Genomic DNA, 57671 nt, shown 5'->3' with positions numbered 1-57671 from the left:
TGGATGGGGTACCGCGTTAAAACCAGCCCATGAGCCGATCGTCATGGCTCGCAAACCTTTCAAAAAAACGGTGTCGGCGAACATGGCTGAGCACGGTACCGGGGCTATAAATATCAATGTCTGCCGCATCCCTACCGACGAGGCACTAAATGGCGGTGCTGGCGGCCTGCTTTCGCATCAGAGAGACGGTACCGAACCAGTTGCTGATTATGAGCAAGCACCAGAGGGGCGCTGGCCAGCAAACATCATTCATGACGGTAGCGAAGTAGTCGTGTCGGCATTTCCGGATGCGAAAGGACAGCAAGGGGATTTAAAGGAAACCGGACGAGCACGACCATCACAGGGTCGATATGGGGATATGGCAGCGCCAAAGGCACATGCTGCCAGAGTGGAAAGTGAAAAAAGCGCCGCCCGCTTCTTCTACTGCGCCAAAGTAAAACCAAAAGAGCGCGACGAAGGACTCGAGAGATTCATTGCGACGTCAGCCAGCGACATGACCGGCGGCCGCAAAGAAGGAAGTGTCGGCATTAACGATCCGCGCGCCGGAGCCGGGCGCACCAATGGCGCTAAGAACAATCACCCTACCGTTAAGCCGATCGCCCTGATGAGCTATCTATGCAGGCTGATTACTCCGCCTGGCGGTACCGTGCTTGATCCGTGGATGGGGAGTGGTAGCACTGGACGGGCATCTATCGAGGAAGGCTTTAACTTCATAGGCATCGACCTGAACCCGGATTACGTAACCATTGCTTCTGCGCGAATTGCTCACTCTTTCAAAAAGACAACGGAGGCAGCATGACAATGTTCAATGAGGCGGAGTTAATCCGCCAACTGGAAGAGCAGCGCGCTGTGATTGTGCAGAAAAGTGCTCAAGTTAACTGGTTGCAAACGGAAAACAGTGTCTTGCATAAGAAATGCAAAGAGCTGCAAATGACAGTTGATCTACAGCGAGAATTTATACAATCCAGAAATTAATCACCTTCACTCATCCATCGCTCAAACTTCGACGGGGAGAACGGCACCAGATCGTTGTGCTCCCCGCTAATCCAGTCATCAACCATATCCGCCCACTGCTGCAACATGTAGGCACGCTGCCTGGCGTACTCCGCTTTGTTGTATACCGCACGCACTCCCTTTTGCTCATGCGCCAGCGCCTTTTCTATCCAGTCAGACGGATAACCAGCCTCATGCAACAGCGTACTGGCTGTGCGGCGCAGGTCGTGCACAGAGAATTCATCAAGATGCCCGCCAGCCTCGTTCACCGCTTCGACGGTGGTATTGATCAGCCTGTTCAGTGCGCCATTGGATAACGGCTTGCTAACCGAATAGCGCCCGGGCAAAAGGTATTCACTTCCACCAGCGCACATCTGCAGGCCAACAATGAGATCCTGCGCCTGCTTTGGCAGATAGATAACGTGTGACCGGCTTCCCTTCATTCGTTCCGCCGGTATCGTCCATGTCCATTTTTTGAAATCGATTTCTGACCATGTGGCGTGGGTGAACTCACTTTTGCGAACCAGGGTAAGCAGCACCAGTTTTAATGCCAGTTTCATTGTGGCCATAGCCCCGACATTATCCAGCGCCCGGAAGAATACTCCTATCTCTTCAGGTTGCAGCGTGCGGTCGCGCGGCTTGAACATGGCTATTGATGAAGGCTTGATGTCAGCAGCCGGATTAAACAGACCATGCCCGCGATCATTAGCGTGACGATATACACTGCTGATTATCTCTCTGGCTTGCACTGCCGTAGCCCGTCCGCCACGTTCAACAATGCGATCGCACAGGTCACGCACCATGCCGGTGGTTATCTCAGCCATCATTTTGTTACCCAGCACCGGCATGATGTCGCGATCGATAACGGCCTGTTTCATCGCCCGGGTACTGTCAGCCAGAATGACGTGCTTCATATAGCTGTCGGTATGTACCGCGAATGTCTCAGCCCCGCGGATCTTTTTGATACCGTCACGTTTCGCCGCAGTTGGCGACTGGCCTGACTTTAACAGTTTTTTGGCAGCAATGAGTTCTTCACGCGCTTCTGCCAAGCTGATACCGTCACGCCCGTACTGACCGATGACCAGCGTTTCCCGGCGTCCGTTAATGCGGTAGTCGTACCGGAAAGAGACAGATCCGGAGGTAAGAACCGCAACATACAGCCCGTCACGATCCGAAACCTTATACAGTTTGTCCTGCGGCTTGAGGTTTTTCAGTTTGGTATCAGTAAGCACAATTCACCCGTAAAGCATCCATGGTTTGACGGTATGAAGAGTATACCTTTAAGGTAATACCGTCACCTGTACCGATGAAAAATGTGAGATAGAGTGAATAGATATGATGTGATATAAAGAAAAACCCCCTGTAAAAACAGAGGGTTGATTGCATAACTGAATAGAAATGATTAGCTGTGAGTTAGCTGTACATCATTCCCACTCAATGGTAGCCGGTGGCTTACCGCTGATATCATAAACGACGCGGGAAATGCCGTTCACTTCGTTAATGATGCGGTTAGAGACACGGCCTAAGAAATCATACGGCAGGTGCGCCCAGTGCGCGGTCATAAAGTCGATGGTTTCTACTGCACGCAGGGAAACAACCCAGTCGTACTTACGGCCATCGCCCATGACGCCAACGGAACGTACCGGCAGGAACACGGTGAACGCCTGGCTGACTTTGTTGTACAGGTCAGCTTTGTGCAGTTCTTCAATGAAGATAGCATCCGCGCGACGCAGCAGGTCGCAGTACTCTTTCTTCACTTCGCCAAGCACACGTACACCCAGCCCCGGTCCCGGGAACGGGTGACGGTACAGCATGTCGTACGGCAGGCCCAGCTCCAGACCAATCTTACGCACTTCGTCTTTGAACAGCTCACGCAGCGGCTCAACCAGACCCATCTTCATCTCTTTCGGCAAACCGCCCACGTTGTGGTGAGATTTGATAACGTGCGCTTTACCGGTGGCGGAAGCGGCAGATTCGATCACGTCAGGGTAGATGGTGCCCTGTGCCAGCCACTTAACGTCTTCCAGCTTCAGCGCTTCTTCGTCGAACACTTCAACGAATACGCGGCCGATGATCTTACGTTTCGCTTCAGGATCGTTCTCGCCTTTCAGCGCGTCGAGGAAACGCTGTTCGCCTTCAACGTGAACGATGTTCAGGCCGAAATGGTCACCAAACATATCCATTACCTGCTGGGCTTCGTTCAGGCGCAGCAGACCGTTGTCGACGAACACGCAGGTCAGGTTTTTTCCGATTGCACGGTGCAGCAGCATCGCAGTCACAGAGGAGTCAACGCCACCGGACAGACCGAGGATAACTTTGTCATTGCCAACCTGCTCACGAATGCGGGCAACGGCGTCATCGATAATTTTTGCCGGCGTCCACAGCGCTTCACACTGGCAGATATCGCGCACAAAACGCTCCAGCATGCGCATGCCCTGACGGGTGTGGGTAACTTCCGGGTGGAACTGCACGCCGTAGAAGCGTTTTTCTTCGTGCGCCATGATAGCAAACGGGCAGCTGTCGGTGCTGGCAACAGTCACGAAACCTTCCGGAATGGCAGTCACTTTGTCGCCGTGGCTCATCCACACATCCAGCAACGGTTTGCCGTCTGCGGTCAGGGAGTCTTCAATACCGCGGACAAGCGCGCTGTCGGTCTGCACTTCAACCTGCGCATAGCCGAATTCACGTTCGTTAGAACCTTCAACATGACCACCGAGCTGCATTGCCATGGTCTGCATGCCGTAGCACACGCCGAACACCGGCACGCCCGCATTGAAAACGTATTCCGGCGCACGCGGGCTGTTTTCTTCGGTGGTACTTTCCGGGCCACCGGAAAGGATAATGCCGCTTGGGTTGAATTCGCGAATTTGTGCTTCCGTAACATCCCATGCCCACAGTTCACAGTAGACGCCCAGTTCACGTACGCGACGTGCAACCAACTGAGTGTACTGCGAGCCGAAATCGAGGATGAGAATGCGATGTTTATGAATATTGTCTGTCATTGACGCTAATTCCGAGGCAAGTGAAACAAATTCGCCCGGCATATAGCCGGGCGCGGAAACTTATCAGGAGCCCATGCGGTAGTTAGGGGACTCTTTGGTGATGGTCACATCGTGAACGTGACTTTCCTGAATACCCGCACCGCTGATGCGTACAAACTCTGCTTTCGTTCGCAGCGCGTCGATAGTACCACAGCCGGTCAGCCCCATACAGGAGCGCAGGCCGCCCATCTGCTGGTGAATGATCTCTTTCAGGCGGCCTTTATAGGCTACGCGGCCTTCAATACCTTCCGGGACCAGTTTGTCAGCGGCGTTATCGCTCTGGAAGTAACGGTCAGAAGACCCTTTGGACATCGCGCCCAGAGAACCCATACCGCGGTAAGATTTGTAAGAACGGCCCTGGTACAGTTCGATTTCGCCCGGGGATTCTTCAGTACCCGCCAGCATGGAACCAACCATCACTGCGGCAGCACCAGCGGCAATCGCTTTAGCGATGTCGCCGGAGAAACGAATACCGCCATCGGCGATAACCGGAATACCGGTGCCTTCCAGCGCTTCAACGGCATCAGAAACGGCGGTGATCTGCGGAACACCGACGCCGGTCACGATACGGGTAGTACAGATGGAGCCAGGGCCGATACCCACTTTAACAGCGCTGCAGCCAGCTTCAGCCAAAGCGCGAGCACCTGCGCCCGTAGCAACGTTACCGCCGATAATCTGCAGATCAGGATATTTAGCGCGAGTTTCACGAATACGCTGCAGTACGCCTTCAGAGTGGCCGTGAGAGGAGTCAATCAGCAGTACGTCAACGCCCGCGGCAACCAGCGCGTCAACACGCTCTTCGTTACCAGCACCTGCGCCTACAGCTGCACCAACGCGCAGACGACCATGCTCGTCTTTACAGGCGTTAGGTTTACGTTCAGCTTTCTGGAAATCTTTTACGGTGATCATACCGAGCAGATGGAAGCTGTCATCAACAACCAGCGCTTTCTCAACGCGTTTTTCGTGCATTTTGGCAAAAACGACATCGCGCGCTTCGCCTTCACGAACGGTCACCAGACGCTCTTTTGGCGTCATATATACGCTAACCGGCTGGTTCAGGTCAGTCACAAAACGCACGTCACGGCCGGTGATGATACCGACCAGTTCGTTATCTTCAGTCACCACCGGGTAGCCTGCAAAGCCGTTACGCTCGGTCAGTTCTTTCACTTCGCGCAGCGTGGTGGTTGGCAGAACGGTCTGTGGATCAGTCACCACGCCAGATTCGTGTTTTTTCACGCGGCGAACTTCTTCAGCCTGGCGCTCGATGGACATGTTTTTGTGGATAAAACCGATGCCGCCTTCCTGGGCCAGAGCAATTGCCAGGCGCGCTTCCGTCACGGTGTCCATTGCTGCGGAGAGCATAGGAATGTTCAGGCGAATGGTTTTCGTCAACTGGGTGCTGAGGTCAGCAGTATTCGGCAGAACGGTAGAATGAGCGGGAACGAGGAGGACGTCGTCAAACGTCAGGGCTTCTTTTGCGATACGTAGCATGGGCAATATCTCACCTGGGAGGTTATTAAATATTGCCGCGGCATTATACAGAGCGTAACCGATTGCATCCACACTTTTTTGCAAAAAAACCTTGCGCTCCTCTGTGAGCATGTTACTTTCGACTGAATAACCTGCTGATTTAGAATTTGATCCCGCTCACATGTTATCCTCTCAGACCACCTCAATTTTTACCGTAAGCCGCCTGAATCAGACGGTTCGTTTGCTGCTTGAGCAGGAAATGGGGCAAGTGTGGATCAGCGGTGAAATCTCCAATTTCACTCAGCCGTCCTCGGGTCATTGGTACTTCACGCTCAAAGATGACACCGCTCAGGTTCGCTGCGCGATGTTTCGCAACAGCAACCGCCGGGTAACGTTCCGCCCGCAGCACGGGCAACAGGTGCTGGTGCGCGCCAACATTACATTGTATGAGCCGCGTGGGGACTACCAGATAATTGTTGAGAGTATGCAGCCTGCGGGTGAAGGTCTGTTGCAACAGAAGTATGAGCAACTGAAGGCCAAACTGCAGGCTGAAGGGCTGTTCGACCAGCAGCACAAAAAACCGCTGCCCTCACCGGCCCACTGCGTCGGGGTGATCACCTCGAAAACCGGGGCAGCGCTACACGATATTCTCCATGTATTGAAACGCCGCGACCCTTCCCTGCCCGTTATTATCTATCCAACCGCTGTCCAGGGCGACGATGCACCGGGGCAGATCGTTCGCGCAATTGAGCTGGCAAACGCCCGTGGCGAGTGTGACGTATTAATCGTCGGGCGCGGCGGCGGCTCGCTGGAAGATTTGTGGAGCTTTAACGACGAGCGCGTAGCACGGGCGATATTTGCGAGCAGAATTCCGGTGGTGAGTGCCGTCGGCCATGAAACCGATGTGACCATTGCCGATTTTGTCGGCGACCTGCGCGCGCCAACGCCGTCGGCGGCCGCAGAAATTGTCAGCCGCAATCAGCTTGAACTGCTGCGTCAAATTCAGCATGGTCAGCAACGTCTGGAAATGGCGATGGATTACTATCTCGCCAACCGAACTCGCCGATTTACCCAGCTTAATCACCGCTTGCAACAGCAGCATCCGCAGCTGCGTCTGGCCCGCCAGCAGACCGTGCTGGAACGACTGCGTCAGAGAATGAACTTCGCACTTGAGAATAAAATTAAACAGGCCAATCAGCGTCAGCAGCGCATGCTGCAGCGGCTGAACCAGCAGAACCCACAGCCGCGCATTCATCGCGCGCAGTCACGGGTGCAGCAACTGGAATATCGACTGGCGGAAAATATCCGCGCGCGGCTAAGCGAGCAGCGCGAGCGTTTCGGCAACGCGGTCACCCATCTGGAAGCCGTCAGCCCGCTGGCAACATTAGCGCGCGGCTATAGCGTCTCCACCGCACAGAATGGAGAGGTGCTGAAGAAAGTAAAACAGGTGAAAAAGGGTCAACAAATAACGACCCGACTCGAAGACGGCTGGGTGGAGAGTGAAGTGATGGCAGTCACTCCCCAGAAAATAACGCGCGCACTGAAAACCCGCTAGTACGCGCGTTCTTTTACTCTCTCTTATTGCCGCTTATGCTTATCACGTAAAGTTGAGACACTCTGAGCGTGTGGATTCATCAGGCAAACCAGTGCCTGATTATCGTTTGCCGTTTTCGTTGCATTCACATAGCCGCTGGTAAGATCGATGGTCTGGTAGTTCTGGCCCACTCTGTCGAATACCCACCAGGCAATATTTGAGCGATCGATCGGCCAGCCAAAACGTTCACCTAATTGACCGCCCGGGTAATCACTGTAAAGTCTTTGCATTTCTTTCAGCGTCGGCTGATGATCATCGGAACAGCCAGATTTACTTGCCAACCCTGCGCCACCATGGTTAAACAATGACCAAGTTTCATTGCCAATGCTGTAAGAACCAAAGGTGTTATCATGCGACGGCGCTTCATTCATCAATAGTGGTCGCTTAAAGACTACGCCATCGCTGCTGGTCACCGTTTCCGGCATATGCCCCCAGTATTGAGCCTTGTCACTATCGGGGCTGGAAATTACGGTAAAGATCACGTTAAGCGAAGAGGTCAAATTAGGATAATCGTCCATCTTCGCCGAAATCGCCGTTTTCAGCCCCATCGCAGTGTCCTGACGCAGGCTAAACGTCGCCTTACCGCCCGCCCCCGTCACGCCGTGATAGACATCAATATGATCATCCAGTAGCACCGTTGTCGCCACTGGCGTCAGTTCCTGCAGAAAAAGATCGTCCGTCACGCCGCCGTTCCCGGTAGTTTTCGCTTCCCCCCGGCGAGACAGACCTTGACTACGCGAAATCGTAAATGCCGCATTCGCAGACGGATTGCCGCTGCTGTCTTTCATGGTGACGGTGAGCGGGATCTCTTCTCCTTTTTTGACTTTCACCGCATCGCTTACCGTATCGAGGGCAATACTGGAAGTCAGTTCAATCGTCGCCGGTACCGGTGAATGCGGGTCGACCAGGCAAACCTGCGCCCCTGTTACACTCCCTGAACTACTTGATGACGATACGTTCCCCACATCCAGCCGCATAGACTGATAGTTCCCGGTATTCGCCGCGCGATCTACCGCAAACCAGAACCATTTTTCATTCACCGGCCAACCATAACGTTCAAACAATGCGCCGCTGGGATTATCTGCATACAATGTTTGTAGATCGCTTAATAAAGGCTGATACGCCTCATCACAGTCGGACTTCCCGGCCGTCAGCGTGGTGGATTGCAACCTCAACGGCCAGCGTTCATTGCCGCTGTTGACGCTGGAAGCGTAACCCGACGTCTCCGCAGCAAGATAAGGGCGATGGAATGTAACGCCAGCGCTGTTAGTCACCGTTTCCGGCATATGGCCCCACATGGCGGCCTTATCGCTGTCCGGGCTGGTGAGAACGGAAAAGATTACGTTTTTACTCACCGTGGCTAAACTGTCTCCCTCCACCGTGGCGGTTACAGTCGTTTTCAGGCCGCTCGAATTGTCCTGCGCTAACGCCAATTGCGCTTTACCATCAGCATCCGTCATTCCATACCATTTCGACGAACCGGAATTGAAACTCGTCGCACTCCCCTCAGGCGTAACGGGCGTCAAGGTCATGTAAGCCTGGTTGTTTGATATCACCGTACTGGCTCGCGTGGTCGATGAAGAACGCCCCAGCACCACCACGGTATTGGCCTGTGGGATGCCGGCAGCATTTTTTACGCTAACCGTTAGCGGTAACGTTTCGCCTTTCTTACCCATGAAGCTTGCGTACGTCTCATTCCATGGCATGGAAGAGTCAAGCGTAATAGCATACTCACGTTGTGCCGTCAGACACAGCTGCGTTACGTTGGTCGGGGACGAAGATGCCGTTGTGTTCATGACACCATTACGAAAATTAATGTATTGATATAATGACGTTTGCCCGCTTAGCGTCTTATCACCTGCCCACCATCCATACGAGGCGATCATCGGAAGACCGTAATCAGCGGTTAATGCACTATCCGGGTGATCGTTATACAGCGACGTTAAATCGGCCGCCGTCGGCATTTGGCTCATAGTGCAGGCCCCGCGCCCGCTATTTACATTTTTCACCGTATACCACATTTCATTGTTTTGTATGACCCCCTCCGTATCCGTGGTTGAATTCAGCTCATACCTCAGCCTTGGGCGCATAAATTCCGCGCCGTTGCTGGCGGTGAAGGTCTCCGGCATATGCCCCCACATCTGGGCTTTACTGCTGTCTGGACTGGTAAGTACGGTAAACACTGTCGACAGCGACGAGGTTGCCGCTGGGGTTTTATACAAGCTGGCGTTCAACACCGTTTTCAACCCCGGCCCAGTATCTTCACCTACATCAAGAGACAGCGTGCCGTCCGGGCCGGTGACCCCATAATAGGTGCCGTTATAAAGCCAGGTCTGCGGCGCCTGTCCGGTCAGCACCAGCTCCATGGTTGGTATGGTCCAGGAAGTAAGCGCACTGTTGCCGCGTATCGAACCTCGGTCACGCGTCAGGGTAAACGCAGCGTTCCCTACCGGGTTACCGACAGCATCCGTGGTGGTGATCGTTAACGGCACTCTTTCACCCGTCTTCACTTTCACCGCTTGCGCGGTTTCGTCTATTGCCACCGTCGAGGTCAGCGCGATCGTCGTGGCCTGTGTAGCCCCCGTACTCGTACAAATCTGGTACTGCATGGCGCTGGTATCCGTCGCCGACACCGAATGATGACTGCCATCATCCAGATCAACGACATAAAAATCGATGGGCGCTTCAGAAGAAAACTTACTCACATAGCTACCACTCCAGTAGGAGTAGTCTATCGGCCAGCCCTGTGCCGTCTTGATGCTTCTGTCCGGGTATTGGCGATAAAGCGCGTCCAGAGCGTCGATGGTAGGGTAATACCCGGCCGCGCACATCTCCGCATTGTTCTTGCGGCCATCAGGGCCGTAAAAACGGGACCACGCCTCGTTATCTTCCGTATAGCTCATCACATTGAGAGTATTACTCAGCTCCGCGTACAGCAGCGGCCGGTGGTAGCTCGTACCGTCTGCCGCCGTCAGCGTGTCCGTCATATGCCCCCACAGCGTCGCCTTGTCCGAGTCGGGGCTGGTGACCACCGTAAAGATGGTGTCGAGACTGGCACTCACGCTGGCATTGCCGTACAGCGCCGCCGTTATCGCCACTTTAGTGCCGTGCGTATCCGGGCGGGTCACATTGACGATTTTGCTGCCGTCCACGCCCGTCAGGCCGCCGATTTTCGTCGCCGTGTCGTTAACAGATTCGCCGTCAATGACCACCGGCGATACAATACCATCACCGCTGCCAGCGGCATGTTTAACATTCTGTCGGGTAAAACCATCACCACGGCTCATGACAAAAGGCGCTTGCGGCACAGGGTTTCCATTGGCGTCTTTCACCGTGACCTTCAGTTGTAGCGTCTCACCTTTCTTCACTCTTACCGCATGTACGCTATTAACGTTGTTGTCATACCACTGCGACGCATCCACCGGTTCAATGGTGATGGACGCCGCCGCCGGGTTATCGCTGGTCAGGCAACTGACGTAATCCGAAACATCTCCCCCCGCCGTCACTTCACCACCCGACAACGATATCTGCTGCCAGCTGGACTGGCTGGCGTACGTGACGGACCAGTAGTCAAGCCCCACAGGCCATCCGGCAACCGTATGTATCTCGCCGTCATTGTTGGCATTGTACAAAGTGGTAAGCTGGTCGATACGCGGCAGACGATTAAGCGCACATCCCCCGGCGGCGGTATTTCCCAGCGCATCGGCATGCATCACGCGGGCCCAGGTTTCATTCACTTCATCCTGGGTTCGGGTCGCCCCCACCTCTACCGCCAGTTTCGGGCGTTCAAACGTGAGATTATCCACGGTTATGACGTCCACCATATGCCCCCACATATGGGCTTTTGGCGTATCCGGGCTTGTCGGAACGGTAAACTTCACGCTACGCGAGATAGGCGAGTTCAGCAGTGAATCAATCGGTACTACGCTTAGCGGTGTGATTACCCCCACGCCGCGTGGCTGCTCAAGAATAATTTGCGCGTCACCGTTAGCATCCGTAGTCCCCTCATACGTCATTGAAGATGTACCCGCGCCATAGGCAACGCTGTCAAATAGCAGTTCCCCCTGACTTGGGTCAGTAAAGCCGGTGGTCATCCCGTTGCGATTTTTGCCGAGCCCCATGGTGACTGAAAACTTCACATTCGCTATCGTTGCTCCATTCAGCGCATTTTGTGAATGGACGTTCATTTTGATTTGCTCGCCAACTTTGGCGACGGGCAGGCGTAACGAGGCATCGTCATTGAAATAGACGCTCAGTTGAGCCACCATTTCATTGGCTGAACAGGTCAGATAATGGGCCACTCCGCCGATACCTTTACTGCCATCGCCCAGATTGAAATACGCCATCTGCGCGGCATCATCGGCAATATAGGTCCCCGATGCCGTCGGCCAGCCGTATTCGGTCAGGAGCTTATTATCAGGATGCTCGCCGTAGAGCGTTGCAAGCGACCCCGTATCAGGTACCTGCCCTGCGCCGCACTGATTCGTGGCAGAGATCAGAGAATCGAAGGTGGCCCATTCTTCGCTATTTTCACTTTGCTGACCGGTTTTATGACTTGTTTCGGACGCCAATAGCGGACGCTTGTAGAGATTACCCTTCTCCACAATACCCCGTTGCATATGGCCATACATATTCGCCCCGTCAACGTCCGGGCTGGTTATCACGGTGAAAATCACGTTAAACGGCAGAGTGACTCGTTCGCCTTCATCATCGTTCATCACAATGCGGATCGGCGTGTCCACCCCCACCCCGCTGTCGTGGCTCAATGACAGATGCACCTGCCCGTTGGCGTCTGTCACCCCGGTATAATGCTCCGGGGACGACGCGCGCATATCATTGCTGCGGATAACCACCCGCTGATTATCCCACTCATCTTTGTGCTCCCCTTTGCGGTTAGACGCAGGGTCGACAAACAGTTCCAGGTAACGATAAGGCAACGGTTTGTTGTTATTCCGGTCAACCACGCTGGCTATCACATCAATCATCTCGCCGACCTGCGCCTTGTATGGCGCATCGGGAGAAAGGGTGATTTTTGGAAAGGCTAAAGGCAGCGCTTTATCCACGCAACTCACCAGTAAAGCCGTACTGTTGCTTTCTCGTATCACCGCCCCGCTCCCCATACTGGTGGCGTAGTGATAAATATCGAGCTGATCTTTCGTGGACGACCAGTAGGTATCAATTGGCCAACCGGGATAGGCCGCCGCGGTGCTGTGGGCGGCCCGCAGCGCCACCAGCTGTTCGGCATCCGGCAAAATGGCACAGTGGTTATCCGCGCTATCCCAGGTAAACTGCGCCCAGATTTCATTGTTGGCAGCAAAAGTAGCACTAGTGCCACTGGTTTCCGCCGCCAGTTTTGGACGAGTGAAGGTATAGGTGACGCCATCGACGTTTGCCGTAGCGCTTTCTTCCATATGCCCCCACATCGCCGCTTTGTCGCTGTCCGGGCTGGTCAGGGTGGTGAAAATGACATCGACGCTGTCTTTTAGCACCGTATTGTTTGCCGGCATCACCGTCAGGGTAGTTTTTACGCCGGGGCCGTTTGCCTGGGTGACGGTCACTGTCGCTTTGCCGTCAGCGCCCGTAACACCGTGATATTCCGTCGCCGTGGTGGTCAGTTCGGTATCACCAACGTGTACCGGTGCATTATTGTTGACGATGTTCTGGCGGTTAAGCGCATCGCTGCGGGTAATAATAAATGCGGTATTGCCCACCACGTTACTGGCGCAATCGCGGGTGGTAACGGTCAGCGTGATACTTTCCCCTGCTTTGACCTTGGCTGCTTTTAACGTGTCGTCCATCGGTACGGCGCTGAGTGACAGTGGCTCACCCACGGCGGTAGCTACGTCAATCGCCACTTTTTGTTCGGTTAAAGCAACCGTATTGCTGTTCGGTGTTCCCGTCGACGTAATTAGGTAAAGCGCGGGTAGCGCACTGCTATCTTCCAGCTGCGGCCAGACCACGTAATGCCCGCCGGCCATATTCTGCGCACAGAACGTTTTATTGGCGACCGGCTGCGGGTTAAGCGGTTCATCCGGTGTGGCGGCATCTGCCCAGACTAAACTGATAACGGGCGCCTGTTCGCTTTCCCAGCGCAGCGGCGGTATGGCAAACAGATCGCCCTCGGTATCGAGCGGATTAGCCAACTGCAGTGCGCTGGCTGAATCGTCAACGCTGAAGTCGCGGGGCATCGCGCTGAAGGCCACAGCGTGCGCTTCACCGGGAGAGAGCACAACGCTGCCCTGATAAACCGGAACGAACGCGCTGTCCGCCGTCGGCGGGGTGCCGTTTATCGCATCCGTAGCTGTGCGCAACTCCTGCCATGCCCCACTTTTTAGTGCAGAAAGTACCGGCACTGCACCCATTAACAGAGCTAACGCCAGTAAAGAGCGATAAACTTTATTCACCTGCCAGATCCCCCATCCTTGAGCAGTCACTACCCATTTATTTTGTGTTCGCGTTTCAACACACTTTGCTTAACCCCAAGCTAAACAAAGGGCGCGGAAAAACCGCTCCCCAAGGAAGCGGTCTTGCACGGTTTTATTTACGTTGATAGTCGATAGACAAGCCATAGCCCTGGACGCCATCGTTGCCGAGGGTAACGCCATCGGCATTATCGAAGGCAGCCTTCGCTTCGGCGTTGGTAAGCGGAATAACCAGATCGCTATTGTTGTAGGTAGCGTTGACAATCCCACCCACAGTGCCCAACTGCAGACTGTTACCGGTGAATTTCCAGCGGTAGTTGTAATCACTGGTAACTTCTTCACCTGCATCGTAAGAGCGACTGGCGTTTTTATCTTTCCACAGCAGCACTTTATAGGTGGTGTTGGTTTTAAGTTTGGTGCTCGTGCCCAACAGATTGGTTGTTGTACCCGCCTCGTAGATGACGACGTGGACATTTTCATCGACCACCGGACCTTCCGGAATGTCATCATCGTCAGAACCACCGCCAGCGTTGGTCGACAGATCGTTTAGCAGCAATTCTGTGGCAACATTCGGATCGCCGGTAGTTGTGGTAGGCGTAATTTTAATACCAATGTAGCGATCGGCATCCGCAGCCTGAATTTCATAGGTGTCGCTGCCTTTTGTACCTATCTCTTGTGCATCGCCGCCATTCTGATCGCTATAGCTCATCCACTGCACAGTCGCTTTGGTCGCCGTGTTATCCGCATCCAGGTCACCTTCCGTATCGCCGATAGCCCAGTTGACCTTCACTTTGTCGCCCGCGTGAAACTGCCGGTCACCTTCAGTTGCCACGGTTCGACTACCACGGTCAATCGTCACCGTGACATGTGCTTTATCCGTTTCCGCCGTTTTATCTGCAGCCCGTGTAATCCACGGGATAGTCCCTTGAATAGTACCGGTACTTTCTGTCGCGCTTTGCCACTGACCGGCTTTCAGATTCCCATTAGCCGCGACTGCAGGCACAGCACAATACCCTGCCACAGCCAACGCCAGTGCGACCTTCGTCAGCCGCCGTTTTAATACTAATTGCATCAAGACTCTCCTTTTTCTTCAACATTCAGCGACTGGCTGGTCAGCCACTACGCTGACACTATTTCTGGCTATACACCACGCGTATGCCATAGCCCTGAATACCATCCTGCTCATGAGCAGCGAATTTTTGCGCAGCCTCTCTATTTGTTGCTGGCAACACCAGATCTTCATTGCGGGTATTGGCTTGTGCTCCGGTATTTCCCGTCACGCTTTGCCCGGTAAATTCCCATTGATAGTCATAAAGCGCCATTTCATCTTCTGCCAGTTGTTCTGACATCTGGAAAACGCCGTCTTTATTGGCATCACGCCACAGTACAAATCGATAGGTATTATTAACGACAGGATGCCTATCTTGTTTGCCGCTCAAATTAACGGGAGAAGATGTTTTCATTTGATAAATGAGCGCATTCAACGCATCAAACGCATCACCGGTAAACGTCACGTCAACATAGTTACTGTCGCCGTAGACGTCTTCCTTCGCTTTCCAGCGAAACGTACCAGGAAGCGTACTGGAGAGCGTGACGGTTCCCGCCTTTTTGTCACGGCTGGCAATGAAGACGCAGGGCAATTCGGCGGTACAAGCTGTGGAGGAAAGCGACACCTTTTTGTCATTGCTGTCATAGAGTTCAGGCGCCATAGCCTCATCCACCAGCACTTTACCGTTACGATCGGTCGTATCCCCAAATGAATCGGTCAGCACCAGGTCCATCACAACACCATCGACGCCATCCGCCAAAGCGCTGGCCTCATGGCTATGATCGGTACGATCGGCGTCGGCGACGTTATCGACAATCAATTCGATTTTACGATCCTGCTGGACGGTAATTTCCACAGCACCCGAGTTTTGCTTATTCCCCTTTTCATCTTCCAGGGTCATGCGCACTTTCCAGGTATTTAACTCTGTACGCTGTGCTTCTGTATCCGCATTGACCCACGCAGGGAGGACCAGATTCCAGCGGTTATTATTCCCTTCAGTGAGGGCATCAGCTTTTACTACTGGCATCACTAATGTGCGATTGGCATTATTTTTTGCCTGCCAGGAGGCGGAGATGATTTTGTAGTGATGAGAGACAAGCGCATTGATCGTCCACTTACATTTCTCCAGTCCCACCGCAGACTCAGGCGTGTCTTCAATTACGCATTTAGGATGGACATTGGTCGCATCGGCTTTGAGCCATAACGCAACATCAAGGGGATCTTTTTCACGGTATTCAAGAACGATAAAATTATTACGCTCGACAAAATCGGTACGACTGCCCATTAAAGAGCGCTGAATTTTTACGTTTTCCGGATCAAGCTGAGCCGCCAGGGGCGTACCTAACTGATAAGTGACGGTTGCGTTGATGCTAAGGTCGGCATTATCTCCGGTACCGGCTTTGTAATCTGCACCCAACGTGACCATCGGCACAGGCATATAATTGAGACCAACGGTTACCGCATGGGGATTTTTTTGTAAATTGTCGGTACCAAATAATGCCACTTCATCGCCATAGTACTGCTCGTAGACTAATTTCCCACCGATCTGTGGATAAAATGACAGCCAGCTTTCAGCCCGAATATCCCATCCCCGGGCGGGGCGCTCTTCATAAAACTCGAAATCCTCAGACTCTTTCCAGTCAGAAAGTGGATGGTAATAGTTGCCAGAGAGCTTCAGATAATCCGTCCATGCCTCAGTGCCCAAACCTAAGCGACGGTGCCCACGGCTAAAATCGTAGTCATAAAAAGCGTTGCCGCCGAGTAACCAATCCCCCACATTTTGACGCAAGCCAAAACCGATATTTCCAATGGTCCGATCCTCTTTACGCTGCGCGGAGATTTGGCTAAAAATCAATGTATTTTGGTTGTCGTATAAGGGAACAAAATAGTCGAGGGAGCTACCATCAAGATCGCCACCTTCGCCAACGGTTAAACTGGTCCGTACTTTTCCGTACGGTGACATTAACCCTTCTATATACGATTGCGTGGAGGAGGTAATTTGATTTTGCAAATAGCTTTGCGCCTGTGATTTCAACGCGTCAGGCGTTAGGTTTTCAAAGCCTTGTGTCGCAGAGTTAATAAAATAGTCGGCACCTTTCTCTTTGATGGATTGATCTTCGCTATTATGCTGTTCCTTTTGTACCGACTCACTGCCGAGATCGGGCAACGTAGACTCGCTTATGTTATTGGTTGCTGCAGGTGCAACAACATTGTCCCCGGCAATAACTGAGCCAGAAACGAATAGCACAAGCAAGATAACAAAGCGTGCCCTTCGGGACATAACATGTTCCTGTATTAACAAAGTTGCGGTACAACAGGAACATTATATTTATGATTCACCCTAATGAATGCCTTTATAACCTAAATATAATCCTAAAAAATCAGCCTAATTATAAAAGCAAGATAAAATATTTGTAATAATAATAGTTAAAGCTGATTGATATTCATTGAAAATATTAACCAGCAGAAAACATTAATTATTATAATATAATTTATATTACAACATTATATTCCACACGTTTTTTCGAGATAAGACCATGTCCGTTCTGACAGAAATAATCCACCGCGCCGCAGGCTTTTAACACTTGCAGTGGCAGATGGCATTCCGGACAACGCGCTTCCAGTTGAATATCTTTGTGACAATGCTCGCAGTGCGCCACACCGTTTTGTGGCTCCAGCTCTGCATGACAATCCGGGCAGGTAATCGACATATCGTATCCTTGTACAGAAAATGTATGGCTGCTTTTATTCTAACACCATGCGCTTAATGTGGCCCACGTAACTGCTGCTGTAATGTTAACAGGTATTCCACTTCTTCCAGCCTGCGCTGTGTCGTTTGGCTCACCTCCTGCGGACAACGTTCAAACAAACTTTGCGCTCCCAGAATTTGCTCAGCAAGACAATGGGCGTAAATCGTACCGGTAATGCTCCAGCGTTGTACCGCCTCGCCGTCAATCACTTCCAGTACATCTTCTGTACCGCGTCGGTCATGGCTGATGATGCTCCCGTCGCGAAGATAAAGCCGCAGACCTTTTTGTCCACCACTTGGTCCCGCATATTTGTTGAGCCAGATTTCCAGTGGAATACCGCTTATCAGCCCTTGCAAATGCGCCTCGCCTTCTGCCGTGGTCAGGTCTCCCTGGGGGATATCACGTCCCAGACGGTCTTTAGCACTCACTAACCGCAGCACCATCTCATTATTCCCTCCCAGATACCTTACCGTTTCCCGCAGCATTGCTAACACGTGCGTACCGATATCCAGAATCACGCCATCCGGGTGGCGAAGTTCACGCTTGTCCGGTTCACCGGTGGCAAAGTTAAGCGCTATCGGCTCCCCTGCGGCGTTAAATCCACTTGGCTCTTGCAAGAAACCTTCGATTTTCACAATCTCGGCAAAAGTGCTGACCAACCCTCGTTTCACCGTTTCGATGCGCGCCATCCAGTGGTCGAGTGCCAGTACACAGTCGGCGGCTCCTGGTTGAGCCAGCAGCATTTTCAGTTTTTCAATTTGGGAGAGCGTGGCGACAATAGGTTTTTCAACCACGATACGTGCGATGGGAGAGGCCAGGGCCTGTTCAAGCACCTCAAGGTGATGCAAGGATGCGGTCGTGATGAACAGGGTATCAAGAGGCTGAGTAAGCAGCTCTTCGAGCGACGTACAACGCGTCACACCTGCTGGCTGTTTTGTGGGTTGAACATCAAACCCCACACAGCGTAATGAATCACCGAAGAGGCTACGTAATGCGGGCAAGTATGCCGTTTCAACGACTGCGCCCAGCCCAACAAACCCTAACAGCATGTTCTCACCTCAAAAGTTGAATTACCGGGGCATAACGTCTGCCCCGGCATCATCGAGGTGCTATCAGGCGCTAGTTGCCGGTTTAGTCTGTGTATTCTCCAGCATGCGACGAATCGGAACAATGAGAACGATCAGTACCGCGGCGCAGATAAGCAGCGCAATCGAGCAGCGCGCAAAGAGATCTGGCAGCATATCAAGCTGGTCGGCCTTCACATGACCACCAATCAGACCCGCTGCCAGGTTACCCAGCGCACTGGCGCAGAACCACAGACCCATCATCTGTCCACGCATTCTTTCCGGTGCCAACAGCGTCATGGTCGCCAGACCAATTGGGCTCAGACACAGCTCGCCGAGCGTAAGCATCAGGATACTGCCTACCAGCCAGAATGGAGAAACACCCGCGCCGCCATTTGCCAGCACGTCTTGCGCCGCGAGCATCATCACGCCAAAGCCCGCCGCTGCGCAGAGAATGCCGATGACAAACTTGGTGATACTGCTTGGGCGAATATTCATGCTCGCCAGTTTTGGCCACGCCCAGCTGAATACCGGGGCCAGCAGAATGATGAACAAAGCGTTAATCGACTGGAACCATACTGCCGGGATTTCAAAATCGCCGATCATACGGTTAGTGTAGTCGTTGGCGAACAGGTTGAACGAGGTAGGTTTCTGCTCAAAGGCAGACCAGAAGAACGCAGCGGAAACCAGCAGGATAAAGCAAACCAGCAGCCTGGCGCGTTCTTTACGGTTCAGCCCCGCAAAGACGAACAGATAGATAAAGTAAAGCGCAACTGACGCGGCAATCACGTACACCAGCATGCTGGCAACCGCGACCGGGTTAATCACAATCACTCCCTGCGCAATCAGGGTAACAACAATTGCTACACCAACTGCCAGCGCCAGCAGCCACGCGCCCACACCATTACGTTTCACAACCGGGCTGTTCCAGGTCGAGTCCAGGCCCACTTCGCTATCGTAGCGTTTCATCGCCGGAACGGCAAAGATACGGAAGATGAGCAACGCCACCAACATTCCGATACCACCGATACCAAAACCCCAGTGCCATCCGTGAGTTTTAATCAGCCAACCGGAGATCAATGGCGCGATGAAGGAACCCAGGTTGATACCCATGTAGAACAGTGAGAAACCGCCGTCACGGCGCGCATCGCCTTTTTTATACAGCGTACCCACCATCACCGAGATACAGGTTTTGAACAGGCCAGAACCGAGCACAATGAACATCAGGCCAATAAAAAACAGGTTGTCACCCATGATGGCCGAGAGTGCAATCGACAGGTGACCAAGTGCTATCAGGATGGAGCCATACCATACCGCTTTTTGTTGACCAAGCCAGTTATCCGCCAGCCAGCCACCTGGCAGCGCAGCAAGATACATGGTACCGGCAAAGATACCGACAATCGCCGAGGCATTTTCACGCGCCAGTCCCATGCCGCCGTCATAAACGGTAGCCGCCATAAACAGGATCAGTAACGGACGAATGCCATAAAACGAAAAACGCTCCCACATCTCAGTAAAGAACAATGAGCCGAGCGGATAAGGATGACCGAAGAAAGTTCGGCTTTCTTTTTGATTAACAGAGGATTGCATAATTCTCCCGAAAGTTATGTCGTCGTGCGTGTAAACACCGCGATGTACGCCGACCAGTTACGTAGCTGGTCGATTTTTTACATGCGGCGAAGATTTATTTAACCATTTGATAACCTGGCAGTAGTTTTGTCTAGTACCAACCGGGGGACTTTAAGATGAAAACTCGACAATTGTCTACTTTCTTAGATTTAAACTTGGTAAAAAACGAATAGTGATTGACATTGCGCGGGCTGAGGTTGACGTTGGAATAACGAAAAAAAACCCGCGACAAGCGCGGGTTTTCATCTGCATCAGCAACGATTACTTGCTTTTTTTAATGTGTTTAATCAAACGCTTACGTTTACGCATCTGAGTCGGAGTCAGCGTATTGCGTTTGTTTGCAAACGGGTTTTCCCCTTCTTTGAACTGAATACGGATCGGCGTCCCCATTACGTCCAGAGATTTGCGGAAATAGTTCATCAGATAACGCTTGTAGGAATCCGGCAGGTCTTTGACCTGGTTGCCGTGAATCACCACGATTGGCGGGTTATAACCACCCGCGTGGGCGTATTTCAGCTTCACACGACGACCACGCACCAGTGGCGGCTGATGATCTTCTACTGCCATGGTCATGATGCGCGTCAGCATCGCGGTGCTCACGCGACGGGTGGAGCTGTCATACGCTTCACGGACCGATTCAAACAGATTACCCACACCGCTGCCGTGCAGCGCAGAGATAAAGTGTACGCGTGCAAAATCAATAAAGCCCAGACGGAAGTCCAGCGTCTCTTTGACCTGCTCTTTTACTTCCTGCGTCAGACCATCCCACTTGTTCACAACGATAACAAGTGAGCGCCCACTGTTGAGGATAAAGCCCAGCAGCGACAGGTCCTGATCGGAAATCCCTTCGCGTGCGTCAATCACCAACATCACCACGTTGGCATCTTCAATCGCCTGCAGCGTTTTGATAACTGAGAATTTTTCTACCGCTTCGGTAATTTTGCCGCGCTTACGCACGCCCGCGGTATCGATAAGCACATATTCGCGCTCATCGCGCTGCATCGGAATATAAATACTGTCACGCGTGGTCCCCGGCATGTCGTAAACCACCACACGATCTTCGCCAAGAATACGGTTAGTAAGTGTGGACTTACCTACGTTCGGGCGACCCACGATCGCCAGTTTGATCGGCAAATCCTGCGGATTGAAATCATCTTCAGGCTCTTCTTCGCCATTTTCTTTGGCTTCCAGCTGCGCCCAGTATTCCGCGTCTTCGTCGACTTCTTCCTGCGGAGCAACGTCGTCCATCCACGGCAGCAGTACATGCTCCAGCAGGCTGAGAACTCCACGGCCATGGGACGCCGCGATCGGATAAATTTCACCCAGACCCAGAGAGTAGAAATCAACAACCGCCTGGTCAGGATCGAGTCCGTCAGTTTTGTTGGCTACCAGGAACGTCGGTTTCTGGCGCGAGCGCAGATGTTTCGCAATAGCTGCATCCGCTGGCATCAGGCCAGCACGCGCGTCCACCATGAACAGCACAACGTCCGCTTCTTCGATAGCCAACAGCGACTGTTCCGCCATACGAGTTTCAACACCGTCTTCGGTGCCATCAATACCGCCGGTATCAATACAGATAAACTCGCGGCCTTCAATTTCCGCACGACCGTACTTACGGTCACGAGTCAGACCCGGGAAATCCGCAACCAGCGCATCTCGGGTGCGAGTTAGACGGTTAAATAACGTGGATTTGCCAACGTTAGGGCGCCCGACAAGCGCGACCACAGGTACCATGTTTAAAGCCTCATTTAAAAAATCATCAGACAACGGGCACATTTTTGCTCCGTTGTTAAAAACAGTAAAACGGCCCCTGCACCAGGAGCCGTTTTTCAAAGCGAGCGGCCGCGACGATTAACGCGTAATAGAGTACAGCGTACCGTCTTTCGCCTGGATCAGCAGTTTACCATCAGCAGAGACCGGCTCGGTCAGGAAACCTGAGCTGTCAACTTTCTGCTGGGCAACAAAACGGCCATCGTCAACGTTAATCCAGTGCAGGTAGCCTTCGCTATCACCGACGACCAGATTGCCGTTATACAATACCGGGGACGTCAGCAGACGGTGCAGCAGATCGCTTTGCGTCCACAGCGTCACGCCGCCATCGGTGGTCAGTGCCAGCACGCGGTCGTTCTGATCAACCAGGTAGATACGGTTACCGTCGACGATGAAATCATTCACCGAGCCCAGTTCGCGTTTCCACATGATCTGACCACTGCGCAGATCCAACGCTGTCAGGTTACCATTATAAGCCAGCGCGTAAACAACGCCATTGACGATAACCGGCGTGGTATCAACGTCGCTCAGACGATCGATTTCCGTTGGGCCTGTCGCCTGAGAGATACGCTGCTGCCAAATCATCTGGCCCTGCTGCATAAGCACGGCGCTTACGCGACCGTTATCACCGCCAACAATAGCTGCGCCAAAGGCGGTTGCCGGAGCGGATTCGCCACGCAGAGAAAGAGAAGGCATGTCGAGGTTAACGGTCCATTTGATGGCGCCGTCGGCTTCGTTTAAGGCCTGCAACTGACCGTTGCTGGTGTGGATCAATACCACGCCATCGCTCACAACAGGACGAGACAGCGCTTCACCAGCGACTTTCGTCTGCCATGCGGTAGTACCGTCACTGGTGTTCAGCGCATAAACCTGTGCTTTTTCACTGCCGATATAAACATGACCGCCGGCCACGGTGACACCGCCAGAAAGCTGTGCAGATGCACGGGAGAACCAGCCATCTTTCTCACCCAGATTCACAGACCAGACTTCTTTGCCGTCGCCTGCGTTCAACGCTTTCACTACACCAGCGCGAGAGGCAGCATAGACAACGTTATCCGCCAGCGCAGGATGAAGATTGGAATAGAAATCACCAATACCGTTTCCTACAGAGGTGCTCCATTCCGTAGACGGAGTAAACTGGTTTTCAACCACCGGTAATGGGGACATCTTAACGACATCTTCTTCGCCACTAAACAGTGAACAGCCGCTCAATAGGGTAACGGAAAGCAGCCCTGGCAGAAGTAATTTACGCAATTGCATCGGGTCCCTCTCAGATGGACAAATTATTGATTTTCATCTGCATCATTTCGCTCAGAGCAGGAGAGGCATCGCTTTTCACACCCGCTTCCCATGCGCTACGCGCACCTTGTTTGTCGCCTTTACTCAGCAACGCTTCACCACGCAGATCGGCAACAATGGCCGCCCACCCTTCACCTTTAATGGTTTCGAGTGTTTTCAGCGCGGTATCAGCCTGTTTAAGCTGAACCTGAACACGAGCCAGACGCAGGTTTATCACTGCTTTGAGATTTTCATCGCTGGTCGCAGCCAAGCCTTGTTGCAGCTGGCTTGCGGCTTTCTCAAGTTCATTTTGGTCAACAAACTGCTGCGCCAGTTCCAGTGAAGCCAGCGCGCCATAGGTATTTTTATTCTCTGCAGCAAATTTCTCAGCGGCAGGAATGCTGTCCGGTTTACCCGCGCTAACCGCAGTCACCGTATTTTGATACGCCAGAGAAGCAGAGCGTGCGGACTCCGTCTGATGGCTGGTCCAGTAACGCCAACCAACCAGCGCGCCAACCCCTAAAATGATCCCAACAGCCAGCGCCTTGCCGTTTTCAGCAAAGAAGCGTTTTACCGCATCAACCTGGTCGTGTTCGTTCTCGTAAATTTCCACGCTGTCCTTCTCCTTAGCCCAGTAAAGTGCGCAAATGCGCGGCAACGCTATCCTGCGCTACTGCCGTTTGCTCACCAGAGCGCAAATCCTTCACTACAACAGTACCGTCAGCCACTTCGGACTCGCCCAGTACCAGTGCAACGCGGGCGCCCCACTTATCGGCACGGGCAAACTGTTTCTTAAAGTTGCCGCCACCGTGGTTTGTCATCAGTTTCACACCAGGAACTTCATCGCGCAGACGTTCTGCAAGCGTCATTGCTGCCGACTGCGTGTCCGCCCCTGAAGCGACCAGGTATATATCGACAACAGGATCTGCGTTAAATTCCGGATTAACTGCCTGAACTAACAAAACAAGTCGTTCCAGACCCATAGCAAAGCCCACGGCAGGCGTTGCACGACCGCCAAGTTGCTCTACCAGACCGTCGTAACGACCACCGGCACACACGGTACCCTGAGAGCCCAGGCTGCTGGTGACCCACTCAAATACGGTGCGGTTGTAGTAATCAAGACCACGAACCAGACGCTGATTGACGGTGTAAGCAATGCCTGCGGACTCCAGCAGTTTGCACAAACCCGCGAAGTGCTCGCGCGAGTCGTCATCCAGATAGTCGCCCAGTGCAGGCGCGTCGTTGAGCAGCGCCTGTACTTCCGGGTTTTTGGAGTCGAGAACGCGCAGCGGGTTGGTGTACATACGGCGCTTGCAGTCTTCGTCCAGTTTCTCTTTGTGCAGTTCCAGGTAGGCAACCAGCGCATCACGGTAGTTAGCGCGGGCTTCAAGCGAACCGATTGAGTTCAGCTCCAGGCTGACATGCTGAGAAATACCCAGCGCGCGCCACCAGCGAGCGGTCAGCATAATCAGTTCCGCATCGATGTCCGGGCCTTGCAGGCCAAACACTTCGACACCCAGCTGATGGAATTGACGATAGCGTCCTTTCTGCGGACGTTCGTGGCGGAACATCGGCCCGATATACCACAGACGCTGTTCCTGATTGTACAGGAGACCATGTTCGATGCCGGCGCGTACGCAGCCCGCAGTCCCTTCAGGACGCAACGTCAGGCTGTCGCCATTACGGTCCTCAAAGGTATACATCTCTTTTTCAACCACGTCGGTGACTTCACCGATCGCGCGTTTGAATAACGGGGTCTGCTCTACAATCGGCAAGCGGATTTCACTGTAACCGTAGCTGCCGAGCACGTTTTTAAGAGTGCCTTCAATGCGCTGCCAGATGGCGGTTTCGCCAGGCAGATAATCGTTCATGCCGCGAATGGCTTGAATGTTTTTTGCCACGTTTATTCTCTTTATGAATATAAAAATGAACCCTCAGCGCTAACCCGAACAATGCGGGCGCCATGCGGGTTCAATCATACACGGGAAGCATGCCGCTTCCCATCACGTTGTTATTTTTCAAGCTGCTGCACGTCGATACGACGCGCTTCGTCCAGAATACTTGCTTTGGCACGAATGCGGGCTTCAAGCTGCGTAATCATGTCGTCGTTATCGAGTCTGTCCTTACGCACGCCGTCTTCATACAGGCCGCTTTTCTTGTTACCGCCCGTCACGCCCAGCGTAGAAACCAGCGCTTCACCAGGGCCGTTTACTACGCAGCCGATGATCGAAACGTCCATTGGCGTAATGATATCCTCCAGGCGTTGCTCCAGCGCGTTAACCGTACCGATAACGTCAAACTCCTGACGCGAACAGGTTGGGCAAGCGATGAAGTTGATCCCGCGCGCGCGAATGCGCAACGATTTCAGGATATCGAAACCAACTTTGATCTCTTCCACCGGATCGGCCGCAAGAGAAACACGCAGCGTATCGCCGATCCCTTCAGATAACAGCAGGCCAAGGCCGATCGCGGACTTCACCGAACCACTACGCAGGCCACCAGCTTCGGTGATCCCCAGATGCAGCGGTTGATCGATCTGTTTCGCCAGCAGGCGATAGGATTCTACGGCGAGGAAAACGTCAGACGCTTTAACACTAACTTTGAATTGATCGAAGTTCAGACGATCGAGGTGATCCACGTGGCGCATAGCGGATTCCAGCAGCGCCTGAGGCGTCGGTTCACCGTATTTTTCCTGCAGATCTTTTTCCAGCGATCCGGCGTTGACGCCGATACGGATAGGAATATTTTTATCACGAGCGCAATCCACCACCATGCGAATACGCTCTTCACTGCCGATATTACCTGGGTTAATACGCAGGCAATCAACGCCGTATTCCGCCACCTTCAGTGCGATACGATAGTCGAAGTGTATATCGGCAACCAGCGGGACGTTAACCTGCTGTTTGATAAGCTTGAAGGCTTCTGCGGCATCCATTGTCGGTACAGAGACACGAACAATGTCTGCGCCTACGCGTTCCAGCGCTTTAATCTGATTAACCGTCGCTTCCACGTCCGTGGTACGCGTATTAGTCATAGACTGTACGGCGATGGGCGCACCATCGCCGATCGGCACGTTCCCAACGTAAATGCGTGTCGATTTTCTACGTTGAATTGGAGCCTGGTTATGCATTAAAAAATCTCCCGCATTGCCGTCTGTTACTGAGCCGGTGATTGTTCGGCATTAACGGTCAGACGCGCAACCTGGTTAGTTCTGATAAAACGACTCAGATCGACAGGTTTACCCTGGAACTGAATCTGCACTGCCGCCGGAGCACCAATCTTCAGTTTGTACGGTGCCTGACCGGTCAAATTCAGATTGCCATCTTTACGCTGCATCCCGCTGAACAGTTTTTTACCGGTCGCATCGGTGACTTCCAGCCAGCAATCGGCGGTAAAGTTCATCACCAGCGCGTTAGGATCGGCTGCAGGTGTAGTCACACCTGCCTGATCGGTCGGCAACGGTGCCGCGGTAGCTGGCGCTGCGGTTGCAGTATCGACGTTAGCCTGAGAAGGGGCAACGACGGCGTTTTGTTGCGCATCAGCAGCCGGGGCCTGAGCCGCTGCGGTATCTTGTTGCACTGGCGCTGAATCCGTTACCGCGCCATTTTCAGCAGCCGACGTGGTATCCGGGCTTGCTGCAGCGCTGGTATCTAACGGTACATTCTGCGCACCCTCTTTACCGGCATTCAACTCAGCGGAGGATTGATCGGCCATGGTGGTGATCTCTTCCTGCTGCGCTTTATGGTTCTGCCACCACCAGGCGCCAGTCAGTCCGACAACGACAAACAGTACCAGCCAGGTAAAAGTCATTAACCAGCCGTCGCGTTTCTTACGACGCTTACCGAGCGAGAAGCTCTGCATCGGTGCGACTTTGGCAGGACGAATCGGAGCCTGTTTTTCCAGCCCTGGCAACAGTTCTTCTTCAGGAATATGCACCAGACGCGCATAAGAACGGATATACCCGCGCAGGAATGTTGAAGCGAGATCGGCTGGCGCCTTATCTTCTTCAATATCGCGTACCGTGGAGACCTTCAGGCAAAGTCGCTCCGCGACTGCCTGCTGGCTGAATCCGAGTTGTTCACGGGCATTGCGCAGACGAATGCCGGTGGATAGTGTTTCATTTTTGTCGTGCGTGGCTTCAGTATTCATTCGCTACAGCTGCGTAATATTTGGGTTCTGATGCCGGCGAGCCACAATGCTCACCCACACCGCGAAACATCTGGTCAGTTAACCTTCGTCAGACAGTATAAAACGGTCAGACTATCAATGACAAAACGGCGTAAACCTGAGGGCTAAACACTTGTTACGCCGTTACATACTGCCTTAAAGTCGACAAAAACGCACCGTTATTATTGACCTGACGACGACAACAAAAAACCTCATATGGCTTACGTTGCACTACGGTACAGGAATTATACCGTAGTGCGCCAACATCAAACGGTCTTAATGTCGATAGCGTCGCCCTGCATACGCTTACGCAAAGTACGCTTGGTACGGTCGATAACGTCGCCCGCCAACTGACCACAGGCTGCATCGATGTCATCGCCACGTGTTTTACGCACAATGGTGGTGAAACCATAGCTCATCAACACTTTGGAGAAACGATCGATACGGCTGTTAGAACTACGGCCATACGGCGCGCCCGGGAACGGGTTCCACGGGATCAGGTTGATCTTACACGGCGTATCTTTCAGCAGTTCTGCCAACTGATGCGCGTGTTCAGTGCCATCATTGATGTGATCTAACATCACATACTCAATGGTCACACGGCCCTGGTTAGCGTTGGATTTCTCCAGATAACGACGAACCGCGCCAAGGAATGTTTCGATATTGTACTTTTTGTTGATCGGTACAATTTCGTCACGAATTTCATCGTTCGGCGCATGCAGAGAAATCGCCAGCGCGACGTCAATCATATCACCCAGCTTATCCAGCGCAGGGACAACGCCCGAGGTGGAGAGCGTGACGCGACGCTTGGACAACCCAAAACCGAAGTCATCCAGCATGATTTCCATCGCCGGCACTACGTTGGTCAGGTTGAGCAGCGGCTCACCCATCCCCATCATCACCACGTTGGTGATAGGACGCACGCCCGTTGCTTTGACCGCGCCGACGATTTTCGCCGCGCGCCAGACCTGACCAATGATCTCCGATACCCGCAGGTTACGGTTAAAGCCCTGTTGCGCCGTAGAGCAGAATTTACACTCTAATGCGCAACCGACCTGTGAAGAAACACACAGGGTCGCACGATCGTCTTCCGGGATATACACCGTTTCAACGCGCTGATCGCCAACCGCGATAGCCCATTTGATCGTACCGTCAGAAGAACGCTGCTCTTCCACCACTTCCGGGGCGCGAATTTCAGCCACTTCTTTCAGCTTGTTACGCAGCACCTTATTGATGTCAGTCATGTCATCAAAGTTGTCGCTGCAATAGTGGTACATCCACTTCATGACCTGATCGGCACGAAACGGTTTTTCGCCCATCTCTTTGAAGAATTCGCGCATTTGCTGACGGTTCAGATCCAGCAGGTTAATTTTTCCATTTTTATTTGGAACCGCAGGAATGACGACTTCAGAGGTGTTAACTAATTCAGACATAATTTTTTCCGGCCTCGTTGTTACACGTTGTGGCCCGTGGAGGGTTAAAAAGAAACGCCCCGGCAAGCGATCTGCTCTTCCGGGGCGTTGCATTGTACAAAGTCTGGCGCAGGGATGCCACGTTTGCACGAAGCATTAGCGAAAATAATATGTAAATCGCTAATTCATCTCCAAAGGATTTCGCGTCGCAGGAAGGCGGCAAGTTCAAGCATCCCCGGGAGCATAGAAAACTATGTGACCGGGGTAAACGAATGCAGCCAACGCATCTACGACGTGAAAGACGCGGGAGATTAGCGAGTGCGCGGGCAAACCTCACCTTCACCAAAGAAATAGGCGATTTCGCGCGCCGCTGACTCAACGGAGTCGGAACCGTGAGTACCGTTCTCGGTGAAGCTGTCAGCATAGTCTGCACGCAGAGTACCGGCCAGCGCATTCGCCGGGTTGGTTGCGCCCAGCAGATCGCGATGACGCTGTACGGCATTTTCGCTTTCCAGAACAGAAACAACGATCGGACCGGAGGTCATGAATTCAACCAGACCGTCAAAGAACGGTTTGCCATCGTGCTCAGCATAGAAACCACGCGCCTGCTCAACGGTCAGGTGCAGCATTTTAGTCCCGACGATTTTGAACCCTGCTGCTTCAAAGCGCGCAAAGATGCTCCCAATAACGTTTTTTGCCACCGCGTTTGGTTTGATGATGGAAAAAGTACGTTCAATAGCCATGATAACCTCTGTAATGTGTTCTGTTGTTGTCTATATAGATGTACGACCTGGCGCGGATTATAAAGAGCATCCCGGCAATTGACTATTGATGAAGGTAACATTTCTTTAAAATAAGATGAATTTTAGCAACAAACAGTCACCAACTGGTCTACTGCATCGAAAATCTCACCGTCGCTACCTGGCCTGCATCATCCATCACCAGCAGTTGATAATCCCCTTTAGTCGCCAGCAGTAGCGTAAGACGACGTCCGCGTTCATCCAGCCTTTCACCGTTAAGAAACCACCAGCGTTCACCGCTCCCACCGCTGGTTTGCACCGGCAATGAGGCTTGAGCAGAACCGGGTAAACGCTTCACAATCGCGCCATCACGAATGCCTGTCAACTGCAACGGCTGCGAAGCGTCTTGTCCCAGCGGTGGACATGTGGCAGAAACTGGCGGTAATCTCGCCCCACGACGTTCTGATTCCGGTAGCCATGGCTCCAGCGGCAACGGCCAAACGATTAACGTTTGCTCGTGCGCCTGCGGGCAATCCGCCGCCACACGTTTGCCTTCATCATCCAGCCAGACAGGAAAACGAATGCCATTAACCCCTTCCTGCTCGGGCAATAATAACGTTGGCGGCTGACTGCCATCCAGTAACCAGGTTGCCAGACGGCGACGGCAGTTGCTGTCACCGGGGGCAAGAGATTGCCCGCCCGGCCAGCACACCACACCGCGACTCACGGATTCAGGGCGTGGATCTTCCGGCTGATTTGTCCCGCGAGAGAGCAAAAGATTGTTGACCTGATTGAGCAACGGTACGGCGCTGGCGAAACCAAACTGCCCCACCACTGGCGTACCGTCGGGCCTGCCGGTCCAAATACCGATCACATAACGCGCATTAACGCCAATCGCCCAGGCATCGCGATAGCCATAGCTGGTGCCCGTTTTCCACGCCAGAGGGACCACTCTGCTCAGCGCGTTATCCGGCAGCGGTTGCGCTTCGTCAGCCATAATGCGGCGAATAATCCACGCCGCGCCCGCCGACATCAACGGACGTTCCAGTAGTGGATCACCCGGCTGCAGACGCAGTTTTCCCGCTTTTCCCTGGCGGGCAAAGGCGCTGTACGCTGCGGCCATATCTTCCAGCCTTGCCCCCGCGCCACCTAAAATCAGCGACAGATTCGGCGCAGCCCCTGCGGGCAGATACAGCGGTAAGCCGACGTTACGTAACGATGCGGCAAAACGCTTCGGGCCATAGGCTTCGAGTACCTGCACGGCGGGTAAATTCAGCGAGCGCACCAGCGCTTCGCTCATGCTCACCGGGCCATGAAAACCGCTGTCAAAATTCCCCGGTCGATAGTCCCCGGTTCGCCGCGGGACATCCTGCAATAACGAAGCGGGATGAATGAGTCCGTCATCCAGCGCCAGGCCATAAACAAACGGCTTCAGCACCGAGCCAGGCGAACGGATCGCATTCACCATATCCACATGACCAAAACGGGAGTCGTCATTCATATCTACCGACCCCACCCAGCCACGCACGCTCATATCGGTGTGATCGACCACGATCATCGCCAGCGAACTGCGCGCAGGTAAGCGCCCCTTCCAGTTTTGCGCCAGCTCTTCCAGTTGACGCTGCAATCCGGCATCAAGGGTAGTCACGATTTTATCGCTTCGGCTTTTTCCCAGCATCATGCGCGAGAATAACGGTGCTAACTGCGGCATTTGCCGGGGCGCCAGCCAGACCGGTTCTTCACTCGACTCCTGCACCTGTCTGGCAGGCCAAATGCCCTGGGTCGCCATACGTTCGAGCACTTTATTACGCGCCGCTTCAGCACGGTCCGGCCAGCGATCCGGACGCAGACGGCTCGGCGCCTGTGGCAAAACAGCCAGCAGCGCGGCATCGGAGTAACTCAATTGCGCGGGTGATTTACCAAGATAAGCCCAGCTTGCCGCCCCCACGCCCTGCAGTGTACCGCCAAACGGCGCGCGGTTGAGATACAGTGTCAGTATGTCGCGTTTGGAGAGATGCCATTCCAGCTGCAATGCGCGCCAGAGTTGGCGAAACTTGCCGCCAAAGGTTCGCGGATGGGGATCGAGTAATCGTGCGACCTGCATGGTGAGCGTACTGCCGCCAGAAACCACACGCCCAGAGGAGAGGTCTTGCCATGCCGCGCGCAGTACTGAAAACGGATTGACGCCGGGATGCTTCCAGAACCAACGGTCTTCGTAGTTAATTAACGCCTCAAGGTAGCGGGGCGACACCTCATCAATCGTTACCGGATACCGCCAGATACCATCCGCATCGGCGAAGCGCCACAGCGGCGTACCATCATGAGCCACCACGACCCGCGCCGGATCGACTTCGTGCAGCGGCAGCGGCCAGATTTTATCTGCCGCCCAAACCGCCGCCACAAACAATAGTGCAACGGCTGCCAGCCAGAGCCAGCAGCCGCGTTTACCCAACCCGCGTATCATTTACGGTCTGACAATCAAAAGTCCCTCTGTCGCACCGGTCGCGCGCCACTGCGGAATATACATTGATTCCACCTGCGGGACAGGAACCCGGTAGGTCCCCGGCGTTACAGCCCGCGCCAGATACACCAGCGTAACTGGCTGTCCTTCGTTGACCGCCACCGCGGCGACAAAGCGATCGTCACGGAACTCAACGTGCTGGATATCTGCCTGCTGCATCTGATTGAGCAGATTCGCCACTTCGCTGCCGCTATCCTGCAGGCTGGCGCTGCCGTTGGCCAGATTCTGGTTTTCCAGTTCCAGTCCTGCTGGCAGTAAATCGACCACCAGCGCATCCGGCACGTTCTGGCTGGCTTTTACCTCCAGCCAGACCAGCACCAGTTCGCCGCTACGCAGCGAATCCAGCGATTTGCTATTTCCGTCAATTCCCAGGATTTGCCGCTCAATATGCAGAACGTTGCTGGCAGGCGTCGGTGCGGTTTGTGGATAACCACTCACATCCAGACGCAACCACAGCGGTAGATTACCGGTATTGGTGACGCTCAGCGTAGACAGCGCATCGGCATCCAGATTGCGGGTTAGCGATTTATCCCCTGCTAATGGTTGTTCCGAGAGTGACGTTTGCGCCTGCCACGTACCAGGCAAATCCTGTAACGTACGCGCGGCAAGGAACAACGCATTATTTTCCTGAGTCGAGAGCCAGCGCTGTCCAAAGGCCTGTTCTGACAACGTGTTCAGCAGCGTATTCTGCACGTCAGGTTTGATCTTGTTCTCTTCGAGCAAGGCCAGCATCAACGCGTTATCCCGTAAGGCACTGCCGTAATCCGCCATCCACTGTTGCGTATCGCGGCGCGGTGTATTCAGGGCCAGCGTCAACGCCTGTTCACTGCGATTGGCATCGCCCATATTTTTCAGCGCGATCCCCAGTTGTAACAGCGGTAAACCAGAGGCTGCTTGCGCACGACGCTCCCAGATCTCACGCAATGCGCCGAGCGGAGCTTTTTGCTGATGTGCCAGAACCAACGCGGCGTAGGCTTGTACGGCAAACCGGCTTGCTGAAGAGTCGTCGGTATAGCGAATCGACATCATGCCCGGATCCTGCAAATAGCGCAGTAGCCGCTCGTTGCCCCGGTTAATCACCTCTACCGGGACACTGTAGCCCTGTTCATTTGCCCGGACGAGGAAATCCATGACATACGCGGTCAGCCAGTACTCTTCCGACCCGTTTTTATCCCACAGCGCAAAACCGCCGTTATCACGCTGCATCTGCACTAAACGGGAAATCCCAATATCAACTGCCGCGCGACGTTTTTCATCGCTGTCGCCCACAATACCTAACGCCTTCAATTGCGCAGCGTTGGTGTATAAGGATGGGAACAACCCGCTCGCCGTTTGCTCCAGACAACCGTAAGGGTACGCTTTCAGTTCGCGGATATAGCGCGCCAGATTTAGCGGCGGCTTACCGCTGAACAGCAGTTGCCCCTGCATCGTCACAGGGGAGAAATTGGTCAGTTCTTCGCCCGGAAGCTGCCAGGTCGCGCCCGGCTGAAGTGCGACACCGTTATTAACGGTTTGCGCCGGGAACGCCGGACGCACGCCAATCTTCCACTGTTTATGCTGAACAGGCAGCGTTTCACCCGGTAAAGTCAGACCGCTAATTTCTGCCTGAATTTCGCCATCGCCAAACCCCTCCCGCGCGCGCACCGGAATAAACAGCGTAGTCCTTACGCCTGGCGCCAGATTTACCGGCGCGGGATCTTGCCCCATCAGCTCCAGTAAACCATTGGCCGCGAGCTTAATATTCAGCGTTTGCGGTTTGTCAGTCAGGTTAGTCACGTCCAGCGTCAGGCGCGAGGTATCGCCTCCCGCCAGAAAACGCGGCATATTCAGTTCAGCAATCACCGGCGCCGCAACAATCACTTTGCTTTCGCTGCTGCCAAAGTCATCCGTCGTCCAGGCCTGCGCCATTACCCGCAGCTCGCCGTTGAAATCACCAATAGGTAACGTCACCGTACCTTCGCCCTGCTCGTTAAGCGTGACCGGCAGCGCCTGTTGCGCCACGATATTGACGTGATTAACCGGTGGCTTACCGCCGCGTTTTAATTCATCGCCATCACCACCAAAGCGCAGCGCCGCCAGGCGTCCTTGCCCTTCGATCACCTGGCCGTAAATATCATAAATATCTGCGCCATAGCGTTTTTGCCCGAAAAACGCCTGCCACGGATCCGGCGTGGCGTAATCGGTAATGTTCAGCACCCCGCTATCAACGGCAGAGACCAGCACGTTAATCTGTTTTGGTACGTCGCCATTTTTGACGCTGGCTTTAATCTTGACGGTCAACGGCTGGTTTGGACGTATTTTCGCCGGGTTTTCCAGCGCCAGCGCCAGACGACGGTTTTCGTCACCTAACGGCAAATGCAGTAAACCGACCGCCCGTTTTGGCGTTGCCGAACGGGACTTGTCGCCAGGACGAACCACCAGCGCACTAAGATACAAATCGTGGCGATTCCAGGTTTTATCGATTGGGATGGAGATATCAAGACCATCCGCCGGTACGTCTATTTCTTGCCACCACAGCGGGCCTTCGCTGGATTCCACCATCGCATAACCTTTGCCAGCAGCGGGAGCGGCAACGTGCAGCTTCATGGTATCACCGGGACGATAGCTGGGTTTGTCCAGTTTCAGCGTCACGCGATCGGGACGCACAGCCCCACTGCCGTCGCTGTTATCCTGCCAGCTATAACCGGCCCAGAAGCGTACGCTGCTCACCGCATCATTCGGAGCTTTCACTTCCAGACGATAGGCGCCCCACTCAACCGGGAAGCTGACTTTACCGGTTTCATCGGCCTTAAGATCCAGAGTCTGCTCACCTTCAACCAGATCCTTTTGATCGAACTGTGATTGCCAGCCCTCGCCTTCAGACCAGTTCCAGTAATAATCTCGTCGCTCGCGGATCAAACGCACCTGCAAACCGGACACCGCTTTTTTCTCGCCTTGCGCATCGGCATACACAATGTCGAAAGCGGCGTTGCTGTTTTCATCAACGATAGGCTGATTCACGGTGGTATCGGTGCGGTAGTCATAGACGGCTTTCGCCGCAAACTGCGGACGAATGCCCGGCAGCGTATCCGCAGGCCAGATGGCTTGCTCAACCCGACGCGTCACCGGGCGCCCCCCCGACTCCAGCAGACTGGCTTGCAAAACCACCTGTAACGGGGAATGCGTCTCCTGCCACTGGCTGTTGGTGGTCACTTCGCCGCGTCCGTGGTCATCCAGCGTGAGCTGAACTTCATCGAGGCTGCGGGAAAGGTTTTCTTCGGCGATATTCCCAAACTGGAAGCCCGGCAATGCCTGAACGGCATCTCGTAATGGACGCAGATAAAGCTGCCCTTGCAGAGCATTACCGCTAGCGGGCGCGCCGTACAGGTAGTAGCCCACCACCGAGAACTTCACTTCATCAGTTGGTGCCACCGGGATCTTATTGGCGGAGAGATTGAGCGCCATCCGCTCAGGCATAAAATCTTCGACGTGGAAATCCCACATCCGCGACTGGTTATCACCGGTATTAGCCCGAATATGCCACATACCCGTTGGCGCGTTGGTGTCCAGCGGCCAGCTAAAGCGGTACAAGCTGTTTTCCGGTTGGCTAACCACCGAGCGTAACACTTGTCCGTCGGGCTTCACGACCTCCAGCTTCACCGGCTGGTCGGGCAACGTTTTGCCATCGCTGTCACGCAGTAATCCGTTGAGAATCACCGTTTCGCCAGGACGATAGAGATCGCGTGGGCCGAACATAAAGAACTGCTTGCTGTATCCCGGCGCACCGGCAATATCAAATTCCGCCAGATCCAACGCCGGGAGCTTCAGATCCAGCAGCGTGGTTTGCCCGTCTTTGCGGGCCAGCAATAAAGCCGCGTCTTTATCAGTCTCCAGTTTGACATGACCCTGAGCGTCGCTGGTAGCCTGCGCCAACGTCTGTCCTTTTTCATTGAGTAACGTGACCTCAATCCCCTGCTGCGCGGCGCCGTTTTCCAGACTCTGCGTAAAGACATCCAGTTGATTATGGTAACGGTGTACAGACACACCAATATCGCTGAGCGTGAACAGCGTAGCGGCATTACTGTAGTTGTATTGTCCAGCCTGATTCATCACCGCGATGTAAACACCAGCTTGCTGCAACGGCTTGATATCGCTCAGCGGCAATAGCAGCTTCTCACGGGTGTTGCGCGCAGGATTGAGGTCAAAGCGTCCGGTATACACCAGTTCCGCCATTTTCAGCAGATTGTCAGATTCCCAGTTAGTCAACGAATTGCGGTATTCCCACTGGCTGACGAACGCACCGAGTGACTCAGGCTTCACGCGAAAGAAGTTCACATCTACGCTATTAACGTTAAGGGCCATCACCGGCAGCCCTTCAATCACTTTTCCCGGCAGCAGCGAGCCGCGACTGGCAAACCCTACGCTTGGATGGACGTCGCGAGTGGTAATGTTTTTTTCATAATCAATAGCGAACGTCGCTTTATTCAGCGCCAGCAAATCACGCTCAATGGTAACGACCAGTTCCCGGTTAGGTTCCAGATGGCGTAAGCGTAGCTCTTTTAGATTTGGCGCCAGCTCCCAGGCACCATCCACTTTGCCGCTTTTTTTATCAACAACGTGCACGACGCGGGAAAAATCTTGTTCCGGATCGAGGGGAATGGAGAAGGTCAACACGAGCGTTGCCGCACCGTCGAGCTGGACCTCTGAGGCATCCAGCAGCGTCAGCGACTTGCCCTGGCTTTGCTGCATCAGTTTTTGTAATTGAGCCTTATCTTTTGCTGGCGCTGTCTGTGGCGCAGGCGCATCAGGCTTCGCAGCCGTCGGTGATTTTTCGTTATTATTATCGCACCCGACCAGTGCCAGCATCAGCATGCAGGCCGCTACGCGTAAATGTTTCATTTTTCATCCCTGGCCGTAGTGGCCCGTTAGCTACGTAGAACAACTATTATGCGTCAGATTTCCGGCGGTGGAAGTCAGTAACTGAACAACGTTGTCTTAATTTTAGTGATTAATGTGGATTCACCTGACAAATCAGCCTGTTTTACTTGTCGCTTTACGGTAAACATCCGACAATTTGCCAAAACCTGGTAAAAATGGAGATGCCTATGACCACCGCCTTCTTTGTCGCTGCCGACTGGCTTGCCGAACACATTGACGACCCGGAAATACAAATTCTTGATGCCCGAATGGCACCTCCAGGACAGGAAGATCGCGATGTTGGCGAGGAGTATCGTGCGGGCCATATTCCTGGCGCAGTCTTTTTTGATATTGAAGCGCTTTCCGATCATACCTCACCGCTACCGCATATGATGCCGCGCCCGGAAGCTTTTGCCGTTGCGATGCGCGAACTGGGCGTTGATCAAGATAAGCATCTGGTTATCTACGATGACGGTAATCTGTTTTCCGCGCCACGCGCATGGTGGATGCTGCGGACATTTGGCGTCGAAAATGTCTCCATTCTGGCGGGCGGTCTGGCAGGCTGGAAGCGCGATGATCTAATGCTCAAGGAAGGCGATGAGGATTTACCTGAAGGTGAATTTAACGTGGCCTTTACGCCTGGCGCTGTTGTGCGTGTTACCGATGTACTGCTGGCCAGTCATGAAAAAACCGCACAGATTGTCGATGCGCGACCGGCTGCGCGTTTTAACGCAGAAGTTGACGAACCTCGCCCTGGCCTGAAGCGTGGTCATGTGCCCGGTGCGCTTAATGTGCCGTGGACAGAATTGGTTCGTGACGGCGAGCTGAAAACTACCGACGAACTGGATGCTATTTTCTTCAGTCACGGCGTGAGCTTTGACCGCCCGATTATCGCCAGCTGTGGCTCCGGCGTAACGGCTGCCGTGGTGGTACTGGCACTTGCCACGCTGGGCGTTTCTAACCTCGCATTGTATGACGGCGCATGGAGCGAGTGGGGTGCTCGCAACGATTTACCGGTAGAACCATCTGAGGCTAAATAAAATCTGATTTATTCATCTTTTTCGTCCACAAAAAAACCGCTCAAATGAGCGGTTTTTTTGTGCTGGTCCGGTTCGCGGCCTTTCCAGCAGGCTATGTCACCATAGCAATGCAAGCGTACATCAGTGGGCAAATAGTCCCTTTTAAGGGAGTGAATGTCAAGTTAATTAGCTGCGAAACTATTCACTATTTGAGGTATTATCTTTTCCGGCCCTTTTCGCCGTCTCGCAAGCGGGCACTGGTTTCAGGAAAGGATGTCCCATGGCCGTATATGCAAGCGTACATCAGTGCTTGCTATCACGGCATTATCGCCAGTGGTGCTGTCGTGATGCGGTCTTCGCATGGACCGCGCAATGAAGATACGATACTTCTGTATCGTGCTTGTTGTATCTGGTGCATTGTGTCTTCACGGTGATCGGAGTTACTCAGGTAATTCTGCACGCGTGATGTTCAGCGCCCAGAGCAAGTAAGCCAGGTAGCCGCCTTTCGGGGCGGCTTTCCTTCACTCAGATAATCCGATTCTGTTTAAAGTCGCGCAGGAAACCGCCCCAGCGACGTTCATAGAACGGTGCGATGTGCTCAGTGATAAAGTGGCTCACGCCCTTCTCACCTTTCCTCACCTGGCAGATGTCAATGGGTTCATCACCCAGCAGTGTATCGGTCGCGACGCTGCCCGCAGCGTGGATGATCTCTTCAATATCCCCTTCCGCTTCAATACCAATCAGCAGATTCGGCTGGGCTTCCGCGCTTTCTTTGATTGAGCAGAGAAACGCGCGTTTTACCGGCTTAATGGTTTTAAACAGCGTAGTCAGCGAGTCAATCATCTGCGCCGGAGGTTCAGCGACTTCAGAGAGGATCAGCGATTCACCGCCTTCCAGTACTTCCTGGGTGCTGAGCGGATTCCCCTCTTCCCCCATCAGCAGGCTGATTTCACGCGGCATAAATTCTTTGCCGGTCGGCAATTTCGCGTTGAGAAACAGCGTTTCGCCGAGCGTCATTTCAAACAATGTACGCACCGGCATGACGACAAATGCCTGCTCATCTTCAACCGCCTGCTGCAGAGCTTCCAGGGAGGTGAAGAACGGGATCACGGTTGTGCCGTCTTCTTTTTCCCAGTGCTGAAGGTCGAGGGCGCTGTCTTCAACCACCGCCTCGCCTTCTGCGGCAGTACCCGGCACCCAGACGGTAGACTCCAGTAAAGTACGGAAAAATGCCGGACGATGCGCAGGCTCTGTCGCCGCTTGCTCCAGCAGGGTTTCTAATTCGTTTTTCGTTTCGGACATAGAGATCACAAATTATGTATATGGGTTGTAGGCCTGATAAGACGCACGGCGTCGCCATCAGGCAAAATGCCGGGTGGCACTTCGCTTACCCGGCCTACAAAAACACCGTTCAGGCAATCAGCAGATTTGCAATCGTGCGCACACCCAGACCAGTTGCGCCCGCAGACCACTGCTCAACCGGCGCTTTGCGATAGGTTGCAGAGCAGTCGATGTGCAGCCAGCCTTGCTGATAGTTTTCCACGAAATGGGACAGGAAACCCGCCGCGGTGCTAGCACCCGCCGGATAGGCCGCACTGCCGGTATTATTCAGCTCGGCAAAGTTAGACGGCAGCTGGCTACGGTGGAACTCTGCCAACGGCAGACGCCAGAACGGCTCGTTTTCTTGCGCCGCGCTTGCCAGCAGACGGGCAGCCAGTTGATCGTCAAAGCTAAACAGCGCATGGTAATCGTTGCCCAGCGCAGTTTTCGCCGCGCCGGTCAGCGTGGCGGCATCAATGATCAATTCTGGTTTTTGCGCGCTGGCGTCGATCAGGCCATCGGCTAGTACCAGACGCCCTTCGGCATCAGTATTCATCACTTCAACTTTTTTACCGTTGCGATAGTGAATAATATCGCCGAGTTTAAAGGCGTTGCCGCTAATCAGGTTATCCGCGCAGCACAGATACAGCTTCACGCGCTTGTTCAGACCACGGGTGATGGCGAACGCCAGCGCGCCGGTCACCGTTGCCGCGCCGCCCATATCAGACTTCATCGAGTCCATAAATGCGCTTTGCTTGATGCTGTAACCGCCGGAGTCAAAAGTAATTCCCTTACCCACCAGGCAGGCATAAACCGGGGCTTCTTTATCGCCAGTTGGATTGTAATCCAGCGCCAGCAGCACCGGAGGACGTTCGGAGCCACGACCTACGGTATGCAGTCCCATGTAGTTCTGCTCGCGCAGATCTTCGCCTTTAGTGATGCGGTAAGAGACGTTATCGCAGGCAACAGAGCACAGCAGGTCTACTGCGCGTTGCGCCAGCTGTTCCGGGCCCAGCTCTTCTGCCGGAGCGTTAATGGTATCGCGCACCCAGTCAATAATTTTCAGGCGGTTACCCAGCTCTTTGCGCTGCGCCTCATCCAGAGCGGCCCACTCAACTTTGCGGGTGCCTTTTGGTCCTTTGTAGCCCTGCCAGAACGCCCAGCTACGTTCAGTATCCCAGCCTTCACCATCCAGTTGGACATGTTTAATACCCAGGCCGTCAATTTTACGGGCGGCGCGCTGGATAAGACCGAGGTCATCTTTTCCGTTCAGGTGCAGGGTAATGCCATCATTATTAATGCTGTATGTCGCCTTTTCACCCCAGCGGGCATCAGCGGGTTGCGTGGAAAGCGTAATTTTCATGGCTTCTGTCATTTTATTTATCCTTATTTTCGCGCATACAGGAAAACGGGCCACCCGTGGGCAGCCCGTTGACTTATTCGGCTTCGTCCAGCCAGACCAGCAAAATGGCCTCAAGGATTTTTTCGTTCGATGCCTGTGGATCATCATCGAACTCTTCCAGGTCACAGATCCACTGGTGCAGATCGGTGAAACGAACGGTCTTGGGGTCGAGATCGGGGAACGCGTCGTACAGCGCCTCGCCGATTTCACGGCTATCGGTCCACTTCAGTCCCATACTACCCTCTGTTAATGCTCACGTGCATGATTGATTGTGTAACGTGGGATTTCGACCACTAAATCGTCCTCGGTGACACGTGCCTGACAGCTTAAACGGCTCTCCGGCTCCAGTCCCCAGGCTTTATCCAGCATGTCGTCTTCTTCTTCTGTGCTTTCCGGCAAAGAATCAAAACCTTCACGTACGATGCAGTGGCAGGTTGTGCAGGCACAGGATTTTTCACAGGCGTGTTCAATCTCGATACCGTTACGCAGGGCAACGTCAAGAATGGTTTCGCCGGTCTCAGCTTCCAGAACTGCGCCATCGGGACAGAGATCCTGATGAGGCAAAATAACAATCTTTGGCATATTAAACCTCGTCCACGGAATGGCCTTTCAGCGCGCTACGGACGGATTTGTCCATGCGGCGAGCGGCGAATTCCTGGGTTTGTTTGTCTACGTTTTTAATGGCTTGTTCTATCGCGTCAACATCGTCACCCAGTGCAACCTCGCTCAAATGCGCGGCGGCGGTGTCGATAGCCTGACGTTCTGCGGCGCTTAACAGCGCGGCATCAGCGTTCAACGCACCGGATAAACTTTCCAGTACGCGTGCCGCTTCGACTTTCTGTTCTGCCAGCATACGGGCTTTAACGTCCTGCTCGGCAAAACTCATCGAATCCTGAATCATGGAGGCGATTTCACTGTCGGTCAGACCGTAGGACGGTTTGACCTGAATTGAGGACTCTACGCCGGTGGATTTTTCCATGGCGGTGACGCTCAGCAGGCCATCCGCGTCCACCTGGAAGGTCACGCGGATGTGTGCGCCGCCAGCTGGCAATGCCGGGATGCCGCGCAGCGCAAAACGCGCCAGTGAACGGCAGTCCTGCACCAGCTCACGCTCGCCTTGCATTACGTGAATGGACATCGCGGTTTGGCCATCTTTAAAGGTGGTAAAGTCCTGCGCGCGCGCCACCGGAATCGTGGTGTTACGTGGGATCACTTTCTCCACCAGACCGCCCATGGTTTCCAGTCCCAGGGACAGCGGGATAACGTCCAGCAGCAGCATTTCGCTGTCTGGTTTATTTCCGACCAGAATATCTGCCTGGATTGCCGCACCAATAGCGACCACTTTGTCCGGGTCAATAGAAGTCAGCGGCGTACGGCCAAAAAATTCACCGACGCGTTCACGCACCAATGGCACGCGAGTTGAACCACCGACCATCACCACTTCCAGCACATCCTGCGGCTCCACGCCCGCATCTTTCAGCGCGCGACGGCAGGCCAGCAGCGTACGCTTGACCAGTGCGGAAATGAGTTCATTAAAGGTTTCACGGGTGATTTCACCCTGCCATCCCGCCACGTTAACCGTTACAGAATCAGCGTCGCTAAGCGCGATTTTCGCGGCAATCGCGGCATCCAGCAGTTCACGCTGTACGCGGTTATCACTACGATCGGCCACGCCAGCCTGCTCGCGAATATAATCGGCCAGCAGATGGTCAAAATCGTCGCCGCCGAGCGCGGAATCACCGCCGGTCGCCAGCACTTCAAACACGCCGCGGCTCAGGCGCAGAATAGAAATATCAAAAGTACCGCCGCCAAGATCGTAGACCGCAATCACGCCTTCCTGACCGGAGTCCAGACCATAGGCAATCGCAGCTGCGGTCGGTTCGTTCAACAGACGCAATACGTGCAGGCCCGCCAGACGCGCGGCGTCTTTGGTCCCCTGACGCTGTGCATCGTCAAAGTAAGCCGGAACGGTGATTACCACGCCGTCCAGTTCGCCGGACAGTGATTCGGTTGCCCGCGCGGCCAGCGCTTTCAGAATATCCGCGGAGACACGCACCGGATTAAGCAATCCGGCAGCGGTTTCAATCATCGGCAAGCCGTTTTCGCTTGCCTGGAACGTATATGGCAGATGCGGGTAACGCGCCTGGATATCCGCCAGAGAGCGGCCCATCATGCGTTTTACCGAACTGACGGTGTTTGCCGTATCCAGCGCAGCATTGGCGCGGGCATCGTAACCGACAGAATAACCCTGCTGCTGATAGTGAACCACTGACGGCAACAGGTGGCGACCTTCATGGTCTGCCAACGTTTCGGCCTGGCCGCTGCGTACAGTCGCAACCAGGGAGTTGGTGGTGCCTAAATCGATACCTACCGCCAGACGACGCTGGTGCGGCGCGGCGCTCAGACCAGGCTCACTAATTTGTAATAAGGCCATTTTCGCTTCCGGAAATTAAAAATCGAGCAGTTTTTCTTCGAGTTGTTCTGCACTGCTTCGCAGTTTATCGAGAAAACGCAGCTTACGCACGGTATCTGCCGCTGCGTCCCACGTCTCGCTATCCAGCTGTTCCACCATCAGTTGATGACGAACGTTATACATTTCGCTGACGCGTTGCATAAACGCATCTAAACGTTGACTGTCTTTTGCCTGTTCAATTTCGTCCAGCTCTTCCCGCAGCTCCAGTTGTTCCATCAGAAACGCGGTATCGCGCACCGTGTGCTGCTCGCTACGGATGTCAAAGCCGTGTAAAGACAATAAGTATTCGGCGCGCATCAAAGGATGACGCAGCGTTTGCCAGGCCTGGTTGATAGTGGCGGACTGCGAAACCGCAGCAAGTTGTTCCGCCTGGGAACTGCTGGCAAATTTATCAGGATGATACTGACGTTGTAGATCCTGAAAACGTAGGCTCAGCGCCTGAGTATCGAGCTGATAACGGGCCGGTAAGCCAAAGAGGGTGAAGTAGTCCATAACATTCTCAGGGCATCGATTCTCTGTTGTTCACGGGAGCAAAACCAGAGAGTCAGGTAAAACAAACCCCACGCGCAGGCGACCACGGTGGGGTTATCGGTAAGCGCGTTACACGTGGAAGCTTTCGCCGCATCCACATTCGTCTTTCACGTTCGGGTTAGTAAACTTAAACCCTTCGTTCAGACCTTCTTTGACGAAGTCTAACTGCGTACCGTCGAGGAATTGCAGGCTCTTACCGTCGACCACAACTTTAACGCCTTTGTCTTCAAACACGGTATCTTCAGCCGCCGGCTCGTCAACAAATTCCAGTACATAGGCCATACCTGAGCAGCCGGAGGTTCTCACGCCCAGACGCAGACCAAACCCTTTACCGCGGTTTGCCAGGAAGGTATTTACACGCGCTGCTGCACTGTCGCTTAAGGTAATCGACATAATAAAACCTCAACTCTTAATTATTTTGCTTCACGTTTGCTTTTGTAATCCGCAATCGCGGCTTTAATCGCGTCTTCAGCCAGAATAGAGCAGTGAATTTTCACCGGTGGCAGTTCAAGCTCGTCGGCGATATCGGTGTTTTTAATCGCCTGTGCTTCGTCCAGAGATTTCCCTTTTACCCATTCGGTAACCAGAGAGCTGGAAGCAATAGCGGAACCGCAGCCGTAAGTCTTGAAACGCGCGTCTTCAATGATACCCTCATTGTTGACTTTGATCTGCAACTTCATCACGTCGCCACAGGCTGGTGCACCCACCATGCCGCTGCCCACGTTCTCGTCGCTGTTGTCAAAAGAACCCACGTTACGTGGATTCTCGTAATGATCGATTACTTTTTCGCTGTAAGCCATGCTGAATTCTCCTTATCGGTACCGATTAGTGATGTGACCATTCAATGCTGTTCAGATCCACGCCCTGTTTGAACATTTCCCACAGCGGAGAAAGGTCACGCAGGCGGCCGATGGAGTTGCGAACCAGATTAATGGCGTAGTCAATCTCTTCTTCGGTAGTGAAACGACCTAAAGAGAAACGAATTGAGCTATGTGCCAGCTCGTCGGTCATCCCCAGCGCGCGCAGCACGTAGGATGGCTCCAGGCTTGCAGAAGTACATGCAGAACCGGAGGATACAGCCAGATCTTTCAGCGCCATAATCAGCGATTCGCCTTCAACATAGTTGAAGCTAACGTTGAGAATGTTCGGTGCACCCTGCTCGAGATCGCCGTTAAGATACACTTCTTCCATATCTTTCACGCCGTCCCACAGACGGTTACGCAGACTGCGCAGGCGCGCCATCTCGGTTTCCATCTCTTCTTTGGCAATGCGGTAGGCTTCACCCATGCCGACGATCTGGTGCACAGGCAGCGTACCGGAACGCATACCGCGCTCGTGACCGCCACCATGCATCTGCGCTTCAATACGAATACGCGGTTTACGACGCACGTACAGCGCACCGATACCTTTCGGACCATAGATTTTGTGGCCGGAGAAGGACATCAGATCAACTTTCAGTTGGCTCAGATCGATAGGCAGTTTGCCCACGCTCTGGGTCGCATCAACGTGATAGATGATGCCGCGCGCACGGCACATTTCGCCGATAGTCGCGATATCCTGCACCACGCCGATTTCGTTATTCACGTGCATGATGGACACGAGGATAGTGTCGTCACGCATTGCCGCTTCAAGTTCTTTCAGGTCGATAATGCCGTTACGCTGCGGGGCGAGGTAGGTGACTTCAAACCCTTCGCGCTCCAGCTGACGACAGGTGTCCAGCACGGCTTTGTGTTCGGTTTTGCTGGTGATGATGTGCTTGCCTTTTTTCTGATAAAAGTTGGCTGCACCTTTAATCGCCAGGTTATCGGATTCAGTCGCACCGGAAGTAAAGACGATTTCACGCGGGTCAGCGCCCACGAGGTCAGCAATCTGGTTACGGGCGATATCTACCGCCTCTTCAGCCTGCCAGCCGAAACGGTGTGAACGAGACGCTGGGTTACCAAAGTTTCCGTCCAGGGTCAGACACTGCATCATTTTCTCGGCAACACGCGGGTCCACCGGCGTGGTTGCGGAGTAGTCGAGATAGATCGGTAATTTCATTGCTCTATAAACTCCGTACATCGCTTCAATGCAAGGAATCAGGCAACCGGCTGGATGTACGACCGAGTTAACGGGGTGTGTAGCACCCCGGCCTGATTCTAAAATACTTTTATTATGCGCGTAACTTAACGTCGATCGCGTCTTGTGCACGATTAGTGCGTGGAGCGTCATGCGTGTGCTGGCGACCAGACACATCCAGGACTTCCTGATTATTCACCAGTTCGCCCAACGTAATGTTGTTGAGGAAACCGGTCAGACGATCGCTCAGATCGCGCCACAGCGCGTGGGTCAGGCATTTATCGCCGCCCTGACAACCGCCCTTGCCCTGGCAACGGGTCGCATCTACAGACTCGTCCACAGCGCTGATTACTTCACCTACTGCGATGCTGCCGGCATCTTTACCCAGCAGATACCCGCCGCCTGGTCCACGTACGCTGGAAACCAGACCGTTTTTACGCAAACGGGAAAACAGCTGCTCCAGATATGACAGGGAGATTCCCTGACGTTCAGAAATATCAGCCAACGGTACCGGGCCCGTTTCGGAGTTGAGCGCAACGTCCAACATTGCGGTCACGGCATAACGCCCTTTTGATGTCAGTCTCATGTCTTACTTAGCCTCAAACTCGCCCCTGCCCGGGGTTTTTTATTGTAAAATGGGGGTATTGCATAGCAGGGGCAAGTCTGACATTCCCGACTAAATCAGTCAACTATTTACTTGACTAATTTAGTCAGGTATTTAACCTTCAGTGCCATTTTTACTTGCCGGAGGCGTTACGTTTACTTGCCTTTATTCTGTTGCTCAATTGAAGCTAAAATTCCGCGCAAAATGTTCAGCTCCTGGCTCTCAGGACGCGCACGCGTAAACAGACGGCGCAGCTTATTCATCACCTGTCCCGGATGCCCTTCGCGGATAAACCCGGTCGACAGCAGCGTTTGTTCCAGATGACCGTAAAAACGCTCTAAATCATCGACCAGCGGATACTCAGCTTCTTCGTATTCTGCGGTCTTCTCGCTTTCCTGCGTTGCCAGCCAGGCCATGCGCACTTCATAAGAGATGACCTGCACCGCCATCGCCAGGTTCAGCGAACTGTAATCCGGGTTCGCGGCAATAGCGACGTGGTAATGGCACTTCTGCAGTTCTTCATTCGTCAGGCCAACACGTTCACGACCAAACACCAGCGCTACGGGCGAATTCGTCGCTTCAGAGACGCTTTTTAAACCGCATTCACGCGGATCCAGCATCGGCCACGGTAGTGTACGGGAGCGCGCACTGGTGCCTACTACCAGGCTGCAACCTGCCAGCGCTTCATCAAGAGTATCGACGATCTGCGCGCTGCCGATTACATCACTGGCACCTGCCGCCAGAGCGATGGCCTGAGAGTCCGGTTTAACCAGTGGATTTACCAGCCACAGATTGGTTAAACCCATGGTTTTCATTGCGCGGGCTACAGAGCCCATGTTGCCAGTGTGAGAGGTTTCCACCAGCACGATTCGAATATTTTGCAGCATTGTATTTCTTCGGCTAAAGATTATTCGGGCATATTATCATAAAACGAAGACATATTCCGAACTCGCTGCTATACTCTGCGCCGTTTTCCCGTTCTTTAACATCCAGTGAGAGAGACCGATGCATCCGATGCTGACCATCGCCGTGCGCGCAGCGCGCAAGGCGGGTAATGTAATTGCCAAACACTACGAAACCCCAGACTCTGTAGAAACCAGCCAGAAAGGCAGCAATGATTTCGTGACTAACGTCGATAAAGCCGCCGAAGCGATTATTATCGAAACTATTCGCAAATCTTACCCACAGCACACCATCATCACCGAAGAAAGCGGTGAGCACGCAGGTGAAGATCAGGATGTTCAATGGGTTATCGATCCACTGGATGGTACTACCAACTTCGTAAAACGTCTGCCGCACTTCGCGGTATCTATCGCAGTACGCATTAAAGGCCGTACTGAAGTCGCCGTTGTTTACGATCCAATGCGTAACGAACTGTTCACCGCCACTCGCGGCCAGGGCGCACAGCTGAACGGCTATCGTCTGCGTGGCAGCACCGCCCGCGATCTGGACGGCACCATCATCGCCACCGGTTTCCCGTTCAAAGCGAAGCAGCACGCCGCTTCTTACATGAAAATTCTTGGCAAAATGTTTACCGAGTGCGCTGACTTCCGCCGCACAGGTTCTGCTGCGCTGGATCTGGCTTACGTTGCCGCTGCGCGCGTTGACGGTTACTTCGAAATCGGTCTGAAACCATGGGATTTCGCAGCAGGTGAGCTGATTGCGCGTGAAGCTGGCGCACTGGTTTGCGACTTCACCGGTGGTCATAACTACCTGGCAACCGGCAACATCGTTGCAGGTAACCCGCGCGTTGTTAAAGCCATGCTGGCTAACATGCGTGACGAACTGAGTGATGCGCTGAAGCGTTAATCTGCTGTGGTGCCGGATGCGACGCTTTCGCGTCTTATCCGGCCTACAAGTCATACCATTCCGCTCACTAACCTAAAATGGTCTTATCCCTCGCCCTACCGGCACCGCGCTCATCCACATCACTACCGCAGCAACAATAAGCACCGCACCACCGGCTAACGCCAGCGTCGTCCAGCCAATCTGTCGCCACAGCACCGGCGCTTTATGCCCGCTAATTTTCACCGCCAATGAGCGAAAGCTATGTACCAGCAAAGCCAGTGACGTAATCGTCAAAGAGGTTCCTGCCGCCATCGCCAACGCCGACGCCATACCCCAGCTAAAGACGCCAACCACTTTACTGAACAGCAGCACCATAATTGCGCCAGAGCAGGGACGCATGCCCATAGAGAGAATAATCATCAACCGGGCGCGCCAGTCATCGCCGCTTTGCAGTTGTTCCGGCTTGGGCAAATGCTGATGCCCGCAGCCGCAGCCCTCGTGATGCACATGGTGCGGCGTAAAGGCGGTGAATTTCGGGCGCATCAGCAGCTGGCGCAATTTCTTTAGTGCACGGACACACAATAAAACGCCCAACACGCCAACCAGCGCATAACTTCCTTTCTCCAGCCAGAAACTGCTCATATGCAGCTGTCGGGCAGGCAGTTGCAGCACCGTGAGCACTACAACCACCAGTCCTATTGCCACCAGCCCCTGCAATAGGGAAGACGCCAGCGTCAGCCCAATGCTCGACTTGAGCTTCGACGGATGCGTCGCAAGCCAGGTCGTGATGACGATTTTGCCGTGCCCCGGCCCCAATGCGTGCAATACCCCATATATAAAGCTAAACAACAGCAGAGATCCGCCCGCACGTGTGGGGTTCGCGGCAACCGCTTTCAGCAACCCGCTCATCTGCTGGTTAACGTCACGCTGCCAGACGACACTTTGCATCATTACCTGAGGCCAGGCTTGCCACAACCACAGCACCCCGCCTGTCGCCAGCAACAAAAAGACCGCCAGTGGCCATAGCGTGAGCCAACGGCGTCTGGCTGCGCGTTGTTGATAAACTACTGACATTGCAGCGTCACCGTCTGTGCAAACTGTTTACCCAACTCCATATCCTCCGGCGGTGCGTCTTCTTTATCCAGCGACTGCGCAAAACTCAACATGTGTTCATTCGGTGTCGGCGTATGCATTGAAATATGGCATTGCTGGCTTATGGTCTGCGAAAGCCGGGCGTCGCTGTCTTTGTCATAGCTCATATCGACGTAGTAGGTCGGATCGAAGGTTGAAATAGTATATTTTTGACCGCTCAGTGGTTGAGCTTCGGCCAGCGGCAGAACGAACGTCAGCACCGCCTGGTGTTCTTCACGCTCCATGCCATATTCCGTCGGTCTGTTTTTAAACTTTACCTTTTTCCCATCGTGCCACACTTCGGTGAAATAGTGCTGCCCGAGAACGTTGGCCATCACTTCCGCCGCCAGTTTTTTCCAAATTTCATCACCAGGTTTAGCATTCCCCGCGTCGTAAAGCAGATCCGCCGACGTGATTTCATCCATCGTCCAGCGCATTTTTAGCGCGACGAACCGATCATTTTCGCTCACAACTTCGGTTTTCAGATGAATAAAGCTGTGGGGATGCGCACCTGCGCCAAAAGACAGGACAGCGAGAAACAACGTCATAAAGATACGTTTAACGCCTTGCATGAGTTCTCCACGATAAAAATCAACACCGCCACAAATAATGATGCCGTATTTGGCGCAAGTGTGCCGAGGATATCATTGAACGAAAAAAAGTTGAGCACCCTTTTCCGGTATCGATTCAGTTCTCAATTTCGATAATTTCTTCTTCGGGAAATTCCACCCAAACACCTTTTCGGCGTCAAATCTTAAGTTAAATGATAACAAAATGTTAATTAATAGTTTCATTTTAATGTTTTATTAACACTTAATTTGAACACCTGAATCTAAAATCATGTAAATTTAACCAATTATTAATCATTTTATTTCCATAAATTAACAATAATGGGCATACATCACATTCTCCAAACTTATGATTCATTCCCTCTTCCATTCGTTGTTAACTTCACGCCGTGACATGTCCTGCCCCCTACGAAAGGTACAACTATGAAATTCAAACTCGCATTACTCAGTGCAACCCTGGTTTCTGCATGCATGTTGTCCGGCACGTCCTTTGCGGCGGAAAAATATGAAATTGCTGTGGTTGCCAAAGTCACTGGTATTCCCTGGTTTAACCGCATGGAAACCGGTGTTAACGAAGCAGCAAAAAAACTGGATGTGAACGCTTACCAGACCGGTCCATCTACGCCGGACCCGGCACAGCAGGTCAAAGTGATTGAGGATCTGATCGCCAAAAACGTCAACGCGATCATCGTGGTACCAAACGATGCCAAGGTTCTTGAGCCAGTACTGAAAAAAGCGCGCGATAAAGGCATTGTGGTCCTGACGCACGAATCCCCGGACGAGCAAATCGGTCAGTGGGATATCGAAACCATCGATAGTGAAAAATACGCACAAGCCAACGTCGATGAGTTAGCGAAAAATATGGGCGGCAAAGGCGGGTATGCAATCTATGTTGGTTCGCTGACGGTCCCACTGCATAACGCGTGGGCTGATTATGCAATTAAGTACCAGAAAGAAAAATATCCGGAAATGTTCGAGGTCACTTCACGCCTGCCGGTCGCGGAAAGCATTGATAAATCTTACGCCACAACGCTGGATCTGATGAAAACCTATCCGCAGATGAAGGGCATTATCGGCTTCGGCTCACTGGGTCCAATTGGTGCGGGTCAGGCTGTGCAGAAAAAACGCGCCAAAGATAAAATTGCCGTTGTCGGGATCGCCATGCCAGCGCAGGCTGCGCCTTACCTGATGCGTGGAGATATCAAAAAAGCGCTGCTGTGGGATCCAAAAGATGCGGGCTATGCGCTGGTAACGGTTGCCGATCAGCTGTTGCAGGGCAAAGAAGTCAATGCAGATCTGAGTATCGACGGTTTAGGGAAAGCCGATATCGACACGGAGAAGAAAGTGATCCGCTTTAACAAGATCCTCGAAGTCACCAAAGACAACGCACAATCACTTGGTTTCTAAGGCTTTAGCCAACACCAGGGAACCTTAACGCCGACCGTCTGGTCGGCGCTATCAACCAAACTAACACTCAGCGTCCGTCAGGGCGCTCGCAGGGGTATTGTCCATGGCAGACACCACCGCATTTATCACTCTTGAGAATATCAGCAAACAATTCCCGGGCGTGCTGGCGCTGGATAACGTGAATCTGACGCTGAGAAAAGGCGAAGTTCACTGTCTGGCGGGTCAAAACGGCTGTGGTAAAAGTACCATTATTAAAGTGATCTCCGGGGTTTATCACCCGGAAAAAGGCGCGCAGATTTTACTCGACGGAAAATTGTTCCATCACCTGACGCCGCAGCTCTCCTCCCATTATGGCATTCAAGTTATTTATCAGGACCTGTCGTTGTTCCCCAACTTTAGCGTCGCAGAAAATATCGCGGTCAACCGCTATCTGCCGGGCGGTGATATCTGGGTGCGTCGTGGTGCTATGAAACAGCAGGCGCTGGCAGCCATGAAACGTATCGGAGTGAATATCGATCCCGATAAAAAAGTAGAAAAACTCTCGATTGCCGACCGACAGTTGGTCGCTATTTGCCGGGCAATTGCCGCAGATGCGCGTCTGGTTATTATGGACGAGCCCACCGCCTCGCTAACCCGCCAGGAGGTCAATGGACTGCTGAAGGTGGTTAACGAACTTAAAGCGGCCGGCATTTGCGTGGTGTTTGTCAGCCATCGTCTGGATGAAGTAATGGAAGTGGCAGACCGTATCAGCGTCATGCGCGACGGCAAACTGGTGGGCACATATCCTGCCAGCGAACTCGACAGCCACGAGCTGGCTTTCCTGATGACCGGACAACGCTTCCACTACAGCCCGCTGCCGGAGAAATCATTCGACGATCGAGAACCCCTGCTGGAGCTGCGCAACCTCAGCCGCAGAGGCAAATACCAGAACATTAATCTGTCGCTGCATGGCGGCGAGATTGTCTCGATTGTCGGCCTGTTGGGCGCCGGGCGTACCGAGCTTTGTTTGAGCCTGTTTGGCATGACGCCCCCGGAAAGCGGCGAGATGCGTATTAACGGTCAGCCGGTCACGCTTCGTAATAACCACGACGCCATTAAGCACGGGATCGGCTACGTCTCAGAAGATCGCCTGACGCAGGGGCTGATCATGGAGCAGTCGATTTACGACAACACCATCGTCACGGTGTTTGATCAACTGCACACCGGTAGCGGCTTGCTCGATCATCGTAAAGCGCAAAAGCTGGTCGCCGATTTAATCCGCGAACTGAATATCAAAGTGTCCGATCCGCACCTGCCGGTCAAAACGCTTTCCGGCGGCAATGCCCAGCGTATCGCCATTGCCAAATGGGTGGCGACCAATCCCCGCATCCTGATCCTCGACTCGCCTACCGTCGGCGTGGATATCGCCAACAAAGAGGGCATTTACCAGATAGCCCGCGATTTGGCGGAACAAGGTATGGCGGTGCTGATGATTTGCGATGAAATTCCGGAAGCATATTACAACAGCCACCGCGTGCTGGTGATGCGTCGCGGCAGACTGGTGGCGGAATTTAATCCTCATCACTGCCGTGAAGAGGAGATTGCTGAAGTGGTCGAGGTAATCAATGAATAAGATGCATCTGTCCCGTTTAATCGGGCAACATGAATTCTGGCTGGGCCTGCTGGTCGTAGCGCTCGCGGTTGGGCTAAGTGTCAGCACCGATGAGTTCCTCTCGCTCGGCAATCTGACAGATGTGGCCACCAGCTACGCGATTCTCGGCATTCTTGCCTGCGGGTTGTTTGTGGTGCTGATTTCCGGTGGGATCGATATCTCCTTTCCGGCGATGACCGCGATTGCCCAGTATGCGATGGCCAGTTGGGTGATCGGCCACGGCGGCAACTTCGCTCTGGCGTTAACCATTGCGATTGCGGTGGGCCTGCTGCTTGGGCTCATTAATGGCTTCCTGGTCTACTGGCTGCGCGTTCCGGCAATCATCATTACCATCGCCACGCTGAACGTCTACTACGGCCTTCTGGTTTACGCCACCAAAGGCACCTGGCTGTACGGTTTCCCTGACTGGTTTATGAACGGCATTAACTGGTTCTCCTTCACCGCGGCAGATGGCTACGACTACGGCCTGACCCTGCCCCTGCTGTGCCTGGCGGCGGTGATCGTCTTTACCGCAGTGCTGATGAACTATACCCGTCTTGGCCGTCAGGTTTACGCCATGGGCGGCAACCGCGACGCGGCCTCACGCCTGGGGCTGAATCTGCTGAAACTGCATTTCTACGTCTATGGCTATATGGGCATTCTGGCAGGTGTTGCCGCCGTGGTTCAGGCGCAAATCACCCAGTCAGTTGCACCCAATTCGCTGCTCGGCTTTGAGCTGACGGTGCTGGCGGCGGTCGTGCTCGGCGGAACCAGCATGAGCGGCGGGCGCGGTACGTTGACCGGAACCCTGCTCGGCGTTGTCTTGCTCGCCTTCTTACAAAATGGTCTGACGCTACTCAGCGTCTCCTCTTACTGGCACACCGTATTCAGCGGCGCCATTATCCTGGTCAGCATCAGTGCCACGGCCTGGAACGAAAAACGCAAACTGGCAAGGGAGCTTTGAGATGAAAACAATCGCCAGATTTTTACCCGGTGATGCCATCATTCGTCTGCAATGCGTCATTATTGTGGTCGTCGCCCTGGTTTTCTCAGCCCTGCTCGGCAGCCGTTTTTTTAGCGTCGCTAACTTCCAGTCGATAGGCTCACAGTTACCGATCCTCGGCATGCTGGCCCTCGGGATGGGTATGACCATGCTGACCGGCGGCATTAACCTGTCAATTATTGCCGGGGCGAACGCCTGCTCGCTGGTAATGGCAGCGATTATCGTTACCCATCCGGATAACCCGCTGTTTCTGGTGCTGGCGCTGCTGGCAGGCGCAGCCGTGGCGGTGGCTATCGGTACGCTCAACGGCGCGCTGATTGCCTGGGTCGGCGTCTCACCGATTCTCGCCACCCTCGGCACGATGACACTTATCTCCGGGCTGAATATTCTGCTCTCCAACGGGACGGTGATTTCGGGTTTCCCGACCGCCATTCAGTACCTTGGCAACGCCACGATTGCGGGTATTCCGGTGGCGCTGTTGCTCTTTTTCCTGGTGGCAATCCTGCTATGGGTACTGCTGGAGCACACCACGCTGGGGCGCAGTCTTTATCTCGTCGGCTCCAATGAACAGGCTACCCGCTATAGTGGTGTGAATACCGTACGGGTACAAATTTCCGTGTACGTGATTTCAGCCCTGCTCGGCTGGGTCGCCGCCATTCTGATGATGGCGAAATTCAACTCGGCAAAAGCCGGATACGGTGAGTCCTACCTGCTGGTCACCATCCTTGCCTCCGTACTCGGTGGCATCAATCCGGATGGCGGCTTCGGACGCATTATCGGCCTGGTCCTGGCGCTGATTGTGCTGCAAATGCTGGAAAGCGGCCTTAACTTGCTGGGGGTCAGCAGCTATCTGACGATGGCGCTGTGGGGCGCGGTGCTGATCCTCTTTATCGCATTACAGAATCGTAAAGCCTGATTTCAGGAGAAAAAATTATGGCAAGTTACTTTATTGGTGTGGATGTCGGAACCGGAAGCGCCCGTGCTGGCGTGTTTGATCTCAACGGCAGAATGGTCGGCCAGGCCAGTCGGGCCATCGAGATTTACCGTCCGCAGGCCGATTTTGTTGAGCAGTCTTCCGATAACATCTGGCAGGCGGTGTGTAACGCAGTTCGCGATGCGATTAACCAGTCGGATATCAACCCTATCCAGGTGAAAGGTCTGGGCTTTGACGCGACCTGTTCACTGGTGGTGTTGGACAAAGAAGGTAAACCACTGACCATTAGTCCGTCCGGGCGCAGCGAACAGAATATCATTGTGTGGATGGATCACCGCGCCATTACTCAGGCTGAGCGCATTAACGCCCTGCATCATCGGGTGCTGGACTACGTTGGCGGTATTATCTCCCCGGAAATGCAAACGCCCAAACTGCTGTGGTTGAAGCAACATATGCCCAACACCTGGGCCAATGCGGGATACTACTTTGACCTGCCCGATTTCCTGACCTGGCGCGCAACGGGCGATGACACGCGCTCACTGTGCTCGACGGTGTGTAAATGGACCTATATGGGCCATGAAGACAAATGGGATGCCAGCTATTTCCGCCAGATTGGGCTGGAAGACTTGCTGGAACATGATGCCGCCAAAATTGGCCGTTACGTGAAAACTATGGGCGAACCGCTTGGTCATGGTCTTTCTGCGCGCGCCGCCAGCGAAATGGGGCTGATTCCGGGGACCGCTGTCAGCGTCTCGATCATCGATGCCCACGCCGGTACGCTCGGTACGCTCGGCGCGAGCGGTGTTTCCGGCGAGGTAGCGGATTTCGATCGCCGCGTCGCGCTGATTGGCGGCACCTCTACCGGACACATGGCGATTTCCAAAGAGCCGCGTTTTATCGGCGGTGTTTGGGGGCCTTACTACTCAGCAGTGCTGCCAGAATACTGGCTTAACGAAGGTGGACAGTCGGCAACCGGGGCGTTAATCGACCACGTTATTCAGTCGCATCCTTGTTACGAAACCTTGTTGACCCAGGCGAAATCTCAAGGGCAGACCATTTATGAAGTGTTGAATGCGCTGCTGCGTAAAATGGCCGGTGAGCCGGAAGATATCGCATTTTTAACCCGTGACATGCACATCCTGCCCTATTTCCACGGCAACCGTTCACCGCGCGCCAACCCAACGCTCACAGGCGCTATCACTGGACTGAAGCTGTCGCGCACGCCGGAAGATATGGCGTTACAGTACCTCGCGACCATTCAGGCCATTGCGCTGGGAACCCGTCATATCATTGAAACGATGAATCAAAGCGGCTACACGATCGATACCATTATGGCCAGCGGCGGCGGGACGAAAAACCCGATCTTCGTTCAGGAGCATGCCAACGCCACCGGCTGTGCGATGCTGCTGCCTGAAGAGAGCGAAGCCATGCTGCTGGGTGGCGCCATGATGGGAACTATCGCCGCAGGCGTGTTCGATACCTTCCCGGAAGCAATGTCAGCGATGAGCCGGATTGGTAAAACGGTTACCCCGCAGACTAATCGCATTAAGCAGTACTACGATCGCAAATATCGGGTATTCCACGAGATGTATCAGGATCATATGAAATACCGCCAGTTGATGCAGGAGGACGCATGAGTAACTCCTGGTCTCAGGCCAGCGGCGTATTCCAGCTCTATAGCGATGCCCTGGCGGGTCTGGGGCAGCATCTGACTGAACCTGTCTGGCAGTCGCTGATGGCGGAGCTGCGCGGTTGTCAGGGCAAAATCGTCGTCACCGGCGTCGGTACCTCTGGCATTGCAGCGCGTAAAGTCGCACATATGCTGGCTTGCGTGGAACGTCCGGCGATTTACCTCAACGCGACGGACGCAGCGCATGGCGATCTCGGTTTTTTACGCGCCGACGACCTGGTGATTATGCTGTCACGCGGGGGGAATTCGGACGAGCTCACCCGGCTGCTGCCCGGGTTGGCTGCGAGGAATGTGCCCATCCTGAGCGTGACTGAAAACGCCGATTCGGCCATTGCTAAAGCCTCGAGGCTAGTGATTTCCACCGGTGTACAGCGCGAGGCCGATCCGCTGAACATGTTGGCTACCACCTCTATTTTACTGGTGCTGGCTATCTTTGACGCCGCCTGTGCCTGTCTGATGAGCGAGAGCGGATACTCAAAGGAAACGCTGCTGGCGGTACATCCGGGCGGCGATGTGGGATTAACGCTGAGTCGTGAGAAGTAACGCCAGACAGCTGTTACGGAGGTAATGAATCTGTTGCCTCCGTCGTATTGCTACGTTCACTTTAGGTTTTTCACTTCTCTGAGATAGCATGTTCATACCTCCCTCCGCCAGCATTCCCCCTCTGGCATTTTTTATATCTCAACAAAAAGATAAAACAGTGAAAAAACGGATTAACGCGCTGCGTTCCACTCCCGCTATCTGTTCCGCACGTTAAAAATTCTGTGACGCTCTCCAGCATTCCTGGTGGAAAGCATTCCATTCCTCAAATCTATGAGCAAACTTTAGCTATTCTTATCAAACATACTTACGGGAGACCCTACAGATGATGTCAACGCTTGCTCCGCCATCTGTACTTTCCGCTCCCCAGCGCCGTTGCCAGGTTCTGCTGACGCTTTTCCTGCCGGGGCAAATCGCGACTACACAAACCTTCAGCAGCCTCAACGGTGTCGATGATGCCACGGTTCAGGAAGATATTATTGGCGCAGGGCTCGAAATCCAGCGCTATCACCGGCTCACGATAGCCACCGCGCAGAATGGTGGCTATGCGATCGAAGGAACCCCGCTAAATCAGCGTCTGTGTCTGTTGCAGTGGCTGCGCCGTGGCCTGCGGATTTGCCCTACTTTTATCGCTCAGCATTTCACGCCCACTTTAAAAATTGCTCTTAAACAACAAGGTATCGCACGTACTCTGTATGACGACACCAATCTGCATGCGCTCATCAATCTGTGCTCCCGGCGCTTACAGAAGCCGTTTGAGTGTCGTGACATCCAGTT

At 53.7% G+C, this 57671-nt stretch carries 44 protein-coding genes and 1 pseudogene (2 of these 45 cut by a window edge); 13 read left to right on the top strand and 32 right to left on the bottom strand.

What is annotated here, in order from left to right:
• Together OGV85_RS03760 and OGV85_RS03755 are read left to right on the top strand one after the other, a co-directional pair.
• Window positions 1-799: the 3' portion of a DNA-methyltransferase gene (locus OGV85_RS03760; protein ID WP_286553026.1), read on the top strand. The gene continues 326 nt to the left of window position 1, outside the view; the window shows 799 of its 1125 coding nt (coding positions 327-1125); its start codon lies beyond the left edge, outside the window; the stop codon is at window positions 797-799.
• Window positions 796-975, top strand: a complete 180-nt coding sequence (locus OGV85_RS03755) for a hypothetical protein (RefSeq protein ID WP_286553024.1) — start codon at window positions 796-798, stop codon at window positions 973-975. The genes OGV85_RS03760 and OGV85_RS03755 overlap by 4 nt, the downstream gene beginning before the upstream one ends.
• Here the strand turns inward: OGV85_RS03755 and OGV85_RS03750 are convergent.
• From OGV85_RS03750 to guaB, 3 genes are all read right to left on the bottom strand, one after another.
• Entirely contained in the window at window positions 972-2225 is a 1254-nt protein-coding gene (locus OGV85_RS03750) for a tyrosine-type recombinase/integrase (RefSeq protein WP_286553021.1), read from the bottom strand. The two genes, OGV85_RS03755 and OGV85_RS03750, sit on opposite strands and share 4 nt — an antisense overlap.
• 192 nt (window positions 2226-2417) lie before the next feature.
• Window positions 2418-3995 (bottom strand): glutamine-hydrolyzing GMP synthase, encoded by a 1578-nt coding sequence (guaA, locus tag OGV85_RS03745; RefSeq protein WP_003037760.1) that lies wholly within the window; start codon window positions 3993-3995, stop codon window positions 2418-2420.
• Window positions 3996-4058: 63 nt separating this feature from the next.
• Window positions 4059-5525, bottom strand: a complete 1467-nt coding sequence (gene guaB, locus OGV85_RS03740) for an IMP dehydrogenase (RefSeq protein WP_003037756.1) — start codon at window positions 5523-5525, stop codon at window positions 4059-4061.
• A 160-nt stretch (window positions 5526-5685) separates the two neighbouring features.
• Between guaB and xseA the strand changes: the two genes are divergently transcribed.
• Window positions 5686-7059, top strand: coding sequence for an exodeoxyribonuclease VII large subunit (xseA, locus tag OGV85_RS03735; RefSeq protein WP_061547724.1), 1374 nt, complete (start codon window positions 5686-5688; stop codon window positions 7057-7059).
• Window positions 7060-7082: 23 nt separating this feature from the next.
• Here xseA and OGV85_RS03730 read toward each other — a convergent pair whose 3' ends face one another.
• From OGV85_RS03730 to OGV85_RS03655, 16 genes are all read right to left on the bottom strand, one after another.
• Window positions 7083-13502 (bottom strand): adhesion domain-containing protein, encoded by a 6420-nt coding sequence (locus OGV85_RS03730; protein WP_061547725.1) that lies wholly within the window; start codon window positions 13500-13502, stop codon window positions 7083-7085.
• A gap of 133 nt (window positions 13503-13635) precedes the next feature.
• Window positions 13636-14592 (bottom strand): SinI family autotransporter-associated protein, encoded by a 957-nt coding sequence (locus tag OGV85_RS03725; protein ID WP_057101998.1) that lies wholly within the window; start codon window positions 14590-14592, stop codon window positions 13636-13638.
• A gap of 58 nt (window positions 14593-14650) precedes the next feature.
• Window positions 14651-16849 carry an intimin-like inverse autotransporter SinH gene (gene sinH, locus OGV85_RS03720; protein WP_181522705.1) on the bottom strand — a complete coding sequence of 733 codons (2199 nt, stop codon included), beginning with the start codon at window positions 16847-16849 and terminating at the stop codon, window positions 14651-14653.
• A 211-nt stretch (window positions 16850-17060) separates the two neighbouring features.
• Window positions 17061-17279, bottom strand: a complete 219-nt coding sequence (locus tag OGV85_RS03715; RefSeq protein ID WP_061547727.1) for a zinc ribbon domain-containing protein — start codon at window positions 17277-17279, stop codon at window positions 17061-17063.
• A gap of 53 nt (window positions 17280-17332) precedes the next feature.
• A complete protein-coding gene (locus OGV85_RS03710) occupies window positions 17333-18367 on the bottom strand; it encodes a Gfo/Idh/MocA family oxidoreductase (RefSeq protein ID WP_061547728.1) in 1035 nt (344 codons plus the stop codon).
• A 63-nt stretch (window positions 18368-18430) separates the two neighbouring features.
• Window positions 18431-19972 (bottom strand): peptide MFS transporter, encoded by a 1542-nt coding sequence (locus tag OGV85_RS03705; protein ID WP_003037736.1) that lies wholly within the window; start codon window positions 19970-19972, stop codon window positions 18431-18433.
• A gap of 300 nt (window positions 19973-20272) precedes the next feature.
• Window positions 20273-21745, bottom strand: a complete 1473-nt coding sequence (gene der / locus OGV85_RS03700; RefSeq protein WP_003037733.1) for a ribosome biogenesis GTPase Der — start codon at window positions 21743-21745, stop codon at window positions 20273-20275.
• Between the two features lie 117 nt (window positions 21746-21862).
• Entirely contained in the window at window positions 21863-23041 is a 1179-nt protein-coding gene (bamB, locus tag OGV85_RS03695) for an outer membrane protein assembly factor BamB (RefSeq protein WP_003838454.1), read from the bottom strand.
• A gap of 10 nt (window positions 23042-23051) precedes the next feature.
• The gene (locus OGV85_RS03690; protein WP_003037727.1) at window positions 23052-23672 is read right to left on the bottom strand and encodes a YfgM family protein; all 621 of its coding nucleotides are present in this window, start codon (window positions 23670-23672) and stop codon (window positions 23052-23054) included.
• Window positions 23673-23685: 13 nt separating this feature from the next.
• Window positions 23686-24960, bottom strand: coding sequence for a histidine--tRNA ligase (gene hisS, locus OGV85_RS03685; RefSeq protein WP_003835173.1), 1275 nt, complete (start codon window positions 24958-24960; stop codon window positions 23686-23688).
• Window positions 24961-25070: 110 nt separating this feature from the next.
• Window positions 25071-26189 (bottom strand): flavodoxin-dependent (E)-4-hydroxy-3-methylbut-2-enyl-diphosphate synthase, encoded by a 1119-nt coding sequence (gene ispG, locus OGV85_RS03680; protein ID WP_003037720.1) that lies wholly within the window; start codon window positions 26187-26189, stop codon window positions 25071-25073.
• Between the two features lie 26 nt (window positions 26190-26215).
• Window positions 26216-27208 (bottom strand): cytoskeleton protein RodZ, encoded by a 993-nt coding sequence (rodZ, locus tag OGV85_RS03675; protein ID WP_032937882.1) that lies wholly within the window; start codon window positions 27206-27208, stop codon window positions 26216-26218.
• Window positions 27209-27492: 284 nt separating this feature from the next.
• The gene (gene rlmN / locus OGV85_RS03670) at window positions 27493-28659 is read right to left on the bottom strand and encodes a dual-specificity RNA methyltransferase RlmN (protein WP_003037713.1); all 1167 of its coding nucleotides are present in this window, start codon (window positions 28657-28659) and stop codon (window positions 27493-27495) included.
• 290 nt (window positions 28660-28949) lie between these two features.
• Window positions 28950-29381: a nucleoside-diphosphate kinase gene (gene ndk, locus OGV85_RS03665; protein ID WP_003037710.1), complete on the bottom strand. Its 432-nt coding sequence runs from the start codon at window positions 29379-29381 to the stop codon at window positions 28950-28952.
• A 148-nt stretch (window positions 29382-29529) separates the two neighbouring features.
• Entirely contained in the window at window positions 29530-31842 is a 2313-nt protein-coding gene (pbpC, locus tag OGV85_RS03660) for a peptidoglycan glycosyltransferase PbpC (RefSeq protein WP_061547730.1), read from the bottom strand.
• Window positions 31843-36777 carry an alpha-2-macroglobulin family protein gene (locus OGV85_RS03655; RefSeq protein ID WP_061547731.1) on the bottom strand — a complete coding sequence of 1645 codons (4935 nt, stop codon included), beginning with the start codon at window positions 36775-36777 and terminating at the stop codon, window positions 31843-31845.
• Window positions 36778-36983: 206 nt separating this feature from the next.
• Between OGV85_RS03655 and sseA the strand changes: the two genes are divergently transcribed.
• Both sseA and timP read left to right on the top strand, forming a co-directional pair.
• Complete coding sequence (sseA, locus tag OGV85_RS03650; protein ID WP_061547732.1) at window positions 36984-37835, top strand: 3-mercaptopyruvate sulfurtransferase; 852 nt, start codon at window positions 36984-36986, stop codon at window positions 37833-37835.
• Window positions 37836-38174: 339 nt separating this feature from the next.
• Window positions 38175-38303, top strand: a complete 129-nt coding sequence (timP, locus tag OGV85_RS03645) for a small toxic inner membrane protein TimP (RefSeq protein WP_306419305.1) — start codon at window positions 38175-38177, stop codon at window positions 38301-38303.
• A 36-nt stretch (window positions 38304-38339) separates the two neighbouring features.
• On the opposite strand, the gene sseB is transcribed toward timP, so the two are convergent.
• The 11 genes from sseB to trmJ form a co-directional block, all read right to left on the bottom strand.
• Entirely contained in the window at window positions 38340-39116 is a 777-nt protein-coding gene (sseB, locus tag OGV85_RS03640) for an enhanced serine sensitivity protein SseB (RefSeq protein WP_061547733.1), read from the bottom strand.
• Between the two features lie 109 nt (window positions 39117-39225).
• Window positions 39226-40509: an aminopeptidase PepB gene (pepB, locus tag OGV85_RS03635; RefSeq protein WP_061547734.1), complete on the bottom strand. Its 1284-nt coding sequence runs from the start codon at window positions 40507-40509 to the stop codon at window positions 39226-39228.
• 61 nt (window positions 40510-40570) lie between these two features.
• On the bottom strand, window positions 40571-40771 hold the full coding sequence (iscX, locus tag OGV85_RS03630) for a Fe-S cluster assembly protein IscX (protein ID WP_003037694.1): 201 nt from the start codon (window positions 40769-40771) through the stop codon (window positions 40571-40573).
• A gap of 11 nt (window positions 40772-40782) precedes the next feature.
• On the bottom strand, window positions 40783-41118 hold the full coding sequence (gene fdx, locus OGV85_RS03625; RefSeq protein ID WP_003037690.1) for an ISC system 2Fe-2S type ferredoxin: 336 nt from the start codon (window positions 41116-41118) through the stop codon (window positions 40783-40785).
• 1 nt (window position 41119) lies between these two features.
• Window positions 41120-42970 carry a Fe-S protein assembly chaperone HscA gene (gene hscA, locus OGV85_RS03620; protein ID WP_003037687.1) on the bottom strand — a complete coding sequence of 617 codons (1851 nt, stop codon included), beginning with the start codon at window positions 42968-42970 and terminating at the stop codon, window positions 41120-41122.
• 15 nt (window positions 42971-42985) lie between these two features.
• A complete protein-coding gene (hscB, locus tag OGV85_RS03615; RefSeq protein WP_003037683.1) occupies window positions 42986-43501 on the bottom strand; it encodes a co-chaperone HscB in 516 nt (171 codons plus the stop codon).
• A 108-nt stretch (window positions 43502-43609) separates the two neighbouring features.
• Window positions 43610-43933 carry an iron-sulfur cluster assembly protein IscA gene (gene iscA / locus OGV85_RS03610; RefSeq protein ID WP_003037681.1) on the bottom strand — a complete coding sequence of 108 codons (324 nt, stop codon included), beginning with the start codon at window positions 43931-43933 and terminating at the stop codon, window positions 43610-43612.
• 20 nt (window positions 43934-43953) lie between these two features.
• The gene (gene iscU, locus OGV85_RS03605) at window positions 43954-44340 is read right to left on the bottom strand and encodes a Fe-S cluster assembly scaffold IscU (RefSeq protein ID WP_002913991.1); all 387 of its coding nucleotides are present in this window, start codon (window positions 44338-44340) and stop codon (window positions 43954-43956) included.
• A 25-nt stretch (window positions 44341-44365) separates the two neighbouring features.
• Window positions 44366-45580 carry a cysteine desulfurase gene (gene iscS / locus OGV85_RS03600; protein WP_003037677.1) on the bottom strand — a complete coding sequence of 405 codons (1215 nt, stop codon included), beginning with the start codon at window positions 45578-45580 and terminating at the stop codon, window positions 44366-44368.
• A gap of 112 nt (window positions 45581-45692) precedes the next feature.
• Window positions 45693-46184: a Fe-S cluster assembly transcriptional regulator IscR gene (gene iscR, locus OGV85_RS03595; RefSeq protein ID WP_003037674.1), complete on the bottom strand. Its 492-nt coding sequence runs from the start codon at window positions 46182-46184 to the stop codon at window positions 45693-45695.
• A 173-nt stretch (window positions 46185-46357) separates the two neighbouring features.
• Window positions 46358-47089, bottom strand: a complete 732-nt coding sequence (gene trmJ / locus OGV85_RS03590) for a tRNA (cytosine(32)/uridine(32)-2'-O)-methyltransferase TrmJ (RefSeq protein ID WP_003037672.1) — start codon at window positions 47087-47089, stop codon at window positions 46358-46360.
• 118 nt (window positions 47090-47207) lie between these two features.
• Here trmJ and suhB point away from each other — a divergent pair, with 118 nt between their 5' ends.
• Window positions 47208-48011 (top strand): inositol-1-monophosphatase, encoded by an 804-nt coding sequence (suhB, locus tag OGV85_RS03585; RefSeq protein ID WP_003037670.1) that lies wholly within the window; start codon window positions 47208-47210, stop codon window positions 48009-48011.
• A 72-nt stretch (window positions 48012-48083) separates the two neighbouring features.
• On the opposite strand, the gene OGV85_RS03580 is transcribed toward suhB, so the two are convergent.
• Window positions 48084-49064, bottom strand: coding sequence for a nickel/cobalt transporter (locus OGV85_RS03580; RefSeq protein WP_003037668.1), 981 nt, complete (start codon window positions 49062-49064; stop codon window positions 48084-48086).
• Window positions 49055-49693, bottom strand: coding sequence for a DUF1007 family protein (locus tag OGV85_RS03575; protein WP_054528651.1), 639 nt, complete (start codon window positions 49691-49693; stop codon window positions 49055-49057). The genes OGV85_RS03580 and OGV85_RS03575 overlap by 10 nt, the downstream gene beginning before the upstream one ends.
• Before the next feature lie 420 nt (window positions 49694-50113).
• Between OGV85_RS03575 and OGV85_RS03570 the strand changes: the two genes are divergently transcribed.
• From OGV85_RS03570 to csiE, 7 genes and pseudogenes are all read left to right on the top strand, one after another.
• Complete coding sequence (locus tag OGV85_RS03570; RefSeq protein ID WP_003037665.1) at window positions 50114-51097, top strand: autoinducer 2 ABC transporter substrate-binding protein; 984 nt, start codon at window positions 50114-50116, stop codon at window positions 51095-51097.
• A gap of 103 nt (window positions 51098-51200) precedes the next feature.
• A complete protein-coding gene (locus OGV85_RS03565; RefSeq protein WP_061547735.1) occupies window positions 51201-52709 on the top strand; it encodes a sugar ABC transporter ATP-binding protein in 1509 nt (502 codons plus the stop codon).
• Window positions 52702-53691, top strand: coding sequence for an ABC transporter permease (locus OGV85_RS03560; protein ID WP_003037661.1), 990 nt, complete (start codon window positions 52702-52704; stop codon window positions 53689-53691). Before OGV85_RS03565 ends, OGV85_RS03560 begins: the two co-directional genes overlap by 8 nt.
• A gap of 1 nt (window position 53692) precedes the next feature.
• Window positions 53693-54646, top strand: a complete 954-nt coding sequence (locus OGV85_RS03555) for an ABC transporter permease (protein WP_003037658.1) — start codon at window positions 53693-53695, stop codon at window positions 54644-54646.
• Between the two features lie 17 nt (window positions 54647-54663).
• On the top strand, window positions 54664-56301 hold the full coding sequence (locus OGV85_RS03550) for an FGGY-family carbohydrate kinase (protein WP_003847100.1): 1638 nt from the start codon (window positions 54664-54666) through the stop codon (window positions 56299-56301).
• Window positions 56298-56897, top strand: coding sequence for a KpsF/GutQ family sugar-phosphate isomerase (locus OGV85_RS03545; protein ID WP_032949792.1), 600 nt, complete (start codon window positions 56298-56300; stop codon window positions 56895-56897). The genes OGV85_RS03550 and OGV85_RS03545 overlap by 4 nt, the downstream gene beginning before the upstream one ends.
• A gap of 322 nt (window positions 56898-57219) precedes the next feature.
• Window positions 57220-57671 (top strand): annotated as a pseudogene (gene csiE / locus OGV85_RS03540) (stationary phase inducible protein CsiE) (it continues 826 nt past the right edge of the window).

Source organism: Citrobacter sp. Cf132, from assembly GCF_030333885.1.
Lineage (GTDB): Bacteria > Pseudomonadota > Gammaproteobacteria > Enterobacterales > Enterobacteriaceae > Citrobacter > Citrobacter freundii.
This window is presented reverse-complemented; position numbering and strand designations above follow the sequence as displayed.

Coding starts and splice junctions, on each gene's coding strand:
- OGV85_RS03755 (WP_286553024.1), top strand. CDS start 796: ATGACAATGTTCAATGAGGCGGAGTTAATCCGCCAACTGGAAGAGCAG.
- guaA (WP_003037760.1), bottom strand. CDS start 3,995: ATGACAGACAATATTCATAAACATCGCATTCTCATCCTCGATTTCGGC.
- guaB (WP_003037756.1), bottom strand. CDS start 5,525: ATGCTACGTATCGCAAAAGAAGCCCTGACGTTTGACGACGTCCTCCTC.
- xseA (WP_061547724.1), top strand. CDS start 5,686: ATGTTATCCTCTCAGACCACCTCAATTTTTACCGTAAGCCGCCTGAAT.
- OGV85_RS03725 (WP_057101998.1), bottom strand. CDS start 14,592: ATGCAATTAGTATTAAAACGGCGGCTGACGAAGGTCGCACTGGCGTTG.
- sinH (WP_181522705.1), bottom strand. CDS start 16,849: ATGTCCCGAAGGGCACGCTTTGTTATCTTGCTTGTGCTATTCGTTTCT.
- OGV85_RS03715 (WP_061547727.1), bottom strand. CDS start 17,279: ATGTCGATTACCTGCCCGGATTGTCATGCAGAGCTGGAGCCACAAAAC.
- OGV85_RS03710 (WP_061547728.1), bottom strand. CDS start 18,367: ATGCTGTTAGGGTTTGTTGGGCTGGGCGCAGTCGTTGAAACGGCATAC.
- OGV85_RS03705 (WP_003037736.1), bottom strand. CDS start 19,972: ATGCAATCCTCTGTTAATCAAAAAGAAAGCCGAACTTTCTTCGGTCAT.
- der (WP_003037733.1), bottom strand. CDS start 21,745: ATGGTACCTGTGGTCGCGCTTGTCGGGCGCCCTAACGTTGGCAAATCC.
- bamB (WP_003838454.1), bottom strand. CDS start 23,041: ATGCAATTGCGTAAATTACTTCTGCCAGGGCTGCTTTCCGTTACCCTA.
- ispG (WP_003037720.1), bottom strand. CDS start 26,189: ATGCATAACCAGGCTCCAATTCAACGTAGAAAATCGACACGCATTTAC.
- rodZ (WP_032937882.1), bottom strand. CDS start 27,208: ATGAATACTGAAGCCACGCACGACAAAAATGAAACACTATCCACCGGC.
- rlmN (WP_003037713.1), bottom strand. CDS start 28,659: ATGTCTGAATTAGTTAACACCTCTGAAGTCGTCATTCCTGCGGTTCCA.
- ndk (WP_003037710.1), bottom strand. CDS start 29,381: ATGGCTATTGAACGTACTTTTTCCATCATCAAACCAAACGCGGTGGCA.
- pbpC (WP_061547730.1), bottom strand. CDS start 31,842: ATGATACGCGGGTTGGGTAAACGCGGCTGCTGGCTCTGGCTGGCAGCC.
- OGV85_RS03655 (WP_061547731.1), bottom strand. CDS start 36,777: ATGAAACATTTACGCGTAGCGGCCTGCATGCTGATGCTGGCACTGGTC.
- sseA (WP_061547732.1), top strand. CDS start 36,984: ATGACCACCGCCTTCTTTGTCGCTGCCGACTGGCTTGCCGAACACATT.
- timP (WP_306419305.1), top strand. CDS start 38,175: ATGGACCGCGCAATGAAGATACGATACTTCTGTATCGTGCTTGTTGTA.
- sseB (WP_061547733.1), bottom strand. CDS start 39,116: ATGTCCGAAACGAAAAACGAATTAGAAACCCTGCTGGAGCAAGCGGCG.
- pepB (WP_061547734.1), bottom strand. CDS start 40,509: ATGACAGAAGCCATGAAAATTACGCTTTCCACGCAACCCGCTGATGCC.
- iscX (WP_003037694.1), bottom strand. CDS start 40,771: ATGGGACTGAAGTGGACCGATAGCCGTGAAATCGGCGAGGCGCTGTAC.
- fdx (WP_003037690.1), bottom strand. CDS start 41,118: ATGCCAAAGATTGTTATTTTGCCTCATCAGGATCTCTGTCCCGATGGC.
- hscA (WP_003037687.1), bottom strand. CDS start 42,970: ATGGCCTTATTACAAATTAGTGAGCCTGGTCTGAGCGCCGCGCCGCAC.
- hscB (WP_003037683.1), bottom strand. CDS start 43,501: ATGGACTACTTCACCCTCTTTGGCTTACCGGCCCGTTATCAGCTCGAT.
- iscA (WP_003037681.1), bottom strand. CDS start 43,933: ATGTCGATTACCTTAAGCGACAGTGCAGCAGCGCGTGTAAATACCTTC.
- iscU (WP_002913991.1), bottom strand. CDS start 44,340: ATGGCTTACAGCGAAAAAGTAATCGATCATTACGAGAATCCACGTAAC.
- iscS (WP_003037677.1), bottom strand. CDS start 45,580: ATGAAATTACCGATCTATCTCGACTACTCCGCAACCACGCCGGTGGAC.
- iscR (WP_003037674.1), bottom strand. CDS start 46,184: ATGAGACTGACATCAAAAGGGCGTTATGCCGTGACCGCAATGTTGGAC.
- trmJ (WP_003037672.1), bottom strand. CDS start 47,089: ATGCTGCAAAATATTCGAATCGTGCTGGTGGAAACCTCTCACACTGGC.
- suhB (WP_003037670.1), top strand. CDS start 47,208: ATGCATCCGATGCTGACCATCGCCGTGCGCGCAGCGCGCAAGGCGGGT.
- OGV85_RS03580 (WP_003037668.1), bottom strand. CDS start 49,064: ATGTCAGTAGTTTATCAACAACGCGCAGCCAGACGCCGTTGGCTCACG.
- OGV85_RS03575 (WP_054528651.1), bottom strand. CDS start 49,693: ATGCAAGGCGTTAAACGTATCTTTATGACGTTGTTTCTCGCTGTCCTG.
- OGV85_RS03570 (WP_003037665.1), top strand. CDS start 50,114: ATGAAATTCAAACTCGCATTACTCAGTGCAACCCTGGTTTCTGCATGC.
- OGV85_RS03565 (WP_061547735.1), top strand. CDS start 51,201: ATGGCAGACACCACCGCATTTATCACTCTTGAGAATATCAGCAAACAA.
- OGV85_RS03560 (WP_003037661.1), top strand. CDS start 52,702: ATGAATAAGATGCATCTGTCCCGTTTAATCGGGCAACATGAATTCTGG.
- OGV85_RS03555 (WP_003037658.1), top strand. CDS start 53,693: ATGAAAACAATCGCCAGATTTTTACCCGGTGATGCCATCATTCGTCTG.
- OGV85_RS03550 (WP_003847100.1), top strand. CDS start 54,664: ATGGCAAGTTACTTTATTGGTGTGGATGTCGGAACCGGAAGCGCCCGT.
- OGV85_RS03545 (WP_032949792.1), top strand. CDS start 56,298: ATGAGTAACTCCTGGTCTCAGGCCAGCGGCGTATTCCAGCTCTATAGC.